General features: G+C 34.5%; 43 protein-coding genes. 39 read left to right on the forward strand and 4 right to left on the reverse strand.

The features are described 5' to 3' along the window. From JM172_RS25700 to JM172_RS20515, 8 genes are all read left to right on the forward strand, one after another. Positions 1 to 87: hypothetical protein (locus tag JM172_RS25700; protein WP_483297270.1), on the forward strand; the 87-nt coding region annotated here is incomplete at its 5' end. Between the two features lie 60 nt (positions 88 to 147). Then, positions 148 to 354, forward strand: a complete 207-nt coding sequence (gene copZ / locus JM172_RS20485; RefSeq protein ID WP_214484237.1) for a copper chaperone CopZ — start codon at positions 148 to 150, stop codon at positions 352 to 354. 466 nt (positions 355 to 820) lie between these two features. Next, complete coding sequence (locus tag JM172_RS20490; RefSeq protein ID WP_214484238.1) at positions 821 to 1,861, forward strand: F510_1955 family glycosylhydrolase; 1,041 nt, start codon at positions 821 to 823, stop codon at positions 1,859 to 1,861. 290 nt (positions 1,862 to 2,151) lie between these two features. Next, the gene (locus JM172_RS20495; protein WP_214484275.1) at positions 2,152 to 3,516 is read left to right on the forward strand and encodes a sensor histidine kinase; all 1,365 of its coding nucleotides are present in this window, start codon (positions 2,152 to 2,154) and stop codon (positions 3,514 to 3,516) included. 17 nt (positions 3,517 to 3,533) lie between these two features. Beyond that, positions 3,534 to 4,199 (forward strand): response regulator transcription factor, encoded by a 666-nt coding sequence (locus JM172_RS20500; RefSeq protein ID WP_214484239.1) that lies wholly within the window; start codon positions 3,534 to 3,536, stop codon positions 4,197 to 4,199. 414 nt (positions 4,200 to 4,613) lie between these two features. Next, complete coding sequence (locus tag JM172_RS20505) at positions 4,614 to 6,503, forward strand: LTA synthase family protein (protein ID WP_214484240.1); 1,890 nt, start codon at positions 4,614 to 4,616, stop codon at positions 6,501 to 6,503. 76 nt (positions 6,504 to 6,579) lie between these two features. Beyond that, positions 6,580 to 6,738 carry a hypothetical protein gene (locus JM172_RS20510; protein ID WP_214484241.1) on the forward strand — a complete coding sequence of 53 codons (159 nt, stop codon included), beginning with the start codon at positions 6,580 to 6,582 and terminating at the stop codon, positions 6,736 to 6,738. Next, on the forward strand, positions 6,713 to 7,555 hold the full coding sequence (locus tag JM172_RS20515) for a DegV family protein (RefSeq protein ID WP_214484242.1): 843 nt from the start codon (positions 6,713 to 6,715) through the stop codon (positions 7,553 to 7,555). The genes JM172_RS20510 and JM172_RS20515 overlap by 26 nt, the downstream gene beginning before the upstream one ends. A 547-nt stretch (positions 7,556 to 8,102) precedes the next feature. Here JM172_RS20515 and JM172_RS20520 read toward each other — a convergent pair. Then, positions 8,103 to 8,573, reverse strand: a complete 471-nt coding sequence (locus JM172_RS20520; RefSeq protein ID WP_214484243.1) for a hypothetical protein — start codon at positions 8,571 to 8,573, stop codon at positions 8,103 to 8,105. Positions 8,574 to 8,851: 278 nt separating this feature from the next. On the opposite strand from JM172_RS20520, the gene JM172_RS20525 reads away from it, so the two are divergent. The 13 genes from JM172_RS20525 to JM172_RS20585 all read left to right on the forward strand — a co-directional run bounded on the left by JM172_RS20525 (position 8,852) and on the right by JM172_RS20585 (position 26,189). Then, complete coding sequence (locus JM172_RS20525) at positions 8,852 to 10,447, forward strand: sensor histidine kinase (protein ID WP_214484244.1); 1,596 nt, start codon at positions 8,852 to 8,854, stop codon at positions 10,445 to 10,447. Positions 10,448 to 10,939: 492 nt separating this feature from the next. Beyond that, positions 10,940 to 13,351: a hypothetical protein gene (locus JM172_RS20530; protein WP_214484245.1), complete on the forward strand. Its 2,412-nt coding sequence runs from the start codon at positions 10,940 to 10,942 to the stop codon at positions 13,349 to 13,351. Next, positions 13,348 to 14,280 carry an ABC transporter ATP-binding protein gene (locus JM172_RS20535; protein WP_214484246.1) on the forward strand — a complete coding sequence of 311 codons (933 nt, stop codon included), beginning with the start codon at positions 13,348 to 13,350 and terminating at the stop codon, positions 14,278 to 14,280. Before JM172_RS20530 ends, JM172_RS20535 begins: the two co-directional genes overlap by 4 nt. A gap of 2 nt (positions 14,281 to 14,282) precedes the next feature. Continuing rightward, complete coding sequence (locus JM172_RS20540; RefSeq protein ID WP_214484247.1) at positions 14,283 to 15,134, forward strand: ABC transporter permease; 852 nt, start codon at positions 14,283 to 14,285, stop codon at positions 15,132 to 15,134. A gap of 4 nt (positions 15,135 to 15,138) precedes the next feature. Then, the gene (locus JM172_RS20545; protein WP_214484248.1) at positions 15,139 to 16,731 is read left to right on the forward strand and encodes a hypothetical protein; all 1,593 of its coding nucleotides are present in this window, start codon (positions 15,139 to 15,141) and stop codon (positions 16,729 to 16,731) included. 4 nt (positions 16,732 to 16,735) lie between these two features. After that, a complete protein-coding gene (locus JM172_RS20550; protein WP_214484249.1) occupies positions 16,736 to 17,743 on the forward strand; it encodes an AAA family ATPase in 1,008 nt (335 codons plus the stop codon). Then, complete coding sequence (locus JM172_RS20555) at positions 17,740 to 18,615, forward strand: DUF58 domain-containing protein (RefSeq protein ID WP_214484250.1); 876 nt, start codon at positions 17,740 to 17,742, stop codon at positions 18,613 to 18,615. The genes JM172_RS20550 and JM172_RS20555 overlap by 4 nt, the downstream gene beginning before the upstream one ends. Before the next feature lie 9 nt (positions 18,616 to 18,624). Continuing rightward, complete coding sequence (locus JM172_RS20560) at positions 18,625 to 20,436, forward strand: vWA domain-containing protein (protein WP_214484251.1); 1,812 nt, start codon at positions 18,625 to 18,627, stop codon at positions 20,434 to 20,436. Further along, on the forward strand, positions 20,420 to 23,263 hold the full coding sequence (locus JM172_RS20565) for a VWA domain-containing protein (RefSeq protein WP_214484252.1): 2,844 nt from the start codon (positions 20,420 to 20,422) through the stop codon (positions 23,261 to 23,263). The genes JM172_RS20560 and JM172_RS20565 overlap by 17 nt, the downstream gene beginning before the upstream one ends. Before the next feature lie 170 nt (positions 23,264 to 23,433). Further along, on the forward strand, positions 23,434 to 24,027 hold the full coding sequence (locus JM172_RS20570; RefSeq protein ID WP_214484253.1) for an SCO family protein: 594 nt from the start codon (positions 23,434 to 23,436) through the stop codon (positions 24,025 to 24,027). 269 nt (positions 24,028 to 24,296) lie between these two features. Continuing rightward, positions 24,297 to 25,085, forward strand: coding sequence for an SGNH/GDSL hydrolase family protein (locus JM172_RS20575; protein WP_214484254.1), 789 nt, complete (start codon positions 24,297 to 24,299; stop codon positions 25,083 to 25,085). A 28-nt stretch (positions 25,086 to 25,113) separates the two neighbouring features. After that, a complete protein-coding gene (locus JM172_RS20580) occupies positions 25,114 to 25,701 on the forward strand; it encodes a YpmS family protein (RefSeq protein WP_214484255.1) in 588 nt (195 codons plus the stop codon). 299 nt (positions 25,702 to 26,000) lie between these two features. Continuing rightward, positions 26,001 to 26,189, forward strand: a complete 189-nt coding sequence (locus JM172_RS20585; protein ID WP_214484256.1) for a hypothetical protein — start codon at positions 26,001 to 26,003, stop codon at positions 26,187 to 26,189. Between the two features lie 540 nt (positions 26,190 to 26,729). Here JM172_RS20585 and JM172_RS20590 read toward each other — a convergent pair. Beyond that, the gene (locus JM172_RS20590; protein ID WP_214484257.1) at positions 26,730 to 27,101 is read right to left on the reverse strand and encodes a hypothetical protein; all 372 of its coding nucleotides are present in this window, start codon (positions 27,099 to 27,101) and stop codon (positions 26,730 to 26,732) included. 308 nt (positions 27,102 to 27,409) lie between these two features. Here JM172_RS20590 and msrA point away from each other — a divergent pair, with 308 nt between their 5' ends. The 10 genes from msrA (at position 27,410) to JM172_RS20640 (ending at position 38,455) form a co-directional block, all read left to right on the forward strand. Next, positions 27,410 to 28,366 carry a peptide-methionine (S)-S-oxide reductase MsrA gene (gene msrA / locus JM172_RS20595; RefSeq protein ID WP_214484258.1) on the forward strand — a complete coding sequence of 319 codons (957 nt, stop codon included), beginning with the start codon at positions 27,410 to 27,412 and terminating at the stop codon, positions 28,364 to 28,366. 307 nt (positions 28,367 to 28,673) lie between these two features. Then, on the forward strand, positions 28,674 to 29,639 hold the full coding sequence (uvsE, locus tag JM172_RS20600) for a UV DNA damage repair endonuclease UvsE (RefSeq protein WP_214484259.1): 966 nt from the start codon (positions 28,674 to 28,676) through the stop codon (positions 29,637 to 29,639). A 593-nt stretch (positions 29,640 to 30,232) separates the two neighbouring features. Next, complete coding sequence (locus JM172_RS20605) at positions 30,233 to 30,370, forward strand: hypothetical protein (RefSeq protein WP_214484260.1); 138 nt, start codon at positions 30,233 to 30,235, stop codon at positions 30,368 to 30,370. 152 nt (positions 30,371 to 30,522) lie between these two features. Next, on the forward strand, positions 30,523 to 31,428 hold the full coding sequence (locus JM172_RS20610; protein ID WP_214484261.1) for an NAD(P)/FAD-dependent oxidoreductase: 906 nt from the start codon (positions 30,523 to 30,525) through the stop codon (positions 31,426 to 31,428). 738 nt (positions 31,429 to 32,166) lie between these two features. Then, on the forward strand, positions 32,167 to 33,513 hold the full coding sequence (locus JM172_RS20615) for an aspartate aminotransferase family protein (RefSeq protein ID WP_214484262.1): 1,347 nt from the start codon (positions 32,167 to 32,169) through the stop codon (positions 33,511 to 33,513). Positions 33,514 to 33,542: 29 nt separating this feature from the next. Next, a complete protein-coding gene (locus JM172_RS20620) occupies positions 33,543 to 34,244 on the forward strand; it encodes a CoA transferase subunit A (protein ID WP_214484263.1) in 702 nt (233 codons plus the stop codon). Continuing rightward, positions 34,229 to 34,891 (forward strand): 3-oxoacid CoA-transferase subunit B, encoded by a 663-nt coding sequence (locus tag JM172_RS20625; RefSeq protein WP_214484264.1) that lies wholly within the window; start codon positions 34,229 to 34,231, stop codon positions 34,889 to 34,891. Before JM172_RS20620 ends, JM172_RS20625 begins: the two co-directional genes overlap by 16 nt. A gap of 25 nt (positions 34,892 to 34,916) precedes the next feature. Continuing rightward, entirely contained in the window at positions 34,917 to 36,197 is a 1,281-nt protein-coding gene (locus tag JM172_RS20630) for a peptidase (protein WP_214484265.1), read from the forward strand. A 27-nt stretch (positions 36,198 to 36,224) separates the two neighbouring features. Then, entirely contained in the window at positions 36,225 to 37,649 is a 1,425-nt protein-coding gene (locus tag JM172_RS20635; protein WP_214484266.1) for an aldehyde dehydrogenase family protein, read from the forward strand. A 206-nt stretch (positions 37,650 to 37,855) separates the two neighbouring features. Further along, entirely contained in the window at positions 37,856 to 38,455 is a 600-nt protein-coding gene (locus JM172_RS20640) for a DUF6944 family repetitive protein (RefSeq protein ID WP_214484267.1), read from the forward strand. Between the two features lie 326 nt (positions 38,456 to 38,781). Here the strand turns inward: JM172_RS20640 and JM172_RS20645 are convergent, their stop codons facing one another. Then, positions 38,782 to 39,045, reverse strand: coding sequence for a DNA alkylation repair protein (locus tag JM172_RS20645; protein WP_214484268.1), 264 nt, complete (start codon positions 39,043 to 39,045; stop codon positions 38,782 to 38,784). Between the two features lie 12 nt (positions 39,046 to 39,057). Then, complete coding sequence (locus tag JM172_RS20650; protein WP_214484269.1) at positions 39,058 to 39,339, reverse strand: alpha/beta-type small acid-soluble spore protein; 282 nt, start codon at positions 39,337 to 39,339, stop codon at positions 39,058 to 39,060. A gap of 269 nt (positions 39,340 to 39,608) precedes the next feature. On the opposite strand from JM172_RS20650, the gene ablB reads away from it, so the two are divergent. The 8 genes from ablB (at position 39,609) to JM172_RS25705 (ending at position 45,945) form a co-directional block, all read left to right on the forward strand. Further along, positions 39,609 to 40,469 carry a putative beta-lysine N-acetyltransferase gene (ablB, locus tag JM172_RS20655; protein ID WP_214484270.1) on the forward strand — a complete coding sequence of 287 codons (861 nt, stop codon included), beginning with the start codon at positions 39,609 to 39,611 and terminating at the stop codon, positions 40,467 to 40,469. Positions 40,470 to 40,547: 78 nt separating this feature from the next. Next, on the forward strand, positions 40,548 to 41,945 hold the full coding sequence (locus JM172_RS20660; protein WP_352223931.1) for a sigma-54 interaction domain-containing protein: 1,398 nt from the start codon (positions 40,548 to 40,550) through the stop codon (positions 41,943 to 41,945). A 225-nt stretch (positions 41,946 to 42,170) separates the two neighbouring features. Then, positions 42,171 to 43,583, forward strand: a complete 1,413-nt coding sequence (gene kamA, locus JM172_RS20665) for a lysine 2,3-aminomutase (protein WP_214484271.1) — start codon at positions 42,171 to 42,173, stop codon at positions 43,581 to 43,583. A 17-nt stretch (positions 43,584 to 43,600) separates the two neighbouring features. Then, positions 43,601 to 43,873 carry a YokU family protein gene (locus JM172_RS20670; protein ID WP_214484277.1) on the forward strand — a complete coding sequence of 91 codons (273 nt, stop codon included), beginning with the start codon at positions 43,601 to 43,603 and terminating at the stop codon, positions 43,871 to 43,873. An 867-nt stretch (positions 43,874 to 44,740) separates the two neighbouring features. Further along, on the forward strand, positions 44,741 to 44,968 hold the full coding sequence (locus JM172_RS20675) for a hypothetical protein (RefSeq protein WP_214484272.1): 228 nt from the start codon (positions 44,741 to 44,743) through the stop codon (positions 44,966 to 44,968). Between the two features lie 209 nt (positions 44,969 to 45,177). Further along, positions 45,178 to 45,402, forward strand: a complete 225-nt coding sequence (locus JM172_RS20680; protein ID WP_214484273.1) for a hypothetical protein — start codon at positions 45,178 to 45,180, stop codon at positions 45,400 to 45,402. Between the two features lie 61 nt (positions 45,403 to 45,463). Beyond that, a complete protein-coding gene (locus JM172_RS20685; RefSeq protein WP_214484274.1) occupies positions 45,464 to 45,622 on the forward strand; it encodes a DUF6980 family protein in 159 nt (52 codons plus the stop codon). Between the two features lie 170 nt (positions 45,623 to 45,792). Next, a complete protein-coding gene (locus JM172_RS25705) occupies positions 45,793 to 45,945 on the forward strand; it encodes a DUF6980 family protein (protein WP_483297271.1) in 153 nt (50 codons plus the stop codon). Positions 45,946 to 46,149: the final 204 nt, after the last annotated feature.

Here is a 46,149-nt window from a genome sequence, read left to right on the forward strand (position 1 = left end):
GCACCTTGGGTAGCTGGAGCAGCTATGGCATTTAGCTCAGTATCAGTTGTGACAAACTCACTTCGCTTGAAGAGAGTAAAAATATAATGATGTTCAAAACGAGACTTTTTGAACATCACTAAAATATTATTCTAGGAGTGGATATATATGGTAAAAACAACATTACAAGTATCTGGTATGACATGTGGTCATTGTGAAAAGGCAGTAAAGGGAGCATTATCAGAAGTTAAAGGTGTAGATAACGTGACGGTATTTCTTCAAGACGGTAAAGTTGACGTTGAATATGATGATGCTCAAGTGAAAGTAGCAGCATTGAAAGAAGCAGTTGAGGATCAAGGATACGACGTAGAATAAAGCAATTTTATCTTTTGTAATATTTGATGAATGCATGTTGTTGTATTAATATATACAATTATGAAAGGAGGGTATCATGTTCATTATATGAGCATTTTATCCTCCTTCTTTACTTATAATTACTCAGCATCTGCACAAAATCTCCTTATTTTCTATTTATAATAAGAAAAGGCTTTTCGCGTACTATTGGTTGTTTAATTATGAAGGCTGTTTTTTTCATTAATTGTTGCTTTTAATTATAAGAGAGCTAAACACGTTGGGCATATTTTTATTCTAAAGACTTTGAATGTCATATAAACACATTAGTTACTCTAATGTAAGTGAAAAAAGACAAAGTTAACGAAAAGACCATTTATAAAATGGAGACATACCTTCATCAATTCCCTAGCTATTTTTGTAACGATGGCTGTGAAGTTTCCGATAGGGACCAAGAGAAAATATTGTATTTATAGGAGTGACAATTTATATGAAAAGGACACTACAAACAATAGCACTGTTGACACTTACTACATTATTATTTGGGTGTGGACAGAATGAGAATGAAGCACTACCTGACGACTCAGCGCAAAATAATACTGAAATTGCAACAGATAATGATGTGACTGAAGAGAACGAGAAAGAGAAGCAAACTGACAAAGCTGAAACATCAAATAACAAAATAACAGATAACGATTTTTACGAGCCGTTTAACGGAACATTAGAGCATGTTCACGGATTAGGATATGCTGGGAATCAAAATGCGATCTATTTTGCAGCTCATGATGGGTTGAAAGTGTACGTAGATGGCCAATGGTATAAAACAGTAGCTGAAAATCATGATTATATGGGTTTTAACGCAGCAGATGTAGGTTTTTTCGCTAGTGGACATCCAGCTGCAAATTCAAATCTTGTTAATCCTTTTGGGATTAAGCGTAGTTTAGATAATGGTCAAACATTAGAAACATTAGCTTTAGAAGGAGTTGTTGATTTTCATGTGATGGGTGTAGGCTACGAAAGTCAGACAATTTTTGTTGCTAACCCAAAAGCGAATGATTTATTAGAAGAAGCTGGTGAGTTATATGTAAGCGATGACCTAGCGGAAAATTGGGAGAAGATAGATGCAGAAGGCTTAAGTAAAGATATTATAAATATTGCTGTCCATCCAACCGATTCAAATAAAGTGGCTGTAGCAGCTAAAGAAGGAATCTACCTCTCAACTAATAAGGGTCAGTCATTTGAATTAATTTCAGATAATATGCAAGGTACGTCCATCTACATGTCAAATAAAGCGTTATGGTATGGCGGATATAATGGCGAGCCTCATCTTATTAAGAAATCCTTCGATAGTGAAACGGAGGAAATCATTACGTTGCCTTCCATGGATGAGGATGCAGTCATGTATTTTACTACCAACCCTCAAAATGACAACGAGCTAGCCTTTATAACTTACAACGGGAATGTATTTTATTCCAACAATGGAGCAGAAAATTGGGAGATGTTAGTAAATGAAGGGAAGATTCAACAGTAAATTTTTCGGATGAATTGTAACTTTACCTTACGTTGCCATATACAGCTTGTCATCTTTTCTTTTGTAACTCGATGACAACTGTATATATTTGATTATTGTGGTTCTAGTTTGGTAACAATAGCAACAAAGTTTTGACAAGAGCCAAAATAAAACAGACTGTTATAAGTTCTATAGTTGATTTTGTGACGATGCTGAACATTTTACAACGAAAGCAAATAAGGGTATCCTATGTTGCGAATGAACTTAAAAATAACAGTCTGTTTCTATTTCCTGTAAAAGGAGCTGGTTTCATCAATAAATTAGCTATAAAATTAGGAGCTCTTTTTTTTATTTTTATATTACTTATAGAGTCTATGATTTTTTTCTTACTATATTTCGGTATAGTGAATGAGCGTATTCAGAGTGAGACAGATGATTTATTTCGCAGAGGTATAAGTCATAGAGATGTGTTAGAAAAAAATTTTGATGAGTTAACAATTAAACATGTTGCTTTAATGGAATCGGAGGCTGTTAGTGCAGTAGTCATTACAAATGCTCAGTTTCAGATTTTAGAGCAGTCTGACACAATTAACTCTAAACTAGAAGAGTTAATAAAAAAAAGTAAAGAAAAAATAGTACCTGACAATGGTGAGTTACTAGAAAAAAAGTGGAAAACAGAAGAGTATTTAGCAACGATTCATCCGGTAATATTTGACGGACAACGTCAAGGGTATGTATTTATGTTTTCACCTACACAGCCTATAAGAAGTATGATTAACGGTTTAACATATCAATTTCTCTTCATTGGTTTGTTGTCATTATTATTATCTATTGCTACAATCTTTTTTCTGTCACGCTTTATTACGAAACCACTAATAGATATGAAAGAAGTGACTGAAAAGATTAGCACTGGACAAAATAACGTATTTTTAAAAACAAATCGAGATGATGAATTAGGTGAATTGGCTAAAGCAATACATGTTCTGTCTAATAGGCTAGAGCGTTTAAAAAAAGAACGAAATGAATTTCTATCAAGTATTTCACATGAACTAAGGACACCGTTAGCCTATCTTAAAGGCTATGCTGATATTTTACAGCGAACTAATCTCACTTCAAAAGAGCGAAATGATTATTTGAAAATTATTGAGGAGGAAGCCACGCATGTGGTTACCTTAGTAAAAGATTTATTCGACTTAGCACAAATTGATGAAAACGTTTTTAAGATTCAACAACAAGCTGTTCACCTTCATCAATTCCTATCGTCTATCGTCGAGAAGTTTAGGCCGGCATACAATGAAAAAGAAATTCACTTAAAGCTTGTTTGCCCTGAAAAACTTACTGCTAGCATTGATCCAAACAGATTTGATCAAGTGATAAGCAATTTATTAGATAATGCTTTAAAGCATTCAGCATCTCACTCTAGCGTAGAAATTAATGCTAAAAAACAAGACGGCAAACTTACTATTGTAGTAAAGGATGAAGGTGAAGGCATACCAGCAAATGAACTACCTTTCATTTGGGACCGGCTGTATCGAGTTGAGAAATCTAGATCTAGATCAACTGGTGGTACAGGTTTAGGATTGTCGATAGTCAAAGGTATTGTCGATAGTCACGGTGGAGAAATAGACGTACAGAGTAAGATAGGTGAAGGGACTATATTTAAGATTGTTTTATAAGGAGGATGTTATGCTTAATGCCCGACATTTTACTAGTAGATGACGAACAGAGAATGTTACAGCTACTCAAGTTATACTTGGAACCAAATGGCTATCGTTGTAAAACCGTTCGCTCAGGCCAAGATGCGATCAACTATTTGGTGAAGCAAAAAGTAGATTTAGTTATCTTAGATATTATGATGCCAGAAATGAATGGCTGGGACACTGCTGAAGAAATTCGAAGCTTTTCTGATGTGCCCATTATTATGCTTACAGCAAAGGAACAAAGCTCTGATATGGTTAAAGGGCTAAGAATTGGAGCAGATGATTATATAACAAAGCCATTCGAGGAGACGGTTCTGTTAGCAAGGATCGAAGCCATTTTACGTAGAACCAGTCCCAATAACAAGATTGAAGTTGATGGCCTTACATGGGACAGGAGTAATCATCAGTTGACCTACGGTAATGAGAGTATTGTGCTTACACCGAAAGAGTTTGACCTGGTTGGGATATTGTTAGTTAACAAAAATTCAGTATTAACACGGGAGAGCCTTTTAGAGCAAGTATGGGAATTTGATTCTGAGACTGAGGATAGAACGGTTGATTCACACATTAGAAACATTAGAGAAAAATGCAAAAAAGCTGGCTTTCCAATCAATGAACATTTACAAACGGTCTGGGGAATCGGCTATAAATGGGTGTAAGCTTGACCATTTTGGTTTCGCCTATAATTCAAGGCTGCTATCACATTTATAATTGTTTTAATACTAATAATTAAAACATGAAGACTATCTGTTCTTATGATGTTAATCCATATAAGACATCTTTTTACAGTCGTTTTTTGACAATAATAACAATTTTCACGAAAAGAGCCTAATTGAATGATGTTTCCTGTAAAGGGTAAAAAAATTCAAACCAATAATAGTTAACTTATTTAGTTCATGATTTCTTAGTATTGTTAGGTAATGTTAATATTAAAAATGAATATCTTAAGAAATCCTTCATATTTACCTAATCAAAAAGTTAAGATTTAGGTTGTATAGTATGAATCAGAAGAATTATTGTACTAAATGATTCCTTTGAACAAACAATGCTATACACTATGGAGGAGTAAAAATATGAATACGTCATCATTATCTAAGATGTCTTTTATACTTCTAGCAACACTATTATTATGGATTAAAACGTATATTGTCTATAAAACTAGTTTTGATATAAAAATTGAATCTTGGTTACAAGAATTTATTCTTTTTATTAACCCATTAAGCTTTTTACTCATTATGTTTGGGATTGCCATGTTTATTAAGGAGAAACATCGTAATAGGTACCTGGTCATAACGAGCCTCTTAGTTTCTTTTATTTTATTTGCAAATGTGTTGTATTATCGAGAATTTACCGATTTTATTACAATCCCTTTACTTTTTCAAACAAATAATTTAGCAGATTTAGATAATAGTATTTTTGAGCTACTACATTTTACAGATATATTGATGTTTGTTGACATTGTTGTATTGTATTTCATGATGCGAAATCGTCATAAACTTTCATCAAGAACAACTTTCACTAACAGAGAACGTAGAGGCTATTTTTTAGTTGTAGCGGTAGTGGTATTTTTCAACTTAGGGCTTGCAGAGTCAGAACGTCCGCAGCTGCTAACTCGTACATTTGATCGTGAAATGCTCGTAAAAAATATAGGGTCATACAATTACCATTTATATGATCTTGTGTTAACGTCTAAAACGTCAGCCCAAAGAGCACTTGCGGATAGTAGTGAATTTGTTGAGATAGAGAATTTTCTAAATGCCAATTACACAAAGCCAGATGAAGACCTTTTCGGTATTGCAAAGGATCGCAATGTCATTATGGTTTCAATGGAATCTCTGCAAAACTTTGTGATGAACGAAACAATTAATGGCGAAGAAATTACACCATTTTTAAATGATTTAATTGAAGAAAGCTATTACTTTAATAATTTTTACCATCAGACAGGTCAAGGAAAAACATCTGATTCTGAATTTGTAGTTGAAAACTCGTTATACCCTTTAGGTAGAGGTGCTGTGTTTTTCACGAATGCGGAAAATGAGTACCGTGCTACTCCAGAGATCTTAAAAGAAAAAGATTATTATTCTGCAGTGTTTCATGCAAATAATAAGAGCTTTTGGAATCGTGATGTCATGTATCCTAATCTTGGATATGACCGTTTCTTTTCATTGGTAGATTACGATGTGAACGAAGATAATTCAATTGGTTGGGGATTGAAAGATATTGAGTTTTTTGATCAATCTGTTGAGAAACTAAAAACATTACCTCAACCGTTTTATACAAAATTTATAACGCTAACAAATCATTTCCCATTTGAGCTAGATGCAGAAGATAAAATGGTAGATGAATTTACGTCAAACAGTCGTACACTTAATCGTTATTTCCCGACGGTAAGATATATGGATGAAGCATTAAAAAGCTTTGTCGAACAATTAAAACTAGAAGGTTTATATGATAATTCAATTCTCGTGTTTTATGGTGACCACTATGGTATTTCAGAAAATCATAATAAAGCGATGGGAGAATTTTTACAGGAAGATATCACACCTTTTGATGTCGTACAATTACAAAAGGTTCCATTTATTATTCATATACCGGGTGTGACTGACAAAAATCCAGAAGTGATTTCTAAAGTATCAGGTCAACTAGATGTGAAGCCAACACTTTTGCATTTATTAGGTGTCGAAACGAAGGATGATGTGCACTTCGGATCTGATATTTTCTCAGAAGATAAACTAAACTTTATTGTGCTTAGAGATGGAAGCTTTATCACTGAAAAATATGTATATACAAAATCTACGTGCTATGACAAAGAGACAAGGGAAGAGACGGACAGCTCTAAGTGTGAGCCTTATGAAGAAAAAGCAAGGCAAGAGCTAGAGTACTCCGATAACATTGTCTACGGGGATTTATTACGGTTTTATGAAGGAACATCATTAACGAATGGTTTAACTGAGCAAGAGTGAATCCGTTTTATATAAGTTACTATCTATCGTAAAGATTATGGGAGTCATATAGAACATATCTGTTACTCTAATATAAGTGAAAAAACAAAGTTTTACGAAAAGAGCCTTAAAGCCATGTCCTGATTCGACAAATTTTTTAAAAATCCTATCAATCGACCATAATTACAAGTATAATGAAACAGACGTAAAAATGTTGGGAAGTGAAGTTGATGAGAAAAATAAAAATAGTGACTGATTCCACAATTGATGTTTCAGATGAGGTTTTACAAAAATATGGCATTGAAATGGTACCGTTAATGATAACAATAGAGGGTAAATCTTTTCTTGACAGAATTGACATTTCACCTAGTGAATTTCTAAATAAAATGAAACAAGCTGCCCAATTACCGAAAAGCTCACAGCCATCTACAGGACAATTTGTTGAATTATATGACAGATTAGATGAAGAAGGCTATGATGTGATTTCTATTCATATGACAGGTGGTATGAGTGGTACTGTTGCATCTGCAGAAACTGCTGCAGAAATATCAAAAGCCAATGTGACTGTTGTCGATTCGAGGTTCCTTTCTAAAGCTTTAAGTTTTCAAGTGTTAGAAGCTGCAAAGATGGCTTCAGACGGTAAAAGTGTAGATGATATTGTGAATAGGTTAACAGAAATTCGTAACAATAGTTTTTTATATCTTACTGTTGATACACTTGAAAATTTAGTAAAGGGTGGCAGAATTGGCAAAGGGAAAGCGTTTATTGGCTCTTTACTGAACATAAAGCCGATATCTTCACTCGAAGGTGGAAGTATTACACCTGTTGGTAAAGTTAGGAGTCAATCGCAAATAGTGAAGTATTTAACTAAACAATTTGCTAAGGATGTTGAAGGCAAAGTCATAAAAGCAGTAGGTATAGCACATGCAGATGCACGTGATCTAGCAGGAAAATTAAAAGAAGCGATTAGTCATGCCTCTGGGTATGAAGAAATTGAAATTGTAGATACAACCCCTGTTATTTCACTCCACACTGGAGCAGGTGCTATGAGTATTATGTATTTTGCTGAGTAAAGTAAATGCGTTTATGTGAAAATTCAAACATTGGTAAATTTGAAAGAAATCTAATCCATTCTATTCATTGAGTGAATGACTAACATAATATTGGAAAGACAAATGTGTTAGTACAATTAAGAATTTAGTTTTGAAATAACTGCGTAATATTTTTAATTAGACTAACCAAATAAGAGGATATTCTGTTCATTATATGAGCAAATATCCTCTTTTTTTATACATATTAGAGCTATTAATTAGAGGTTGTTAGTACTTGTTTAAATGTATAAAATATCATAGAATGTATGTTTGTTAAACTGTAAAGGAGTTCACAGCGGGTTGAGTAGTGAGGTCTTTAGAGGGAGCGTTCCTATTTATTTAGGAATGAAGAGCTATGAGAGTAGAAGAGGTTCTCAATGAATACATATTACTAGATCAATAGACAGTCCAGTAATGCTAGTTATTTTTTTTGAATGCACTAAAAATTAATAAAACATGCAATACACTGTTATGATGACATGAAAAAGACCCCACTCTATAAATAGAGTAGGACATTGCTTATATTTATTTACCCTTTTTGAAATGTAGTTACGTTGATACATCTACAATTGAAAGCAAGTGTTACTCCTTGTGGGAGTGGACTACTTGAGATGACAGTTAATCTGTACTTATGGCATCCTGTTCCTGGTTCATCACAGACAGTATTATTAGGAGTTAATGTATATTGCTGATTAGCCCTATCATCAGTGACGTTATATATACATAGAGTTTTTGTAGTACTTTCAGTAATACGTTCAACTATATAAAATAAGTTGATGGGATTTGGTATATCCTCAACCACATCAACGAGTATATCAGCCATTGAATCAACCTTTGCCACCCAATCCTTCTCACTGATCATTATAGTAGCTGTTGTTAAAGATACAAATGGTGTTGGTACAGGTATACCCACCCCATTACCACTAAAAGAGATAGGTGTATTTTCACAGCGACAAAATAATTCATTACTTCCTTTTCCTTTACATCGACAATCAGACATCCCTAAGTCATTCCTTTCATCAAAATTAATTAGCTAATCTTATATTTAGTCAATGCCTGATGTCATAAATGTGCAACTGACAGTTGTCTACATCTTATTATGGTAATGTCAATCTTTATTTTTTGGTGTTTTTAGGTTTAAGTATTGATAATTATGTTAATTAAGTAGTTTTTTTATAAATAATAGTATGAAAAAGAGGAATTTATGTGGCAGAAGTTGAAAAAAACTCTATACACTAACTTGTAAAGGATGTTCTGATGATACATAAATTCCATCGATTGAGTTTTTTTAAAAAAACACTAATCTTTTCATCAGTTTTTATCATTTTTTTAGGGACTGCAACAGCGGTAATTAGCTACCAAATACAGAAAAATGCTACAATTCAATTATTGTCTGAAAGTGCGATGAATTTATCTAATTTATGGAAGGAAACATTGGCACCAGAGGATGTTACTCTAATTAAGAGCAACCAAGAGTTAAATTCCCCTTCAAGAACTCACATTATTGACCTCTTAAATCATATTCATGAAAACTATTCCATGTATTCAAGAGCTTACCTGTTAGATTTTGATCGTAATAATTACAATAGCTATCATGTCATTGTAGATTCAGAACATAATATACAAGGTGATCGAGAGCTCGAACACCATTTACATAATAATAAGGAATATACCAATGCATTTTCCTCAGCAATAGTAGAAAGTAAAAGTGCTGCAACAGGCTTATATAAAGATCAAATGGGGTTATGGATCACTGCTTTTACACCAATTGTCGACGATGAGGAAAATATAATTGCAGTGTTAGCTATAGATCTAGACGCTACTGAGATTCAAGGGGACTTGAGGAATTTACTAATATCTTTATTTATCAGTTTTGTTATTTTATTTAGTATCATCTTAAAGATTCAGCAATGGGGTTTTTCTAAGATGATGGATCCTTTAAAACAGCTTTTTGAAGGGGTTTACCAAGTTAGTAGAGGTAACTTTGATGTAAAGCTATCATATGTAGATACTTCTGAATTAGGATATTTAAGAGATGAATTTAATAGTATGGTTGGGCATTTACGAACGATATTTGAACGTGTTCAAGTTACAGCAGAGCATTTTGGAAAAAGAACTTATGCTACTCGACAGTTGCATGGGTTTGAAAAAGCGATAGGAGAAATTGATGAAATTATTCATCAAACGAAACTTCAGAAAGAACTACAAAGAGCTGAAAAAATGAATGCTATTGGTCAAATGGCTGCATCAGTCGCTCATGAAATTAGAAACCCGATGACGGTAGTAAAAGGTTTTCTTCAGATTTTTCTCGCGAATGAAAATATAAAGAGTCAAGAAAGAGAGTTTATTCATTTAATGATAAATGAGTTAAACAGGGCAGAAACGATTATTAATGACTATTTGTCTCTTGCTAAACCTGATGTAGGTGAATGTGAAGAAGTGAATTGTAGTGACATCGTTAAAAATGTTACTGATATTGTGAACTCATATGCTTTGATGAAAAATAATATCTCGATTATAGAACATGTAGAAGAAGGGCTTTACGTAAAAGGAAATAAAGGGGAACTGAAACAAGTGTTGCTAAATATTATGAAAAATGGCATTGAAGCAATGAAAGCAGAGGGAGAGTTATCAGTCAAATGTGTAAAAGATAGTTCATATGTACGCATTGAGATTACAGATTCTGGCATTGGAATGACTCAGGATGAGCTTGATCGCTTGGGCACACCTTTTTATTCGTTAAAAGAGAAGGGCACAGGAATTGGTCTTATGGTATGTTATCAAATTATTGAGCAAATGAAAGGGAAAATTATAGTAGAAAGTATTAAGAATAAAGGGACCACCTTTAGCTTATATTTACCTATTGTAAACTAGTATCGATAAGTGTTATACAAAATAAGTAGACTGAAAGTTACTAGAGTTCTTCAATACGGTAATTTAGCTCAGAACTAGCACTATAATTTTGTTAACCCCGTCTTGCAATATAGAATGGGGTTATTTGCTGTAATGTTAAGAGGGTTAATAATACGTATGATTGTACGCGTTGAATGTATCTGGAATTTGTCGCATATTGATAACATCCATTATTTAAAACATATCTTCATAAATTCTTCATTTTTATGTAATTAAAAACTTAAGAATTACCTTGTAATATAAGACACGACAATAAGGAAATAAGGTGATAAATAGTACATATGTTATGTAACTTTTTGTGCGTATATGTCGTTTAATATTTTGTAGGTTTGAAAAAACTTTGACTATGCACTTCACAAAAATAATGATATTAGATATAATATCACTGTACTATGAGTAGTAATACAGAAAACACAAAAAGAGAAATTAGATTTTGTTAAGGAGAGGGAAGCATTGAAGATAAAGCGATATATATTAGTATTACTATTATTACTAGTAGGTAGTGTCTTATTTACAGAAACAGCTTTAGCAGCTAACGACTTAAAGGTTGATGTTTCATATGGTTTTGACAAAAAGGTTCAAAGGGGACGAGGCTTTCCAGTAACCATTACGTTATCAAACGAAAATGAGAAAGCGGTAAGTGGAGATTTAGTAATTGTTTCTGAAACTAATCGCAAAGTCGGTAATACTGTTATCCATGTGGAGCTTGCCAAAGGTGAAACAAAAAAAATTCAAACTTCAATTTCAGGACTTGAGGAAAATTTAGTACGTATGCAAACCTCAAATAAAGAATCATTAATTAAATTTTATGAGGGAAGCTGGGAAGATAACAAAGAAGTTGAGTTAATTGGTAATAAAAATCTTGAGCCGATCAATTTAAATGAAAGTCGTTTAGTTTTAGGTGTGTTATCTGACTCGCCGGACTCACTGAATTTTTTAAAGCTTACAAAGTATAATGGTGAAGTTGTAGAGGTACTGAATATACAAGAAGATGAACTACCTAATGAAGAGCTAGGCTTACAAGTGTTTGATGTACTCGTTATTAATGATTTTCAAGTGACGTCTTTATCAACACAAAGGCAACAGGCTATAAAAAATTGGGTGAATAGTGGGGGACATTTAATTATTGGGAGTGTACCGAATATAGCCACCCAGCTAGGGGAAGTAGGTAATTTATTACCACTTCAAGTTACGAATGAACAATTTATTGATCAGTTTGCTTTTTTACAGCAGTATGGTGGAGATGATTTGCCGACATTAACCAATATTCCTATTATGACTGGAGATTTAGTAGATAAAACGAAGGTAGTATTTTCTGATAACTCATTACCTATCACTTTAAATAAAGATGTTGGTAGTGGTGAAATAACTCAATTTACTTTTAACATAGGAGCAGAAAGTTTAAGTAATTGGAGTGGATATGCAAATTGGTGGGACGATGTCTTTGCAAAGCTTGTAGAAAAGAATTATGATAAAAACTATTTCCATTATGATTTATCAGAAATTGCAGAGATATTCCATTCATCAGCTATACCGTTAAATATATTGATACTTACTTTTGCTATCTACTTATTAGTAATCATCCCTGTTCTATATATTATTCTACGAAAAGTTGATCAACGGGAAAAAGCTTGGATTATCATTCCAACAATTTCTATTCTAGTGACTGTGTCAATATTTTTCGTCGGAGCGAAGGATCGTTTAGGTAGTGTAAAAGTAAATGAGGTAAGTATATTAGCTATCGATGAACAAGGTGTTGGTAACGGATTGGGAGTTGTTACATTCTTATCCAACAATGGTGGTGATTATACCCTTACTTCAAAGTCTGAATCGTATCAACCTATTCCAATATTAAACCGTTATTCTGACTCAATTGATGTCATTGAAAATTTTGCTATGGTTGAAAGTAGTCAAGGTAAGACAGCACTTACTTATAATGACGTTGAATATTGGTCTTTACGCTCAGCGACGGGAAATATTACAAATGAGCCTATAGGCAAAATTGATGTGAAGCTTCAAGTAGAAAATGGGAAATTAGTAGGGTCATTAAACAACCAATTAGATTTGGATTTGCAGGAAGTGTATTTAGTCGCTGGTAGCCATGCTTATGATCTAGGAAATATTAAGCGAGGTACCACAACGGATATATCACTGGATATAAAATCAAATAATTTGGCTAACGTAGTAGCTGGTCCAACACATTCTGGTGCATTGTCTGCCTTTCCAGGAATGGACATTTGGGGTGGGGAAATAGAAAAGAATGACTTAGAGAATTGGAGAAAATATCGTTTATTATCAACAGCCATAAGTGATAGATATTCTTTAGCAAAACATAATCAGCCTCTTCTAGTCGCTTTTACAAACGACTCAATTACTGATATATCAATAAAGGATAAAAAATCAGTTAATAATGCATTGAACCTATTAATGCAAAATGTAGAAATAGATACTGTAGGTGTAGGAGAATTTTTGCTACCTGAAGGAACTATTATACCAAGTGTCTCAGTTGAGGAGGGACAAAATGGTCGAGTAGTTGACAATGGTTTGGAGTACGGTGAAGACTGGATCTATATGGAAAAAGGTAAATATTTGATATCTTATCAAATTCCTTCATCCATAACAGCAAAAGATTCATCACTTTCCAGCTTGAAAATTAGCTTAAATCGTGAAGCATCTGGTGCATATAGCTTATTGAATAATGTCACAGGTGAATCGGTTGAATTGTCAGGTAAACAGCTCTTTAACTTTAAAGAAAATGTCAACGAGTTTGTTAATGAAAATGGCATAATAACTATAAAATTAGAAGTATCGGACCATCAAGATATTCGTGTGCCTACTATTTCAGTTGAGGGGGAAATCAAATGATAGAAACAATTAACTTAACGAAAAGATATGGTTCCTTTACCGCACTTGATTCATTAAACCTCAATGTAAAAGAAGGTACTGTATTTGGGTTTGTAGGTCACAACGGTGCTGGTAAATCAACTACTTTTTCGATCTTGGCAACATTAATGGCACCAACATCTGGAACAGCATATGTAAACGGTTATGACGTGACGAAGGATCCAAAAAATGTTAGAAAGTCAATAGGGTATATGCCAGACTTTTTTGGGGTCTATGATCAATTCAAAACAATCGAATATTTACATTTTTATGGTGGTAGTTATGGCATTCCAGAACGTGAAAGAAACGTGCTCATACCACAGCTATTAGAACTGGTCAATTTATCACATAAAAAGGATTCGTATGTGGATGTGCTATCAAGAGGAATGAAACAAAGGCTTTGCCTCGCTCGTGCTTTAATTCATGATCCAAAATTGCTAATTTTGGATGAACCTGCATCAGGGTTAGACCCTCGTGCAAGAATTGAAATGCGTGAGATTTTAAAAGAGCTAAAGAACATGGGTAAAACGATTATTATTTCTTCTCACATTTTACCAGAGCTTGCTGAGATGTGTGATGAAATTGGGGTAATTGACAGCGGAAAGCTTGTAGCGACAGGATCAGTCGCTCAAATACAAAAACAATTACAAGCAAATAAAGTAATTAATGTAAAATTAGTAGATGATATGGCAAAAGCTTATGCGTTTTTTGAAGACCAACAGTTTGTTACAAATCTTCACAGGAACGAAAGGTTTGAAAATGTTTTATCATTTGCCTTTTCAGGGGATGATCAGGAACAAACGAACTTATTAAAAAAAGCGTTGTCTGAGAACCTTCTTATTCTTTCATTTAGTGAAGAAGATTCTAACCTGGAAGATATTTTCCTAGAAATCACGAGAGAGGTAGAGTGACAATGAGAAGCCTATTAATTAATCCAGTGTTAAATAAGGAGATTAAACTCCGTTTTCGTTCATTTAAAAGCTTCCTTGGCATTTTATTCTATCTATTAGTTTTAGGAGGAATTGCACTAGGATATATTTATTTAGATAGTTCAAACTCTCCAGGCGGAATTGTTAAGCCGAATGAAAGTCAAGAAATGTTTATGATCATATCAGTTCTACAATTGGGGCTCATATTATTTATGACCCCTGGGTTAACGGCAGGTACCATTAGTGGTGAACGTGAAAGACAAACATTAAACATCTTGTTAACGACACAGCAATCTTCAACGAGTATTATCGTTAGCAAGCTGGTTTCTTCATTGGCGTACTTGTTCTTAATCATTTTTTCATCACTGCCATTATATAGTATCGTCTTCCTATTTGGTGGGGTGTCACCGAATACTTTAATATCAGTATTTGTCATTTATTTACTAACGATAGTAACTGTAGGGAGTATAGGTATTTTATGTTCTACACTTATTCGTAAAACAATCGTATCAATGATTGTTACGTATGGTGTTATGTTATTTCTTACAGCTGGTACAGCAGCGATTATGTTATTTTCTTTTCAAATGACTGGATATTCATATAATGCCAATCCTCAACCAACAAATGTTGTTGCATATATATGTGGAATGTTTAACCCATTTGCGGTGATCCTTGCTGAACTTGAACCGAACGCAGCAAATGAATTTGCTGATATGACAAATATTGATTTTTCATTATTCATTAGTTTTACATTTTCCTATTTAATCATTACAGTTATATGTTTACTAATCAGCATTAAGAAGCTTCGCCCAAAAATGAAACCGAAGAGAGGGTGATAAAGTGGAAGAAAAACAGAAGTTCTTTTCTTTTCTCAAAGTTCTTAAAAAGAAATTGCTCAAGGAACATGTGAGTACCAACCTTCATTATGTGTTTGTCGCGGTAGCTAGTATATTCTTTTTCCTAGCTATCGCATCGAGGTTTATCATAATACTTCACCCTATAATGATCGCTTTGGCCATAAGTGTTGTTGCTATCATAACATCAGTTATATTAACTGTTAAAAACAGACCTAAAGATCAAGTTGCAGCAGAACTTTATGATGAATATGTCGGTGAAGATCGTGTGCAAACAGCCTTGTCGTATATAAATGATGAATCGATTATTAGTCAATTGCAACGACGTGATACTTTATCACATATGAAAAAGGAACATCAACAAGTAGAAACGAGGAAACTGTCTTTATTTCATGGCAAGAAGATTGTTATTTCGGTAATGTTGGCGGTATGTACTACATTATCACTCATGTTTCCTAATGATGTCATGGAGAGTGCAAAGCTTGAACAGATCGATAAGCAAATAACTAAAGAAACAAAAAAAGAGATTGAAAAAATCAACAAGCCAGATGATAAAAAGTTAGCAAAAGACGTTGATGATCTAAAAAAACAACTGTCAACTCCGAAAGATAGTAAGGAATTGCTAGCTGATTTACAGGCCCAGGAAGCAAAGCTAGCGAATAAGAAAGAAAAAGCCTTAAAGCAACAGCAGTTATTACAAAAGATTCAACAAAATATAAATCAATCTAGCTTGAACCAATTGTCTGCTGCACTTTCAGAGCAAAATAAACAAAAATTACAAGAAGCGCTTGAAAAGTTAAAGAAGGACCTTAACGGGCTACCTAAAAATGATAAAGAAGCAATAGAATCTGTGCTTGCAGAAACTACTGGGCAACAGCCAGACTTGGAACAGCTTTCGGCAGAACAACTAAATGAATTATTGGCAAACCTTGAACAACAATTAAATGATGCATTTGCTGAAGCTAACTCACTGCAAGAGCTTGATGAGCTACAACAACAACTACAGCAGACAGCAGCATCACTACAACAGCAAATGGCTAATGCTGGTTTAGGGACACCTTCTCAACTGGCCTTACAACAAAATAACAGTGCTTCAACGACTGCAACAAATAGTCAAAGTGGAACGAACAGTAGCAACCAATCACAATCAGGTAATAATCAAGGAGACGGCTCAGGCTCAGGTTCAGGGTCGGGCTCAGGTTCAGGGTCGGGATCAGGTTCAGGGTCGGGCTCAGGTTCAGGTTCAGGTTCAGGGTCGGGATCAGGCTCAGGTGGAACAGGCTCAGGTGCAGGTGGATCTGGAGCTGGATTTGGTCAAGGATCTCGTGAACTAACAATACCTGAGTATTTGAACGGTACTAATACGATTGAGAATGACTTTAGCGAATTGGGTAAAGGTAGTAGTGAACAGTCTGAGAGTCAGGGCCCAATTTTAAATGGTACGTTACGTCCGTATGAGGAAGTTTATGGAGAATATGCACAATCATATAGAGAGAGTATTGATCGCTCAGATTTACCATCGTATTTAGAAGAAGTTGTGAAGGATTATTTCACAGAAATAGATCCAGGGGAGGAGTAAAATCGTGATAGAATTAGCACAAAAAGAGCAACAATTACAAGCAGTTGCAGATAAGATTTCAAAATCTAAACTAGAGATTTCTAAATTTATAGTAGGGCAAGAGGACGTGGTTGACCAAGTATTATGGACGATTTTTGCTGGTGGACACGCATTGTTAGAGGGGTTACCCGGACTTGGAAAAACGATGCTTATTCGAACAATTTCTGAGGTTATGAACTTGGATTTTTCAAGAATCCAGTTCACTCCAGATTTAATGCCTTCTGACATTACTGGGACAATGATGTTAGAGCCTAACGAGCATGGAAAGCAAAACTTTGTTTTTCACGAAGGTCCAGTTTTTGCGAATATTGTCTTAGCTGATGAAATTAACCGTGCAACACCTAAGACTCAAAGCTCTCTGCTTGAGGCCATGGCTGAAAAAACAGTAACTGTTATGGGTGATACGAAAAAATTAGCAGAGCCCTTTTTTGTTCTTGCGACCCAAAACCCGTTGGATACTGAAGGTACGTATCCATTACCAGAAGCACAAATGGATCGATTTTTATTGAAAATTAACGTCGATTACCCTACGAAAGAACAACTGAAGGAAATTATCAAAAAGACAACAACAACGACAACACCATCATTACAAAAAGTGATCAATCGTGATGATATAGTTGAAATCCAAAATCTTGCTAAAGAGATACTTGTTAGTGACGATGTGTTAGAATTTGCAACCAATATCATCGTTGCAAGTCACCCTACGAATGATTCTTCACCAGAGATGATAAGAAAGTTTGTTCGTTATGGCTCAGGGCCTCGTGGGTTACAAAGTATGATACAAATCGGCAAGGTGCATGCGTTAAGTAATAGTAGAGTTCATCTTTCAAAAGGAGATATTAAAAAGTGTGCGAAAGCTGTTTTACGGCATCGGCTATTTTTAAATTTTGAAGGTGAAGCGGCCGGTATTAGTACAGATACCATCATTGAAGAATTAATTACAACTGTTGAGCAAAGCGTGAATAAAAAATGACCAAAATTTTAGACAGTGCTTTATTAATGCGTCTTAAAAAGCATCGAATTCAATCAAAACGACAAAAGCGTGGCTTCCAACAAGGAGCAAGAAGATCAATGAAACAAGGGCAATCATTGGACTTTTCGGATTATCGTCAATATCAGCCAGGTGATGACTTGCGACAAATTGATTGGAATATATATGCACGTACAAACAAGCATTATATTAAGAGATTTTTAGATGAACAAGAATTAGTTATTTCTTTATATTTAGATTGTTCAAAATCAATGAATCTAATTGACGAAAAATGGCTTTTGGCTAAAAGGTTAGCAGCTACACTTGGATATATGTCATTAAGTCATGATGATAGAGTTGGGATTTTTCCAGTATGTTCTACGGACTCTCCGTTTTTTTATAAAAAAGGGAGAGCATATGCTAACAAGGCTGCTTTTTATATAAGTGAGTTAGCAAATAGTGTATCAGAACAAACTACATTTTCGCAAAGTATTACTACAAACATCGTTCCTAAATCAGGTGTGAGCATCATCATAAGTGACTTTTTAGAGCCACTAGATGATATAAAGGCTGCTCTTAAAAAAATTCAGGCGAATAGACAGGAATTATATGTAATTCAATTATTAACGGAAGAAGAAACTAATCCAAACTATCAAGGTGATTTAAAATTAATAGATAGTGAGATGAATCAACAAATGAATGTTTCAATGTTACCTTCAATTAAAAGAAATTATGTGAACCGTGTAAACCAACATACTGAGGATCTAGAGCAATTTTGCTTTGATCGTGGAATTGGTTTTATAAGATGTTCTACAAACGAAACAATTGAAGAAATTATTTTTGAATCGTTGATGCCAAAAGGTTGGATTGTGTGAGGTGAGTAGATGGGATTAATAGCGCCAACATATTTGTTATTAAGTATCTTTTTATTAGTAGTTATCGCTTTTTATTTATTTAGAAAAAAATATCAACAGCAAGTGATTCCATCGACACTGTTATGGCAACAAGTGATGCAAGAGTGGGAAGCATCTAAATGGTGGAGGAGGTTGCAGCGTCACATCCTGCTATACCTACAACTGCTAATCCTTTCCATGATTATTATCGCTTTAGCCCAACCGTATTTTAATGATTCAGCAATTGAAGGGGATCACATTGTTATCGTGGTAGACACATCAGCATCAATGAGTGCTAAAGAAAAAGATGAAAGCCGTATTGATATAGCAAAAAATGAGATTGTAAAAATGATAGATAAATTACAAGCTCAAAAAGTCACAATTATTGGGTCGGGTAAGAAGCCGGAAATTTTATTATCACAAGATCCGAATAAGCAAAACATCCTTAAAGTGATTAGTGATTTACAATTGTCTTATGAGAATGCTAACATTGCTGAAGCAATTCAGTATGGAGCTGCGTTATTAGCAGATGATACAGGTGAAATCCAAGTTTTTTCTGATTCGGTTTTGGAGGAAGACATAGCTACAATGTTTGTTGACGAGAGGATTGTTGTAAATAACATCGGTACTTCAACAAATAATATTTCTTTAAGATCTTTCGGTGTCGGTGAAATTGGTGATGAGATAAGGGCGGTTGCGTCAGTAGCAAATGATTCAGCGAGTAAGGTAATATTTACAATAAATATTGAGTCGAATGGTAAGCAATTGCATACATCAAAGGAAGAAATTGAGCCTAAAACAATACGTGATATTCAAATTCCTCAACTGCCTGAATACGATTATTACAAAGCAACAATTAATGTAAATGATGATTATCAGCTCGATAATAGCAGTGTTGCTTTTATGAATATAAATGATGACCCAACCGTCAATCTAATAGGTAATGTGAGTCCATTTATATCTAAAGCACTCGTCAATATGAGTAAAGAAGTAGTTCAAGCAGACAGTGTTGATGACCTCACAGACAGTGAAGAGGGAGTATATATCGTAAGTAATTTACCTGAGGACAAATGGCCCGATGGTCCGTTAATGATTCTGTCACCTACCTTAGGTGGTTCTTATGAAGTAAAAGAAAAAGTACAACTTGAACAAGCAATTGAAGTGAAGAGTAATGATCCATTATTTCAATTTGTTAACATGAATAATATTTACGTTCAAAATGCGTACCCACTTGAAGGTTTAGGACTATCTACAATTGCATCAAGTGGTAAAACGGATCTTATTAGTAAGGGCACATATGAAGGACATCCTATTATTTTCTTGTCCATGGATATCGAAGATTCAGATTGGCCTCTACATGCAAGCTTTCCGATCTTTTTATATAATGCGGTCACTTATTTAACTGAGCAGAATTCTCAACTAGGTTATTTTTCTCCTGGTGAGGTAAGAGACGTTTCTTTATCGACGGATGCGTCAAGTCGTTCTATTCTTAATGAAGATTATGAAGTAGTGAAGGAAATGACTATGGATGATGGGGTTTTAGCAGTTCCAAATGAACCTGGAATTTATAGGTTTATTGAACGCGGTGAAGATGGACAGAAGGAAAAGTTATTTGCAGTCATCTTAGAAGAAAGTGAAAAGAAGATGGTGTCTTCAGAAAGTTTTGTCTTAGCTGAATCTGACTCTAAAGCTGAAAACAATACAAGCAAACGGCATAATGTCGCTTCATACTGGTTTATATTAATTGCCACTATGATATTAATTGTGGAATGGGAGGTGTACCGACGTGGGATTAGAGCTTAAGTATCCTCTCCTGCTCTTACTATTTATACCTGCAATTATGACGATTGTGTTATTTGCGAAAGACAAAACACAGCTAGGTAAGATTGAAAAATTGTCTGTTATTACGCTTAGATCGATCATATATACATTATTAATCCTTGCCTTGACGGTACCGACTATATTATACCCAATTAATGGAGTGACGACTGTATTTGTCGTCGATCGTTCTGCAAGTGTTGGCCAACAAGAAAATAAGATGGTTGGGGCTGTGGAGGATGCGGTAGATAAGAAGGAAGTAGAGGACCGCTATGGTATCGTATCTGTTGCTGATAATGCATCTGTAGTTCGTTCCATATCAGAAAAACCGTTAAATACGACGCAGTTGCCTGTTATGGAAAAAACAAATTATACAAATCTAGCAGAAGGTATTCAACTCGCTTCGTCTATGCTGTCAAATGCAGGAGGCAGGGTTGTAGTATTAACAGACGGGAATGAAAACGTAGGTGATGCTTTGCAGGCTACGAAATTTGCAGCTCAACAAGGTATAGAAATTGATGTAATGCCATTTGCACCGGCAACTAAAACTGATGTAGCGATAGAAAGCCTTGAAGTACCATCTACATTATATGTAGGGGAGCAAGCAAAGCTAAGTATAGATATAGAAAGTAATCAAGATTTGAATGCTACTCTACAAATCACGAAAAACAATGAACAAATTATTAGTGAAAAGATTGATGTAAAGCAAGGAAGAAACAGTTATTCTTTTTCACATATCGTAGATTCTACTACATTGCATTCATATAAAGCAGAAATCATTGCAGAAGGTGATGAAGTACAACAAAATAATGCTGCCCATGCAGTTGCTAGCGTAAAAGGAACACCAACTATTTTGATCGTTGAAGGCAACGAAGGTGATGCGGATAATTTAGCAAACGCGATTAATTCAGCCAGCTTGAATATAGTAGAAACAAAACCAGAGTTATTGCCTACCAATATTGCTGCTTTGCTACAATATGACTCAATCGTCTTTGCTAATGTTTCAGCTACAAAGGTCAGCCAATTACAAATGGAAATGATTAAAACGGCTGTAAATGATTTCGGTGTTGGCTTCATCATGACAGGTGGAATGGAAAGCTTCGGTCTTGGTGGATATTTTAAAACACCGATTGAGGATATTCTTCCTGTGGATATGGAGCTTAAAGGTAAACAAGAAATGCCGTCCTTAGGAATGGCTATTGTGTTAGATCGTTCAGGAAGTATGGCAGGTTATAAAATGGACCTTGCTAAAGAAGCTGCTGCACGAACGGTTGAATTATTAAGAGATAAAGATACTCTTGGTTTTATCGCATTTGACGACAAACCATGGCAAATTGTTGAAACTGCACCCCTAGATGATAAACAAGAGGTAGTAGATAGTATTCGTTCAATTCAGGAAGGTGGAGGGACAGCTATTTTTCCCGCTTTACAGCAAGCGTATGAACAATTAACTCCTCTAGAGTTAAAACGAAAACACATCATTTTATTAACAGACGGTCAATCTGCAACGAATGCTGACTATAACTCATTAATATCTGATGGATTAAATGACAATATTACGATTTCGACTGTTGCAATTGGCTCAGATGCAGACCGAAGATTACTTGAATCTCTAGCAATGGAAGGAAATGGGCGTTTCTACGATGTCGCTGATGCCTCAACAATTCCTAGTATATTGTCTAGAGAAACGGCTTTGACTACTAGAACATACATTGAAGATAATCCTTTTTATCCTACACCAATTGCAGGTACAAGTGTATCGCAATTGTTTGGCGAGGGCATTCCGAAAATGAATGCTTATATTGCGACGACAGAAAAGGGAAGGGCTGAAACAGTTCTTACATCTGAAAAGGGTGACCCAGTGCTAACTCGTTGGAAATCCGGTTTAGGTAAAACAATAGCTTGGACGTCTGATCTAAAAGGTGAATGGGCAGGAGCTTGGCCAGCATGGAATGAGTGGCCTGTTATGTGGAATGATCTAATTACATGGACGTTACCTACATTTCAACAGGATGCATATGATGTTGTTCAAACTACAAATGGCAAAGAAGTAGTACTAACGATTGAATCAGCCGACACAGATTTATTGCCATTAGAGAGCAAGCTTGTGGACGACCAGGGTTCAGAGGTTGATGCAGAGGTACGTAGTATAGCTCCAGGAAAGTATGAAATGAGCTTTACTGCTGAACCTGGAATTCATTATTTGCAATTAATGAAGCGTGAAGGAGAAGAAATTAAGAGTACTTTTAACAAAGCTATAGTAGTTCCATATTCAAAAGAGTTTGAAGTAAAAAAAGAAAATGATCCATTACTTCAAGACATTGTAACGGTTGGGAATGGTAAGGTAATAGAAAGTCCTGAACATGCATTTCGAGCGTTAACAAATAAAAATGTGAAAAAGCAAACGATTGAAGAATTATTATTGTTGCTAGCCTTCTTCCTTTTTATTATAGAAATTGCTATAAGAAGATTTGGTATACAGCCGCTTATTGCCAAGGTAGCTACCATGCGCTCAAACCATCAGCATGAAGCTGCTGCCAAAAATGAAAAAATAGAAAAAACGTTCGGAAGATTACAAGAAAAGAAAAAGGTATCTACACATCGTATTCATCAAGTAGAGACTAAAATGACTATTGATAAAAATGTAACAAAGAACGTTAGTAACAAGCCTATTTCTAACGTTAAGCAAAAGGATAATAAGATTCTCAAAAATAATGGTGATAATAAGGCGAACAGTAAAGTTGATCAAACCGATGATCATGAGGCTCGGCTAGATCGATTATTAAAAGCAAAAAATAAAAGACGTCGTTAATTGTGACAATTTAGTGTCTGTGATATTTCTTTCTTTACGTTTAATAGTACAATATACTATCTTTAATGTTGGAGTATGGTGTATTTTTCTATTATAATCAAAATGGTTGAAAAAATTGACTGTATGAGATGGGCATTTTTACAGTCAATGCGAAGAAAGGAACAAATTGTATGACAAAAAAATATCTTGTACTTATCACAATGTCATTATTATTTATCCTAGCTGGATGCGGGAATGCTGAATCAGATAAGGCTGCAATACCTAATCAAGTGAAATATCCTGTTGAAGATTTTACTTTTACTGACCAAAATGGCGAGCCATTTGGGCTTAATGATTTAGAAGGGAAAATCTGGGTAGCTGATTTTATTTTTACTAGTTGTACGACAGTATGCTCTCCGATGACTGCAAATATGGCAAGGTTACAACGTATGTTAGAAGAGGAAGGAATAGAAGGCATTGAATTCGTATCCTTTAGCGTAGACCCTGAAGTGGATGCCCCCGAAATACTAGAGGAATATGGGACGAAGTTTGATGCGAATTTTGACAACTGGCATTTTTTAACTGGTTATGAGCAAGGTTTTATCGAAGAGTTTGCAAAAAGTAACTTTAAGACATATGTCCAAAAGCCGAAAAATGAAGATCAAGTTATACATGGTATCGACTTTTATTTAATTGATCAAACCGGTACAATTATCAAGTATTATTCAGGAGTAACAGATACACCATATGACGAAATCGTTTCGCATATTAAAGTGCTGCAATAGATTAAGGGTGTATTAGTAAATATTAACATAACGTCGATGGTTCATTTTATGGGTCATCGACGTTTTTGATTAACCTACAATTTAGGGATGAATAAATTTAAGTTGTATTCCAGAAAAAGAAGGAATTTGTCTTGTCCATGTCAAAGTAAATAAGACCTTCCTACATTCCTAAATTACCAATAATTTTTCATATGAATGCTACATGTTACAAATTACAAGTCATAAACTAATGATACTTAACCTATATCGTAAAGCTTGAGGGTGTTGTCATGAAATTCAGGTTTTGGATAGTATGTATTAGTTGCTGCTTGTTATTAGGAAATGATCATACTTATGCAGAGATGAGTGAAGCAGATGTAATAAAGTATGAAGCAAGAAGAGTAAAAGCCGCGTCAAATGGCGTTGTTTCTCTCGTTGCACTTGGAGACTCTGTAACAAAAGGTGTTGGAGATAGCTCTGGAATGGGTGGGTATCCTGGCTTTTTGAAGGAATTATTAACAAAGGAAAGTTATGTACATAAAGTTACAGTGAATAATTTCGGTAAAAGAGGCTTGCGTAGTTCGCAATTATTAGAGCTCGTTAAACAAAATGAGATTATTCACTCTTTAAAGAATGCAGATATAGTGGTAGCTTCGATAGGTGGCAATGATATTATGAAGGTGGTTCGTGATAACTATTTCGAGCTCACTATTCCGATGTTCGATAAGCAGCAACAAAACTATGAAAAAAATATAGGTGAAATATTAGCAGCAATAAGAAGTGAAAACCCTTTTTGCATTATCGTGATCATTGGGCTATATAATCCATTTAGTGTTTGGTTTGATAATTTGGAAGAAATAAATATAATTATGCGAAAATGGGATGAAGTAAGCAAACAAATTGCTTTGGGCCACAAACAGACCCTTTTTGTGGAAATTGGAGATTTATTTGAAAAAAATACGAAAGCGTTACTAAATAATGATTATTTTCATCCCAATACAGTGGGGTATCAACTAATTGCAGAAAGAGTGTATGATAGCTTAAAACAACGCTATCAACAATTTCAAAGAAATTTCTAAGCTAAAATTTAAGTAAGTAGGGATTATGATGAAAGAACATTATTGGAAGTGGCTTTTTTTAGGACTATTGACAATAAATATAATTGTTGTTTTTTATGTTAGTTATTTAATCATGCAGTCGGATGATCATGTCCGATTAGAAGAACGATCTACAACAGATGATGAATATTCTGAATTTTTGATAAGAACGAACAAACAAGAACTTAATGAATTAATCAACTATAACATTAAAAAACAATCGAAAGATCAACCAATTGAATACGAGGTGATCTTAGGAGAAACTGTTGAGTTAATAGGAACGGTTTCAATGTTTGGGAAAAAAATAAATATGGTAATGGACTTTATTCCCGATCTGCAGGAAGATGGTACGATTGTTTTACAACAACAATCAATGTCAGTTGGGAACCTCAAAATACCAGTATCCGCTATATTAAAATATATTAGTGACCACTATCCTATACCAGATTGGATTACTATTCAGCCTTCTCAGAAGCTTATAAATGTTAACTTTAACGAATTACAGATAGATGATGAAGGAATGAAAATGAAGTTTAATAAATTTGACTTAGCAAATGATCATATTGAGATGGTTTTATTATTTCCAGCTATAAAATAAGTGTAGTATCGAAACTCACTTGTCACAAATTGCTAAAGGTTATTTTCGTAAACATTGAATTGTTATCAAAGAAGTACTTATAAAAAGTGTTTTACATTGTTAGTCCTCAATATACAGTAGAAAAGCTGCTACGCACTCTAATGTGTAGGGATTACTTCTTAATATGAAAAACATCAATCAATGCGAAAGCAGCCTTATTAAAGAAATTTTAGTGCAACCCCCATAAACTGCAAAATATTAGTCGAAACATATGTTAAAGAGTAAATCGACGATATTTTATATTGGAGGGAGCTTGGAAGATGCAAGTAAAAGGACAATTCCACAATTATATGCAAGGAACGTTTAATGACATCATTGCAGAAATAGATAAGTTAGCAAATTTTGCGAAAAATCCAAATGTACTTAATGAGATAGAAATTGAGAAATTAGAACTGAGTTTAAAGCAAAATGTTAAAGCCATTGAATATTTAACAACAGAACAACAATGAAATCTTCCTTCATATTCAAGGTTTATGAACAACAATAGGTGGGGAATTTACCCCACCTATCATTTATTGTTGTCTTCATTTGTAAAAGGTTTTGTTACAATCTGTGTTGCTTATATTTTTGCATATGTCGCTAAAAGGTTAATTTTCCGATCATTAACATAGAAAAAATAGTGACATGAAATCCATTAGTAAACAAATGGCTTAAAAAATTTAATTAAAACCCCGTACATGACCGTTCATTTCTTCCCTTACTTTTCTACTAATAGTGTAAGAGAGTATGCCCAAACAAACTAGTTATTTTTTAAACGCCGTACTTCATCTTCCAATTGGTTTATCCGCCTGTTTAACCGATAAAAAATTGGAGCATATACAATCGCAATAAAGATAACAATACCCCAAGACAAGTATCATCACACCTTTGTTAATTTTTTGTATCATTATAGCATTACTACCGAATGATGCCAATATGTGTAACTGCTAAGCAATTTATAGGATTAAAAATAATCATATAATTTTCTGATTTTCTAATAGGGATTTTATTTACCTAGTTATTGAATTGTCATGAAGAAAAGAGGCAACATTACCTTTATTATTTTCAACCCATACTATCGTCTCTAATAGACTATCGTACATATGCTGCTTCATTTCCTCATATTTGGATGTTGACATAATACACGTAACAGTACCGTCACCGTTATCATTTATCTCAATAATCCCATCAGAAGCTATTAATTCAATCTCATTTTCTAGGAATAATGCAATTGGTAATGTTATTTCTACATGTAGTGATCCTTTGTTCAGGTCAACCGGATCTTTTTCAGCTCCTGATATCACAACTTCTGTTACATTGTTTTTCTCTGACTTTGATTCATCCGATTGACTACTACAAGAAGATAAATAAATGAGAATCATAGCAAGGTATAATAACTTTTTTCTAATGACTTCAATACCTCCTTTTTAATTAGTGCATCTTACAATAATGACATAGGTCGTATTTGTTATATTTTCTTGTGAAAAGGACCTATCAATACGAAAATAGTTCAAGACTTAGAGCTAAACAAAATTATTGACCTCTAACTATTAAGGAGAAGTTACGTCATATATCATTTAATAATCGTAGAAAAACTCGATAATCGCTTTATTTTTACAAGCTTAATCTTTTGCATTTTCTTATAAAAAAAATGTATTATCAGTTACATACAATTGAAAGGTGTGATTAGATGAGAAATAATGAATTAGCTACTTTTGCTGGGGGCTGTTTTTGGTGTATGGTTAAGCCTTTTGACGAGCAACCTGGCATTAACAAATTAATATCTGGTTATACTGGTGGACATAAAGAAAATCCAACATACAAGGAAGTATGTTCTGAAACAACAGGTCATTACGAAGCAGTTCAAATCTCGTTTAATCCAGAGGTTTTTCCGTACGAAAAATTGTTAGAATTATATTGGATGCAAATTGATCCTACAGATGCTGGTGGACAATTTCATGACAGAGGGGATTCGTATAGAACTGCTATCTTCTATCATACAGAAGAACAAAAGAAATTAGCAGAACAATCAAAAGAAGACCTCGAAAGAAGTGGAAAGTTTAAACAACCTATCGTAACAAAAATTTTACCTTCAATGACATTTTATCAAGCTGAAGAATATCATCAAGATTATTACAAAAAAAATCCGTTTCGCTATAAAATGTACCGACAAGGCTCAGGGAGAGATACATTTTTGAAAAAACATTGGCGAGACACAAAAAAAGATGAACAATTAAAGCAAAGGTTAACTCCAATTCAATATGAGGTTACACAAAACAATGGTACAGAACCACCCTTCAAAAATGAATATTGGGATAATAGGCAAGAAGGGATTTATGTGGACATTGTCTCAGGTGAACCACTATTTAGCTCTCTCGAACAATTTGATTCAGGTTGTGGTTGGCCTAGCTTCACTAAACCAATATATGAAACAGGTGTCAAAGAAGATATGGATGTAAGTCATAATATGGTAAGAACTGAAGTGAGAAGTAAACAAGCAGACTCTCATTTAGGGCATGTTTTTGAGGATGGTCCAGGCCCTAACGGTTTACGTTATTGTATTAATTCAGCTGCACTAAAATTTATTCCAAAGGATGAGCTAGAAGAACAAGGCTATGGTGATTTTAAGAGACTATTCAAAAAATAAAGTCTCTGCTTGTTTTTTACAAAAATTTAAGCAGTTTTCATCAATATATAAGATAAAAGACAAGATGACACGAATGAAAGCTGTCCACGTAATCATTTTTAATTCGTATAGTATCAACCTATGCATTTACAGACAATAAAAAATACAATCGCTTAACGGATAAAACCCCATCAAAAAGATAGGGACTTATCTGTTAAGCGCATTCTTATGAACTTTAATATAAACTTTACATATCATTTTAATATTTGTTAATAATGAATAAGACCGCATTGCTTTACTCATCTATGACTATTGTGAGGTAAATACTATGACGATCGTTAGACTTGGATATGTTGCAATGAGCATGGAACTGACAAATTCCTCTCCATCAAAAACAATGACCTTCTCACAATTTCAGAAAATACAGGATCGAGAGGCAGCATTGCATAAATTGGAACAAATATCACAGTTAAATTTAAACAACACTTTCAAACATTTAAAACATAATGTTGCATCTGATGTTCATTTTTATCGTTTCACTTCACGGCTAATTCCATTAGCAACCCACGAAGAGCTTGTTGATTGGAATTTTTTACAGCCATTAAAATTGTTACTGCGTGATATTGGAAATTTTGTCAACAAGCATCAAATGAGGATCGACTTTCACCCTGATCATTTTGTCATTATAAATTCTCCCAAAAAGCACGTCTTACAAAATTCATTAAAAACTTTAAAGCTTCACTTTATACTACTAAAGGCAATGGGAATTGATATAACTCACCGTTGTGTCATGCATGTTGGAGGTAACTATAAGGAAACGGAAAAATCACTTGAACGATTTGTAGATAATTGGATGGTTGTACCAAGAGCAATTCAAAAAATGATCATGCTTGAAAATGATGATACTTCATTTACAGTTGATGATACACTATATTTATGTGAAAAACTAAATATTCCACTCGTCTTCGATTATCACCATCACCTCGCACACCATCAGCAAGAAAGTTGGCAAATGAACTGGCAACGTATTGTGAATACTTGGGAAACATCACCACTCCCAATTAAAATGCATATTTCAAGTCCGAAAAGCGAAACAGCTTTTAGGCATCATGCAGATTATATTGACCTATCAATGTTCATGCGTTTTTTGAATGAGATAAAAGGTAGCATTCCGCAAATTGATTGTATGATTGAAGCGAAAAGAAAGGACGAAGCATTGTTTACAATTATGGAACAGTTAAAGATGGTAGAACAAATTGAAATAATTGATGGTTCTACATTTTACATGAAATAACAGCGCTCTTTCTTATAGTTTGTTGTTTTTCTTGCTTAAATTTGAATTAGGTATCTTGATGATATAAATCTTTATAATCATTAGAGAAGAAAAGATTACTCAAAACGTTAGCAATATGCGTATTGGAATCTTATTATGAAAAGCAGCAAATAAGTAAAAACAGCCAATAACAAATAGCTACAGCATTAGACCTACTATATGTGATGATAGAGGTCTATTTTTTTACTTACAACGATTGAACAGACCCTAGATACTTTAGATAAGAAAACTAACTTTACTATAAAAACATTATGTAAACAAGATGCTAACCATCTTCATTTTAAACATAATACAAAGACGAGTGGTGATCATTTTGCATGTATTTCGTCGTATATACTTCATTTATAAATCAAATTTTAAAATAAAAACTCATAAAAAACTGTTTTCCCTTTGAGTATATTTATCGTACTTTGAACAACTAGCTTTTATTGCAACATAGGTAAAAAAATTGAAACAATGTGTTATACAGTCTCCAAACTAGCCTAGTGCATATTGAGACAGCTTTTCGGTCATGATAAGTATGGTAGGAGTTTGGTTTGTTTGGAGGTATATTTATGCTTAACAATGATTATGAAATTAAATTAATTTATGAAGCAAATGATGCAGAAATAGACGAGAGAAATAAAAGAGTTATTGAAAGTAAGAAACAAGTGCCTTTTAAATCTAGAAAGAACAAGCGTCGACAAGTTTAAGGTAGCTTGCTTTCAAGCAAAATAATTTGACTCAGATGGAGGATGAAACATCTGAGTTCGTTTTTACTATCTATTTAAGGATCTAATAAAGAATATGTTGTTTATTGTAGTTCTTAAAAAAATAAAAAAATAATGTTATAAGGGCGTGGAGTATGGTGGAAAATGATTGTCTCATTATTGGAGGAGGAATAGCAGGACTTCAAGCAGCAATCCAACTAGGTAGATATAATCATCGTATTACAGTCATTGACAATAACCAAGGGAGGTCTTCAATATGCCGGTGTTACCATAATATATTGGGCTGGCCTCATGGTGTAAGTGGAGAGAAGCTTCGTCAATTAGGTAAAGAGCATGCGATAGGCTTAGGAGTTTGTTTTATCAAAGACAAAATAGTAGATGTAAGGAAGCAGGATGAGCTATTTGTGTTAATCGGTGAAAAGGGGGACTCATATAAAGCAAAAAGAGTGTTGTTTGCAACAGGTATTGTTGAACGGTTCCCCAACATTCCTAAACTTGTACCATGTTTAGGGTTAACGGTTTATGTGTGTCCGGATTGTGATGGATACGAAGTGACAAATAAAAAGGTTATAGTTATAGGTTCGGGAAATGTTGGAGCATCTCTTGCGATAACACTTACATACTGGTCGGAAAATATTGTCTATGTAAACCATGGCAAAGAAACTATCAAACAATCACTATTGAGCGAGCTAAGTGAACATCATATCACATTAGCTAATGAAAGTATTACGGAGATTATAGTACAAGGGGAAGGTCAGTTTTCAGGAGTTCAATTTGGTAACGGAGAAATCATTATGGCTGATCGAGGCTTTATTGGCTTTGGAGGTAATAAAGTGAACAGTGACTTAGCATACAAGCTAGGAGTAGAACGAATGGAGAATCATCATATCGTCACAAATCATCGCACAAAAGAAACAAGTGTTAAAAATATATGGGCTGCAGGTGACATCACTATACATTCTGAACAAGTAACGCTAGCGATGGGGGAGGGTGCCCAAGCAGCTATTTGGATCCATAAACGTATTTTTGAAGAAAGGTGAATTTTATCTTATTAAACATTATTTAATATAAGTTACTATCCTCCGAACAAATGTTATTTTAGCCTCTTATATGACAAAATGATTGTTGAAGCGATTGGATGATATTAAAACTTGGTGATCATCCCGAGTTAATTCAACAATAACTTCCTCATCTTATTAATTCTCATTTATATAATAAAGACTCATGATATTCATTATTAACTATCCTCATATGTCACAAAACTTCTCTTGAGCTAAAAAAGTTAGGAATCATACACAAATATACAAAATTACCTGATATCTACCAATCTAAAACCACTTATTTTTGTACCGTATATGTTGAATAATAAATAAATTTTTTTCAGTTAGAAAAAAGTGAATCTTTCTTACATATGATGTGTAAAGAGGATAAGTTGCTATTCTAACTCTAAAAAAATTAACTAGGGATTTATCAACGGATACTGATTTTGAAACTCCAAGGGTGAAAAGCTAAGACTTGTATACGTAACAAAAGTTGCATACTTGGTTATTCCTTAATAGGTAAATCACAATCATTGTAAAAGGCTCTTTCGTAAACAATGTTATTATTTTTACTAAAAATGGACAGTATGTTGAGTTTTATGAGAGCTCAATACATGTAATCGTAGAAAAAATGCCAAAAATGCAGCTTAGGTGCTTGTGCCTAAAAACGAAAAGCACTAATCGATGGGAAAACAACCTAGCAATAAACAGCCTTTGTTAATGAAAGGAGGTTATAGTTTGGAGGAAACTCATTTAATTAAACCTGTATTAGACAAAGAGTACCCTATTATTAGTCATGGTAAAGGTATTTACTTGTACGATACTAAAGGAAAAAAATATTTAGATGGATCATCTGGTGCGATTACTGCAAGTATTGGTCATGGGGTTCAAGAAATTATAGACGTGATGGCAGATCAAGCGAAAAAAGTTTCCTTTGTTTATCGTTCGCAATTTACAAATGAACCTGCCGAACAACTAGCTAAAAAAATGAGTGAGCTAACATCAAGTGATTTTCATTGGTCGTTTTTTGTAAATAGTGGTTCAGAAGCAACCGAAACAGCAATGAAAATAGCCATTCAATACTGGCAGGAGCGCAATATGAAAGGAAAAAATAAAATACTATCTAGATGGATGAGTTACCACGGCATAACCATAGGCGCATTATCTATGTCTGGTCACTTAAAACGGAGGGCTCGATTTATTTCTTTACTTGACGATTTACCGATTATTCCACCTCCTTATTGTTATCGTTGTCCATATCATTCAACATACCCTTCGTGCGAGTTAATGTGTGCGACAGAGCTTGAACGAGTGATAAAACGTATTGGCGCCGAGAACATAGCAGCCTTTATTGCAGAACCGATTATTGGAGCTGCTGCTGGTGCACTTATTCCACCTTCGAATTATTATCAAACGATTAAAGATATTTGTGAAAGAAATAATATTTTATTTATCGCAGATGAAGTAATGACAGGTTTAGGGCGTACTGGAAAAATGTTTGCAATTAACCATTGGAATGTTGAACCTGACATTATCACCTTAGGGAAAGGATTGAGTGGGGGCTATACACCAATAGCATCGACGTTAGTAAGCGATCATGTTATGCAGCCATTTATTAAAGGATCAAAAACAATCATGAGCGGCCATACGTTTAGTGCGAATCCACAATCAGCAGCAGTAGCATTAGCAGTAATTAACTATGTAGAAAAACATAATTTAGTAGTATCAGCTGAAAAAAAGGGATATAGCTTGATGGAGAAATTGGATAAACTACGTCAAAACAACCCAATTATCGGTGATGTTAGGGGGAAAGGTCTGTTAATTGGTGTTGAGTTTGTATCGGACATATTTAGTAAACTACCATTTAAAGAAGAGGTAAATGTAACAGATATTGTTGTGCACAAAGCTCAGGAGAGAGGTTTGCTTGTTTATCCAGCCAACGCTGGAACAGAAGGGGTTGGTGGTGATGCTGTATTAATAGCTCCTCCTTTGACTATTTCTAATGAAGAAATTGATGAACTAGTTAACCTTTTTGAAATATCATTACAAGAAGTGCAAAAAGAATTGCAAATTATAGGGATGTAAGATTCCTAGTATTGAGAGGTGAAATAGTGATGTCTCGTATCGAAAACTCATTTAAAAAAATAATTACCGCATATGATGCTGTAAAACAAATAACAGATAATAGCACGCTAATGTTCGGTGGTTTCGGAGGAGTTGGTAGTCCCCCAACGTTAATTGATGAAATTTTATCGAAAAGACCAAAAAATTTGACCTTAATTGGTAATGATGCTGGATTTCCGGAAATAGGTATTGGGAAAATTGTGTGTGAAGGATTAGCTAGTAAACTAATTGCATCACATATAGGATCAAATCCAGTTGCAGGAAAGTTAATGTCAGACGATAACTTAACAGTTGAGTTTTCACCACAAGGAACTTTAGTTGAAAGAATCAGAGCTGGTGGAGTTGGTCTTGGAGGGATATTAGTAGATATAGGTATAGATAATGAAACTGTTAACCATGAAAAAGAAAGAATAACAGTTGATGGAAAAGAATATTTACTAGAATCGCCATTAATTGCAGATGTGGCTATTATATATGCTAAAAAAAGTGACCCGTTCGGGAATCTAATTTACCACAAAACGGCTCAAAATACCAACCCTCTCGTCGCAATGGCAGGAAATTATACGATTGCCGAAGTTGAAGAAATTGTACCGTTAGGTCATATTCACCCTGAAGAAATTGTGACACCTGGGATTTTCGTCAATAGCATTGTTCAAAGTAAAGGAGTGAATTGGTCATGGGTATGGGAATAGATGTACGTAATCGAATAGCCAATAGAGCTGCTGAAGAAATAAAGAATGGGATGATTGTGAATTTAGGAATTGGTATACCATCATTAGTTCCAAATCACCTTCGACAAGATATTCATGTCATGTTTCATGCAGAAAACGGAGTGCTTGGAATTGGTCCAAGCCCAAAAAAAGGAAATGAAGATGAGAATCTTTGCAATGCAGCAGGATATCCAGTCACGGTTGTAAACGGTGCTTCTTATTGCGACAGCGCTATTGCATTTGGAATGATTAGACGTGGATATGTAGATTTAACGATTTTAGGTTCGTTACAAGTGAGTCAAAACGGAGATTTGGCCAATTGGATTATACCAGGTAAAAAGGTACCAGGTATGGGCGGGGCGATGGAGCTAGCACAAAAAGCACAAAAAGTTATTGTCGTAATGAGTCATGCAGATAAAATGGGACAACCAAAAATACTTGAAAAATGCTCGTTACCGCTTACTTCAAAAAGCTGTGTTCACATGATCATTACAGATATGGCGGTGATCCATGTAACGAAAGATGGTTTGTTATTATCCGAGTTAATGGCACCGTTCTCAGTTCAAGATGTTATTGATAAAACAGGTGCCTTGCTACATGTAAGTGACAATCTACAAGTAATTCCATAATTGACAAGAAAGGAGCGTCTAACAAATGCATCATCACAAAGAGCGCATTCATGAATGGATTAGTAATAATCAAACGAAAGCGACACAGTTGTTACAAAAAGTAGTTCAAGAGGAAAGTACTCAAGGAAATGAAGGGTCAGCTCAAGCTGTAATTATTGAAAAATGTCGGGAATTGGGTTTACAGATCGATATATGGGAACCTTCTATAAGTGAATTAACGACTAGTGCATATTTTGTATCAACACGGAAGAACTTCATTAATAGCCCTAACGTTGTTGCTGTATTGAAAGGAAGCGGTGGTGGTCGATCGATTATTTTGAACGGACATATAGATGTTGTTCCAGAAGGTGATCACAACCAGTGGGATATTGACCCCTACAGTGGGGAAGTAAAAAATGGACGATTATATGGTCGAGGCTCTACTGATATGAAAGGTGGAAATATTGCATTATTATTAGCCATAGATGCCATTAAGGGATTAGGTATTAAATTAAAAGGCGATGTGATCTTTCAAAGTGTCATTGAAGAAGAGAGTGGCGGTGCTGGAACGTTAGCTACATTATTAAGAGGGTATAAAGCAGATGCTGCAATTATTCCAGAACCTACAAATATGAAAATATTTCCTAAACAACAAGGATCTATGTGGTTTAGATTAATGGTAAAAGGCAGAGCCGCTCATGGAGGTACTAGGTATGAAGGTGTTAGTGCGATTGAAAAAAGCATGTCTGTTGTTACCCATATTGAACAACTTGAAAAAAAACGCAACGAAAATATAAATGATCCTCTATATGCAAATATCCCAATCCCAATCCCAATAAATATCGGTAAAATCTCAGGAGGAACTTGGCCATCATCAGTAGCTGATACGGTGATTATAGAAGGAAGAATGGGTGTTGCACCGAATGAATCATTACAAGCAGCACAAGCCGAAATGAAAAATTGGCTAACAACCCTATCTTTACAAGATAGTTGGTTTGAACATAACCCAGTTGATTTGGAATGGTTTGGTGCTAGGTGGGTACCTGGAACGCTTAACTTAGACCATGAGTTAATCAATGTATTAAGCTCTAAATATCGTTTAATTATGAATGAACAGGCTATAGTAGAAGCTTCACCTTGGGGAACTGATGGTGGGCTGCTTTCACAAGTTGGCGATATACCAACAGTTGTGTTTGGACCAGGGGTTACAGAGGTTGCTCACTATCCAAACGAGTTTGTTGAATTAGACAAAATATTTCAAACAGCTGAGATTATCGCTCTGACAGTTTTGGAATGGTGTGGTGTCATTGAAGAAAATATTGAGTAGTTATAGTAGCAAATAGGGGGGAGTATGATGAAAAAACACCTGCTTATTAACGGAGATTGGGTAAAAGCGAGCGAATATAGAGATCTATATGCCCCGTACAACGGTGATAAGTTAGCTGAGGTAGCGTTTGCAAATGAACGAGAAATAAATCTCGCAATTGATGCAGCTGATCATGCGACTAAGTCAATGGCGCAGCTAACAGCTTTTCAACGTGCACAAATTTTGATGAAACTAGTTGAATTATTAAAGGGTCGCCGTCATGAATGTGCTACGATTATCGCTAAAGAATCAGCAAAGCCTATTAAGGCAGCTATTGTTGAAGTTGACAGGACGATAATGACATATACATTTGCAGCTGAAGAGGCAAAACGGATTAATGGAGAAACAGTACCAATGGATGCCGCTCCAGGGGGAGAGAATCGAATTGCTTTTACGTTGCGTCAACCACTTGGAATTATTGCTGCTATTACCCCTTTTAACTTCCCAATGAATTTAGTAGCTCATAAAATCGGTCCAGCAATTGCAGCTGGAAATACAATTATATTAAAGCCGGCTAGCCAAACACCACTCTCTTCTATCTACTTAGGTGAGCTATTAATGGAATGTGGGCTACCACCAGGTGCACTCAATATAGTGACTGGAAGTGGGGCAAAAATCGGAGAAAAATTAGTGACCGACAATAGAATTAAAGCGATTACTTTTACTGGAAGCCCACAGATTGGAAAAAAAATAAAAAACCAAGCTGGTTTAAAGCGGGTGACTTTGGAGCTTGGCTCGAACTCCGCATTATTAATCGATAAGAACGTTAATTTAACTGACTTCATAGGGAGATGTGTTAATGGCTCTTTCTCCTTTGCTGGTCAGGTATGTATTTCATTACAACGGATTTATATTCATGAAGAAATATATGATCAATTTGTTACGAGTTTTCTAGAAGAAACGAATAAGTTAAAAATTGGAAATCCATTAGATCATACTACTGACATCTCTTCATTAATTTCCGAGCAAGATGTTGAGCGCTCTCTTAAATGGATTAACGAAGCGGTTGTTGCTGGGGCTCAGCTAGTGATTGGTGGCCAGAGAAGAGCTAATAATATGTTAGAACCGACTGTATTGCTTAATGTTCCTTCAACTGAAAAAGTTTCTTGTCAGGAAGTCTTTGCACCTGTTGTTATGATTAATAAAATTTCTTCAATGGAAGAAGGGATAACAGAAGTAAATGAATCTAAGTATGGCTTGCAAGCAGGGATTTTTACGAATGATCTTCAACTAGCCCTTAAGGCAGCTGATCAACTGGAGGTTGGAGGAGTTATGATAAACGACATTCCAACGTTTCGTGTAGACCATATGCCTTATGGTGGTGTTAAAGAGAGTGGAATCGGGAAAGAAGGAATAAAGTATGCAATTGATGAAATGTTAGAAACAAAATTGGTATGCTTTAGAAAAATATAAACTGTTTTTTTAACAGTCACCCCTCAAAGGACTAGAAGACATTGATGAAAATTAGCTTTTCACACCCTTTACGGAAGCATCCAAAAAATCTAACAATAATACTATAATTATTAAAAAATGTGCTAAAAAATTAGGCTTTTCAATAAAATAAATCTTCTATTGTTGAATATGATAAGCATAACAAAAAGAAGATTGGTGGGTTACGAATGGTCAGTCGAGGTCAGCAACTTGAAGTTATAGGTGCTTGGTTACAAGTAGCAGGTACAGTTATTGCTGCGATTGGCCAATCTGAACAAATTCCAGAGGAAGCTGGAATAGCCGAGGAGTTAATTAGTATAGGAAATGGCTTAGAAGCAGTGGGCAATTCATTACAGGCTGTAGGGAGAGAACAAGACTTACCAGCAAGTGGAGCTGAAGAGGCTGAGACGTTATTGATCATTGGTAGCTGGCTGCAAGCAGGCGGGAATGTAACAAATGTAGTAGGTAATGAGATAGATATATTAGGTGAAGAAGAGGAAGGTTTTCAGGTCTACTTGCTTGGTAATATAGTCCAATCAATAGGAGCTGCGTTTGAAGCAATAGGAGCTAGTATGGAGGAGTCAGAGTACCAAAGCTTTGGTGTTATTGGCAATGGGCTTCAGACACTTGGAACTGCATTAGATGCTATAGGGATTGTTTACATTTTACAAGGGCAAGAGGACTTAGGTGAACAAATTGCTAGAGTTGGGAGCTGGCTACAAGTAATTGGAGCCTCATTAGCGGCTATAGGGCTGACGAAAGAAACACAGCTCTTAAATGATAATTAACGGTGTTTTTCGCAAGCTTTGTAATGTTGATTTTGTTAAAAAATCACATATCCCAGTGTGTGCTGATGAATAGGTCATAAAAACGCGAGATATATGATCTACGTATAAAGTTAGCACAAAGCATCAACAGGCTATTTTCGATTTTGAAACATCAAGAAAATAAAGTTGACGTGTTACTCAAAAGTCATCGCTTTAGTAGAAGAAAAGATGCCACGTAATTTAGCTGTATTCGTGTTTATTTGTTAGCTCGAAAAACATGAAAATAGCCTTTATATAAAAAAATCTGACAAACAACGTCAGACTTTGTATGTGGTAGAATGAAGTCTTTAAGAATTTGTTGGAGGAGAATGGCTATGCTCATTTTGAAAATGTTCTGCCATTTTTATGAATCGCTGCTCGTCTTCGATTAATCCACAGCTTGCGCATTGGAGCTTTCTTGCTGGCCCGTTATATTGCAGATGAAACGGCTCGAGGTTGTTCAGCTCTTCTACTTCTCCATTCTCTAAGTTAATTTTAACAGGCGTAACAACTTGATCTATCATATTGAAACGGCTTCTAGCTTGACATGATGGACAGCTATAGCTTGGCATATATGAAACCTCCTATTGTTTGTTATTGACGTATAGTTTTTTTCCCATCTTAACCAGTTCTTTTACCATCGTCCCACCTATTTGACCACCAATTTTACCTGCATCAGTAGATGTTATGTGACCATTGTAATCATGAGATAGGGGTATATTTTTGTCTTTTGCTATTTCATATTTAAGACTGTTAGCATCATTTGTTAATGTTCGATAACCTTGCTGTTCCATTACTTTATGTTTAAAATGTGTAACGGCCTCCCTAGCTTCAGGAACGAGGAGCTTTCTCCGGGAACGTGACATATTTTATCCCTCCTTATGGTATATATTGACCACAAATGTAAAACTCATTCAGTAAAATATTAATTTTTTCTCTAGCTATAAAAATTTAAATCTTTTCAGTTCGGACTTTGCTGTTCCGACGATGTTCAAAATAGTTTAAACTCTAGCTTACAACAATAACAACAAAAATCTGTCGAAAAAGAGCCTATAGGTAAACAGTATGCTACAACAATAAATGGTGAAAAAAACTGGTAAATTTGTTACCATTTATTATAAAGGGGGAAGAAGCTTTGGCTGTTAAAAAGTACTTCGATCATATTCAACTAAAGGAAAAGACTTTTACTGCAGAAGTAACATTAGATTATTTCAATAAACGACTAAAAATTGATGACTACCGAGGAGATGTTGGGTCATTACTTGTAGTCATCAATGAATTAATACAAACACATTCTTTTACCAAAGGAATTGTAAAAGTGAGAAATGAGCATTTACATATTTTTTTGCAGCATGGTTTTATGTTAGAGGCAGTTTTTCAAAAAATGTTTAATGGTAGTGATGCGTATTGTATGTGTAAGTATTATGACGATTCTCGATATACAAGTAATAATTGGATAGAAGAAGATAAAATACTTACAGCAGTTCAAAAACTAGAGGATAGTGATCTTCGACCGCAACTACCAGACGGTTATATAGTGAGAAAAGCAACTCATGCTGATGCTAATCACTTAGCAAAGCTTTATGCCACTGTCTTCGAAATATATCCTACGCCATTAAACGATCCGAATTACATAACTAACATCATAAATAACGGAACAATTTTCTTCGTGGTTGAGCATCAAGCTGAAATCGTGAGCGCAGCCTCAGCTGAAATCAATCAAGAGTATAATAATGCAGAATTAACTGATTGCGCAACTTTGACACAGCATCGTAAATTTGGTTTGATGAAAATCCTCCTATTACAATTAGAACAGGAACTAATAAATCACAATATTTATTGTGCTTATTCAATCGCTCGTGCACTTTCATACGGTATGAATGCTGTGCTAAAGCAATTAGGCTACTCGTATACAGGAAGGCTTAAAAATAATTGTTATATATTTGATAAGCTTGAAGATATGAATGTATGGGTGAAAGATTTATCAAGTAATTAACGATATTAATAATGCCAATATTCTGGCACTTATTGCCGATATTTAAGCATCATTTTAGAAGGGGGCTACCATTTGTTTATCGAACAGGTAAACACAGAGGAAATGGTTAAAGCAATATTAGGAAGTATAGATGAAGCAATTCATGTAGTAGACAATAATGGAGTGACCATTTTCTATAATAATATAGCAGCCAAGCATGACGGAGTGTCGATAGAGGAAGTTTTAGGGAAACACTTACTTCATGCATTCCCATCACTGACAGAAAAAACAAGTACTTTGTTGAAGGTCATAGCATCAAAAAAACCTATTTTTCATTTACCGCAAACGTATAAAAACATTCGGGGGGAGTTAATCGATACAGTCAACACAACGATACCGATTATTGTAAATGATAACATAGTTGGAGCGGTAGAAATCGCTAAAGATTATTCGAAAATGAAATTACTTTCACAGAAGCTCATGGATCTACAGTCTAAGCTGAATATTACTACAAAAAAACCTAAGAAGATAAATGGGGCAAAATACACGTTTGAAGATATTTTAACTGTAAATAAAGCTGTTGAGCATGTGAAGGAGCAGGCAAAAAAAATAGCTAAGAACGCTTCTACTGTACTCGTATACGGAGAGACTGGTAGCGGAAAGGAATTGCTTGTACATGCTATTCACAATGAGTCTATACGTAAATCAGGGGCTTTTATCGTGCAAAACTGTGCAGCTTTACCAGAAAATTTACTAGAGGGCTTGTTATTTGGAACAGTAAAAGGAAGCTACACAGGTGCTGTTGATCGTCCTGGTTTATTCGAAATCGCACATGGAGGTACGCTATTCTTAGATGAAATAAATTCAATGCCACTAGAACTTCAAGCTAAACTTTTACGTGTATTAGAGGATGGGTTAGTTAGACGAGTAGGGAGTGAGTTTGCGTATCAAGTAGATGTGAGGGTTATCGTGGCATTAAATGAAACTCCTGCTAATTGTTTAAAAAACAACCAACTTAGACCTGACTTGTATTATCGCTTAAACGTTTTATCACTAGAAATACCTCCCTTGAGAGCAAGGAAAGATGATATATCATTTCTGCTTAAGTATTTTGTAGCTAGTTATAATCAATCTTCTGCAATGGGGGCAATACATATAAACGAAGAGGTTTATGAATATATTAACAATTATTCATGGCCGGGGAACATAAGGGAATTAAAGCATACCGTCGAGTATGCGATGACCTTACTTGACGGTAAAGAATTAACATTAGAGCATATTCCACATAACATCATTTCCATTGTGAAAAAAAACAATGAAGTGCTAATTGAACGACATCAGACAATTAAGCCGCTAAGAGAAGTGCTAAGCCAAACTGAAAAAACGATGATTGAATCAGCAATACAAACAGCCCAAGGTAATATTCAACAAGCAGCGAAGATGCTACAAATCCCTAGACAAACGCTTCAATATAAAATGAAAAAGTTTAACCTTTAGGATAACTGCCAAATTATTGGCAGTTTTTTGTTTATCGTAGCTAAAAAAACAGAAAATACTACAACAAATTATTTTGAATTTTTTTCTTCCAGCCGTTGAATATGAAGAAATGTAGGATGAAACGTATTGTTTGCACGTCTTATTACTATCGTTACGATACTAATAGTATTCATTGGCATGAAAGTTGCAAGATAAATATAAAAATGTGAAAAGAGGAGATTGTAAATGTTTGATTTATATAAACCTTCTAGACATTGGAAAGATATAGAATTATGGAAGGATACATCTGAGGTGGAATGGAACGACTGGATTTGGCAGCTTACGAATACCATTCGAACGTTAGATGATTTAAGGAAGGTTATTAACCTAACCCCTGAAGAAGAAGAAGGAGTTAGAATATCGACGAAAACTATTCCGTTAAATATAACACCATATTATGCTTCATTAATGAATCCTGATGATCCACGATGTCCAATAAGAATGCAATCTGTTCCAGTTGCAAACGAAATCTATAAAACACAATACGATCTAGAAGACCCATTGTATGAAGATGAAGATTCTCCTGTTCCAGGCTTAACACACCGGTATCCTGACCGCGTATTGTTTCTCGTAACAAATCAATGCTCAATGTATTGTAGATATTGCACGAGACGTCGTTTCTCAGGTCAAATTGGTATGGGAGTACCGAAAAAACAGCTCGATGCTGCAATTGCATATATTAGGGATGCAAAAGAAGTTCGTGATGTTTTAATATCAGGAGGCGATGGACTTTTAATCAATGACAATATTTTAGAATATATTCTAAAAAACTTAAGAGCCATCCCACATGTAGAAATTATCCGTATAGGAACAAGGGCTCCTGTCGTGTTTCCACAAAGGATTACTGAAAACTTGTGCAAAATTTTAAAAAAATACCATCCAATTTGGTTAAATACTCATTTTAATACATCAATAGAGATTACAGAAGAATCAAAAAGAGCATGTGAAATGCTTGCAAATGCTGGTGTTCCTTTAGGGAATCAATCTGTAATTTTAGCTGGTATCAATGATAGTGTTCCGATTATGAAGAAGCTCATGCATGATTTAGTTAAAATACGTGTGCGTCCTTACTATATTTATCAGTGTGATCTCTCAGAAGGAATAAGCCATTTTAGGGCACCTGTTTCTAAAGGTATTGAAATTATAGAAGGATTACGAGGGCACACATCAGGATATGCCGTACCGACTTTCGTAGTTGATGCACCTGGTGGAGGAGGTAAAATTGCTGTTCAACCTAATTATTTGATCTCCCAAAGTGCAGACAAAGTTGTGTTACGTAATTTTGAAGGTGTTATTACGACATACCCTGAGCCAGAAAACTATGTAGCGGGTAGAGCCGATGGGTATTTTAAAGAAATTTATCCATCTATGGATGAGAAGAAATCATCAATTGGGATAGCGGGTTTAATGAATGAGGAACAATTTAACCTTATTCCTGAAGGGGTATCAAGACTAAACCGACGTCAAGACTATGACCAAAACCCTGATCATAGTTCATTAAAAGATAAAAGAGAAAAACGAGATGTATTAAAAGAAAAAAAATATCAATCACAAATACAAAAATTAGAAAAAAATAACGAATCAACAAAAGAGGCTTGATACAAATGGTTAATCAAATCGGTTGTCAATGGTGTGAATCGGATAAAATAAAACACGAACAAAATACTGTTTATTGGGAATTACCAGATGGTACGAAGGCTATACAGATTAATGCTGTACCATGCATTACATGTTTAACGTGTGGTATCGAATATCAAGAAGAAGCAATAGTAGACACAATAGAAGAGCAACTGTTGTTAATCAATACTGAGCAAATCCAACAGTCAATTACTTATGAGGAACTGTTAGCAATACCACGTTTATTAAAGAAGAATTACTTCAAGTTTTAATTAAATCTGTTATAAACATGTTTGCTACAAGTAGTAAGTAAAAACATTGATATATCAGCATGCTCAATTATTACGTCCTTGAATGTTTGAAATATCTGCTTCTGATTTTATAAGAAGCAGGTTTTTTTTACAAAATTTATATAGTGTTCCAAAATTGTTACTGTATGGTTTCCTTTTTCGTAAAAGTGTCAAGAACATTTATAATAATATAATTTCAAATCTCTATAAAGAAAAATGAATGAACTTATTAATTACAGCAGCTCTACTGCATTCTGTATTTTAAAAAAAATGACCATTGTTAGGCAGTTTAGTTTTTCTAAAAGAATAGCATCTTTCCCGTAATTTCAAACATTATATTATCCAATAAAGCCAAAAAAGAAGCTGCAAAAACAAATGCAATTATTGATAATACTATCCTATTTTTTAATTGAATAGCATTGAACCGTTTATAAGACCTGTCAAATAACATAATTATTAATATAAGGAGAGGTAAGCTTATACTAATAGCTAATAAATCAATTCGATCAAACGGTTTACTTAAATATTTATCGGTATAAAAATTGATAACTATAAATGTAATAAATAACATGAATTGATAAACAAAAAATTTTAAGCAGTACATGTATGATTTACTCCAAATTATAAGGCGTCATTAATATAATACCTATACTTTGATGATTTAATTTGAAAAATTGTTCATAAAGTAGCCTTTTTCATTTCACTTATTTAATCCAGAAGGATCGTTTGTTTCTCACAGTAATAATGCGGGCAAGTATTAACAATATTTAACTTTGATATGTTACAACAACTTTAGCCATAATGGAATAGAAAAAATGTGTTAAAAGACAAGTATGATGGAGAAAAGAAATGTTTATATTGTATACAGGTTTATGGGTAGGATTGACATTACCTATTAGTTTATCTATAGCTTTTTCGTTACTTAAGCCAATTGTGATAAAAGACACTACTGGGGTTAGTATGTTAGTGATTGCTATTATAGTTGGACTTGTAAATACATATTTAGGTGTAAAGGTAATTGAAAAATATATTCAGCCTAGGTTAGAAAAAAGAAAGGAAAATAGGCATTTTTCTTAACACACCAGCAAATCAAGGGATAGTGGGGCTGTTTGTCATAGTAAAAAGTTTTTTGTTACAAGTATATTAATGATTAGTGGTGAATTTTACATATAAGGATTCGTTAAATAGGTAATTTAAACTGGATTATTATTAATTTTATACCTCTAAATACCATTAAATTCTGAGTTTTTTATGGGGGAGTATAAACTTTGTGGCTTTTTCGATTAATGATTTACTCTTGGATTATCGGATTATTACTTTTTTTTACAACAGCTATCTTACCAGAGGCTATATCATCCAAATCAATGAACATTGAGTTTCCAAAATGGTCGTTTATTATCTTAACGTCACTTTTTTTAATAGTAATTAAAGATAAATGGTGGATAAAAACATTATCAGTATTATTTAGTCTAGTTGTATCAATTGCACTAATTGTTTTATTAGTACCTTAAATTCAAATAATATTTGATCATTTAAAATGTATTGTATTACTTATACTTTGGAGGCATAAGAATGGAGCAACATTGCTGTGAAACAATGACACACTACGTTAATTTCAAATGTAAACAACATCCTAATATTTTTGATTGTCCCGATAGTCTAATACACTATACAGAGAACTTAGATGAGTATGGGTTAATCATTCATGATGGAGGTACTTCACTACTATAAAGGTTGTCTTTGCATTGATTGTTGTTTTTCGTACTAAGATTTAAACATATACAGAACTAGAGTTCGTGGCATCTTCTCTTTTCTAAAACGATGATTAACGTATAAAACCATATGTTTTTATTCAAATTTGTTAACAATCGCATCAAAGTTTTCGAAAAGAGCCTTTAACAATTTATTACTGTCCATGGTGTGGGAACAAACTTCCGGAATCGAAAAGGGATTTATGGTTTGAAACACTTTATAAATTAGGATTTGATGACCCAACAGAGCAGAGGATTCCTGATGAGTTCTTGACAGATAAGTGGTATAAAATCAAAGATTAAGAGTTTTAAATATATAGACAATTCCTTATTTTAACACCTGGTCTATTAGTTCACGACCATAATTAAATATCTACTCATAAAATTTTTCATAATGCGGGCGTAAACCTTCATGATTATTTGCAATAATCTTACAGATTTTCACGAACGGGAAAGCCCACTCCTTAAGGTGTGGGATGGTAGTGAGATCAGATACGGTGTAGCTTC

Origin of the sequence: Bacillus sp. SM2101, from assembly GCF_018588585.1 — a bacterium.
GTDB lineage: Bacteria > Bacillota > Bacilli > Bacillales > SM2101 > Nanhaiella > Nanhaiella sioensis.

Bases quoted from the DNA above. Each gene is read 5' to 3' on its own strand.
- copZ (WP_214484237.1), top strand. From the start codon at position 148: ATGGTAAAAACAACATTACAAGTATCTGGTATGACATGTGGTCATTGT.
- JM172_RS20490 (WP_214484238.1), top strand. From the start codon at position 821: ATGAAAAGGACACTACAAACAATAGCACTGTTGACACTTACTACATTA.
- JM172_RS20500 (WP_214484239.1), top strand. From the start codon at position 3,534: ATGCCCGACATTTTACTAGTAGATGACGAACAGAGAATGTTACAGCTA.
- JM172_RS20505 (WP_214484240.1), top strand. From the start codon at position 4,614: ATGAATACGTCATCATTATCTAAGATGTCTTTTATACTTCTAGCAACA.
- JM172_RS20515 (WP_214484242.1), top strand. From the start codon at position 6,713: ATGAGAAAAATAAAAATAGTGACTGATTCCACAATTGATGTTTCAGAT.
- JM172_RS20520 (WP_214484243.1), bottom strand. From the start codon at position 8,573: ATGTCTGATTGTCGATGTAAAGGAAAAGGAAGTAATGAATTATTTTGT.
- JM172_RS20535 (WP_214484246.1), top strand. From the start codon at position 13,348: ATGATAGAAACAATTAACTTAACGAAAAGATATGGTTCCTTTACCGCA.
- JM172_RS20540 (WP_214484247.1), top strand. From the start codon at position 14,283: ATGAGAAGCCTATTAATTAATCCAGTGTTAAATAAGGAGATTAAACTC.
- JM172_RS20555 (WP_214484250.1), top strand. From the start codon at position 17,740: ATGACCAAAATTTTAGACAGTGCTTTATTAATGCGTCTTAAAAAGCAT.
- JM172_RS20560 (WP_214484251.1), top strand. From the start codon at position 18,625: ATGGGATTAATAGCGCCAACATATTTGTTATTAAGTATCTTTTTATTA.
- JM172_RS20570 (WP_214484253.1), top strand. From the start codon at position 23,434: ATGACAAAAAAATATCTTGTACTTATCACAATGTCATTATTATTTATC.
- JM172_RS20575 (WP_214484254.1), top strand. From the start codon at position 24,297: ATGAAATTCAGGTTTTGGATAGTATGTATTAGTTGCTGCTTGTTATTA.
- JM172_RS20580 (WP_214484255.1), top strand. From the start codon at position 25,114: ATGAAAGAACATTATTGGAAGTGGCTTTTTTTAGGACTATTGACAATA.
- JM172_RS20585 (WP_214484256.1), top strand. From the start codon at position 26,001: ATGCAAGTAAAAGGACAATTCCACAATTATATGCAAGGAACGTTTAAT.
- JM172_RS20590 (WP_214484257.1), bottom strand. From the start codon at position 27,101: ATGATTCTCATTTATTTATCTTCTTGTAGTAGTCAATCGGATGAATCA.
- msrA (WP_214484258.1), top strand. From the start codon at position 27,410: ATGAGAAATAATGAATTAGCTACTTTTGCTGGGGGCTGTTTTTGGTGT.
- uvsE (WP_214484259.1), top strand. From the start codon at position 28,674: ATGACGATCGTTAGACTTGGATATGTTGCAATGAGCATGGAACTGACA.
- JM172_RS20605 (WP_214484260.1), top strand. From the start codon at position 30,233: ATGCTTAACAATGATTATGAAATTAAATTAATTTATGAAGCAAATGAT.
- JM172_RS20610 (WP_214484261.1), top strand. From the start codon at position 30,523: ATGGTGGAAAATGATTGTCTCATTATTGGAGGAGGAATAGCAGGACTT.
- JM172_RS20620 (WP_214484263.1), top strand. From the start codon at position 33,543: ATGTCTCGTATCGAAAACTCATTTAAAAAAATAATTACCGCATATGAT.
- JM172_RS20625 (WP_214484264.1), top strand. From the start codon at position 34,229: ATGGGTATGGGAATAGATGTACGTAATCGAATAGCCAATAGAGCTGCT.
- JM172_RS20630 (WP_214484265.1), top strand. From the start codon at position 34,917: ATGCATCATCACAAAGAGCGCATTCATGAATGGATTAGTAATAATCAA.
- JM172_RS20635 (WP_214484266.1), top strand. From the start codon at position 36,225: ATGAAAAAACACCTGCTTATTAACGGAGATTGGGTAAAAGCGAGCGAA.
- JM172_RS20640 (WP_214484267.1), top strand. From the start codon at position 37,856: ATGGTCAGTCGAGGTCAGCAACTTGAAGTTATAGGTGCTTGGTTACAA.
- JM172_RS20645 (WP_214484268.1), bottom strand. From the start codon at position 39,045: ATGCCAAGCTATAGCTGTCCATCATGTCAAGCTAGAAGCCGTTTCAAT.
- JM172_RS20650 (WP_214484269.1), bottom strand. From the start codon at position 39,339: ATGTCACGTTCCCGGAGAAAGCTCCTCGTTCCTGAAGCTAGGGAGGCC.
- kamA (WP_214484271.1), top strand. From the start codon at position 42,171: ATGTTTGATTTATATAAACCTTCTAGACATTGGAAAGATATAGAATTA.
- JM172_RS20675 (WP_214484272.1), top strand. From the start codon at position 44,741: ATGTTTATATTGTATACAGGTTTATGGGTAGGATTGACATTACCTATT.
- JM172_RS20680 (WP_214484273.1), top strand. From the start codon at position 45,178: ATGATTTACTCTTGGATTATCGGATTATTACTTTTTTTTACAACAGCT.
- JM172_RS20685 (WP_214484274.1), top strand. From the start codon at position 45,464: ATGGAGCAACATTGCTGTGAAACAATGACACACTACGTTAATTTCAAA.